General features: G+C 71.8%; 54 protein-coding genes and 1 riboswitch (1 of these 55 cut by a window edge). Of the genes, 23 read left to right on the top strand and 31 right to left on the bottom strand.

Annotation, left to right across the window (positions count from 1 at the left end):
* A protein-coding gene (locus tag ABZ078_RS25110) for a GntR family transcriptional regulator (protein ID WP_356578621.1) crosses the window boundary here: on the bottom strand, positions 1-208 show its 5' portion. The gene continues 485 nt to the left of window position 1, outside the view; 208 of the gene's 693 nt are visible here — the first part of the coding sequence; its start codon is at positions 206-208; its stop codon lies off the left edge, out of view.
* Positions 209-341: 133 nt separating this feature from the next.
* Between ABZ078_RS25110 and ABZ078_RS25105 the strand changes: the two genes are divergently transcribed.
* The 5 genes from ABZ078_RS25105 to ABZ078_RS25085 all read left to right on the top strand — a co-directional run bounded on the left by ABZ078_RS25105 (position 342) and on the right by ABZ078_RS25085 (position 4,810).
* Positions 342-1,643 carry an MFS transporter gene (locus ABZ078_RS25105; RefSeq protein WP_356578619.1) on the top strand — a complete coding sequence of 434 codons (1,302 nt, stop codon included), beginning with the start codon at positions 342-344 and terminating at the stop codon, positions 1,641-1,643.
* Positions 1,640-2,461: a putative hydro-lyase gene (locus ABZ078_RS25100; protein WP_356578618.1), complete on the top strand. Its 822-nt coding sequence runs from the start codon at positions 1,640-1,642 to the stop codon at positions 2,459-2,461. The genes ABZ078_RS25105 and ABZ078_RS25100 overlap by 4 nt, the downstream gene beginning before the upstream one ends.
* Positions 2,462-2,562: 101 nt before the next feature.
* A complete protein-coding gene (locus ABZ078_RS25095; protein ID WP_356578616.1) occupies positions 2,563-3,330 on the top strand; it encodes a 5-oxoprolinase subunit PxpA in 768 nt (255 codons plus the stop codon).
* Positions 3,327-3,944 (top strand): allophanate hydrolase subunit 1, encoded by a 618-nt coding sequence (locus tag ABZ078_RS25090; protein WP_356578614.1) that lies wholly within the window; start codon positions 3,327-3,329, stop codon positions 3,942-3,944. The genes ABZ078_RS25095 and ABZ078_RS25090 overlap by 4 nt, the downstream gene beginning before the upstream one ends.
* On the top strand, positions 3,941-4,810 hold the full coding sequence (locus ABZ078_RS25085) for a biotin-dependent carboxyltransferase family protein (RefSeq protein WP_356578612.1): 870 nt from the start codon (positions 3,941-3,943) through the stop codon (positions 4,808-4,810). Before ABZ078_RS25090 ends, ABZ078_RS25085 begins: the two co-directional genes overlap by 4 nt.
* A gap of 74 nt (positions 4,811-4,884) precedes the next feature.
* On the opposite strand, the gene ABZ078_RS25080 is transcribed toward ABZ078_RS25085, so the two are convergent.
* The 5 genes from ABZ078_RS25080 to ABZ078_RS25060 form a co-directional block, all read right to left on the bottom strand.
* Positions 4,885-5,742 carry an SGNH/GDSL hydrolase family protein gene (locus ABZ078_RS25080; RefSeq protein WP_356578611.1) on the bottom strand — a complete coding sequence of 286 codons (858 nt, stop codon included), beginning with the start codon at positions 5,740-5,742 and terminating at the stop codon, positions 4,885-4,887.
* Positions 5,739-6,902: a glycosyltransferase gene (locus ABZ078_RS25075; protein ID WP_356578609.1), complete on the bottom strand. Its 1,164-nt coding sequence runs from the start codon at positions 6,900-6,902 to the stop codon at positions 5,739-5,741. The genes ABZ078_RS25080 and ABZ078_RS25075 overlap by 4 nt, the downstream gene beginning before the upstream one ends.
* Positions 6,899-8,026, bottom strand: a complete 1,128-nt coding sequence (locus tag ABZ078_RS25070) for a glycosyltransferase family 1 protein (RefSeq protein WP_356578607.1) — start codon at positions 8,024-8,026, stop codon at positions 6,899-6,901. The genes ABZ078_RS25075 and ABZ078_RS25070 overlap by 4 nt, the downstream gene beginning before the upstream one ends.
* 241 nt (positions 8,027-8,267) lie before the next feature.
* Positions 8,268-9,686, bottom strand: a complete 1,419-nt coding sequence (locus ABZ078_RS25065) for a HEAT repeat domain-containing protein (RefSeq protein WP_356578605.1) — start codon at positions 9,684-9,686, stop codon at positions 8,268-8,270.
* Positions 9,687-9,988: 302 nt separating this feature from the next.
* Positions 9,989-10,381: an ankyrin repeat domain-containing protein gene (locus ABZ078_RS25060; protein WP_356578603.1), complete on the bottom strand. Its 393-nt coding sequence runs from the start codon at positions 10,379-10,381 to the stop codon at positions 9,989-9,991.
* 371 nt (positions 10,382-10,752) lie between these two features.
* Between ABZ078_RS25060 and ABZ078_RS25055 the strand changes: the two genes are divergently transcribed.
* Both ABZ078_RS25055 and ABZ078_RS25050 read left to right on the top strand, forming a co-directional pair.
* On the top strand, positions 10,753-10,947 hold the full coding sequence (locus ABZ078_RS25055; RefSeq protein ID WP_004002760.1) for a hypothetical protein: 195 nt from the start codon (positions 10,753-10,755) through the stop codon (positions 10,945-10,947).
* A 40-nt stretch (positions 10,948-10,987) separates the two neighbouring features.
* On the top strand, positions 10,988-12,628 hold the full coding sequence (locus tag ABZ078_RS25050) for an ABC transporter ATP-binding protein (RefSeq protein ID WP_356578601.1): 1,641 nt from the start codon (positions 10,988-10,990) through the stop codon (positions 12,626-12,628).
* Positions 12,629-12,665: 37 nt separating this feature from the next.
* On the opposite strand, the gene ABZ078_RS25045 is transcribed toward ABZ078_RS25050, so the two are convergent.
* Entirely contained in the window at positions 12,666-14,165 is a 1,500-nt protein-coding gene (locus ABZ078_RS25045) for a PLP-dependent aminotransferase family protein (RefSeq protein ID WP_356578599.1), read from the bottom strand.
* A gap of 64 nt (positions 14,166-14,229) precedes the next feature.
* Here ABZ078_RS25045 and ABZ078_RS25040 point away from each other — a divergent pair, with 64 nt between their 5' ends.
* The 4 genes from ABZ078_RS25040 to ABZ078_RS25025 all read left to right on the top strand — a co-directional run bounded on the left by ABZ078_RS25040 (position 14,230) and on the right by ABZ078_RS25025 (position 17,786).
* Positions 14,230-14,922, top strand: coding sequence for a hypothetical protein (locus tag ABZ078_RS25040; protein ID WP_356578597.1), 693 nt, complete (start codon positions 14,230-14,232; stop codon positions 14,920-14,922).
* On the top strand, positions 14,919-15,689 hold the full coding sequence (locus tag ABZ078_RS25035) for a glycerophosphodiester phosphodiesterase (protein WP_356578595.1): 771 nt from the start codon (positions 14,919-14,921) through the stop codon (positions 15,687-15,689). Before ABZ078_RS25040 ends, ABZ078_RS25035 begins: the two co-directional genes overlap by 4 nt.
* Before the next feature lie 58 nt (positions 15,690-15,747).
* On the top strand, positions 15,748-17,133 hold the full coding sequence (locus ABZ078_RS25030) for an MFS transporter (protein ID WP_356578593.1): 1,386 nt from the start codon (positions 15,748-15,750) through the stop codon (positions 17,131-17,133).
* A 278-nt stretch (positions 17,134-17,411) separates the two neighbouring features.
* On the top strand, positions 17,412-17,786 hold the full coding sequence (locus ABZ078_RS25025; protein ID WP_003977404.1) for an RNA polymerase-binding protein RbpA: 375 nt from the start codon (positions 17,412-17,414) through the stop codon (positions 17,784-17,786).
* A 116-nt stretch (positions 17,787-17,902) separates the two neighbouring features.
* Here ABZ078_RS25025 and fxsA read toward each other — a convergent pair whose 3' ends face one another.
* The 4 genes from fxsA to ABZ078_RS25005 all read right to left on the bottom strand — a co-directional run bounded on the left by fxsA (position 17,903) and on the right by ABZ078_RS25005 (position 22,077).
* The gene (fxsA, locus tag ABZ078_RS25020) at positions 17,903-18,457 is read right to left on the bottom strand and encodes an FxsA family membrane protein (protein ID WP_356578591.1); all 555 of its coding nucleotides are present in this window, start codon (positions 18,455-18,457) and stop codon (positions 17,903-17,905) included.
* Between the two features lie 123 nt (positions 18,458-18,580).
* Complete coding sequence (locus ABZ078_RS25015; protein WP_356578589.1) at positions 18,581-19,399, bottom strand: polyprenol monophosphomannose synthase; 819 nt, start codon at positions 19,397-19,399, stop codon at positions 18,581-18,583.
* 557 nt (positions 19,400-19,956) lie between these two features.
* Complete coding sequence (locus tag ABZ078_RS25010) at positions 19,957-21,561, bottom strand: amidohydrolase (protein WP_356578587.1); 1,605 nt, start codon at positions 21,559-21,561, stop codon at positions 19,957-19,959.
* A gap of 75 nt (positions 21,562-21,636) precedes the next feature.
* Complete coding sequence (locus ABZ078_RS25005) at positions 21,637-22,077, bottom strand: Lrp/AsnC family transcriptional regulator (RefSeq protein ID WP_004002750.1); 441 nt, start codon at positions 22,075-22,077, stop codon at positions 21,637-21,639.
* Positions 22,078-22,346: 269 nt separating this feature from the next.
* Here ABZ078_RS25005 and ABZ078_RS25000 point away from each other — a divergent pair, with 269 nt between their 5' ends.
* Positions 22,347-22,781 (top strand): hypothetical protein, encoded by a 435-nt coding sequence (locus ABZ078_RS25000; protein ID WP_356578585.1) that lies wholly within the window; start codon positions 22,347-22,349, stop codon positions 22,779-22,781.
* A 456-nt stretch (positions 22,782-23,237) separates the two neighbouring features.
* Here ABZ078_RS25000 and ABZ078_RS24995 read toward each other — a convergent pair whose 3' ends face one another.
* Complete coding sequence (locus ABZ078_RS24995) at positions 23,238-23,540, bottom strand: hypothetical protein (RefSeq protein ID WP_356578584.1); 303 nt, start codon at positions 23,538-23,540, stop codon at positions 23,238-23,240.
* A 140-nt stretch (positions 23,541-23,680) separates the two neighbouring features.
* Here ABZ078_RS24995 and ABZ078_RS24990 point away from each other — a divergent pair, with 140 nt between their 5' ends.
* Complete coding sequence (locus ABZ078_RS24990; protein WP_356578582.1) at positions 23,681-23,929, top strand: hypothetical protein; 249 nt, start codon at positions 23,681-23,683, stop codon at positions 23,927-23,929.
* Here the strand turns inward: ABZ078_RS24990 and ABZ078_RS24985 are convergent.
* Positions 23,892-25,064: an acyl-CoA dehydrogenase family protein gene (locus ABZ078_RS24985; RefSeq protein WP_356578581.1), complete on the bottom strand. Its 1,173-nt coding sequence runs from the start codon at positions 25,062-25,064 to the stop codon at positions 23,892-23,894. The genes ABZ078_RS24990 and ABZ078_RS24985 overlap by 38 nt on opposite strands.
* A 335-nt stretch (positions 25,065-25,399) precedes the next feature.
* Between ABZ078_RS24985 and ABZ078_RS24980 the strand changes: the two genes are divergently transcribed.
* A complete protein-coding gene (locus tag ABZ078_RS24980) occupies positions 25,400-26,638 on the top strand; it encodes a glycoside hydrolase family 18 protein (protein WP_356578579.1) in 1,239 nt (412 codons plus the stop codon).
* A gap of 66 nt (positions 26,639-26,704) precedes the next feature.
* Here ABZ078_RS24980 and ABZ078_RS24975 read toward each other — a convergent pair whose 3' ends face one another.
* The 5 genes from ABZ078_RS24975 to ABZ078_RS24955 all read right to left on the bottom strand — a co-directional run bounded on the left by ABZ078_RS24975 (position 26,705) and on the right by ABZ078_RS24955 (position 31,965).
* Complete coding sequence (locus tag ABZ078_RS24975; RefSeq protein WP_356578578.1) at positions 26,705-27,364, bottom strand: TetR/AcrR family transcriptional regulator; 660 nt, start codon at positions 27,362-27,364, stop codon at positions 26,705-26,707.
* 146 nt (positions 27,365-27,510) lie between these two features.
* Positions 27,511-27,651: an SCO1431 family membrane protein gene (locus ABZ078_RS24970; RefSeq protein ID WP_356578576.1), complete on the bottom strand. Its 141-nt coding sequence runs from the start codon at positions 27,649-27,651 to the stop codon at positions 27,511-27,513.
* A 102-nt stretch (positions 27,652-27,753) separates the two neighbouring features.
* Positions 27,754-29,115: a peptidase C39 family protein gene (locus tag ABZ078_RS24965; protein WP_356578574.1), complete on the bottom strand. Its 1,362-nt coding sequence runs from the start codon at positions 29,113-29,115 to the stop codon at positions 27,754-27,756.
* A 317-nt stretch (positions 29,116-29,432) separates the two neighbouring features.
* The gene (locus ABZ078_RS24960) at positions 29,433-30,974 is read right to left on the bottom strand and encodes an amino acid permease (protein ID WP_356578572.1); all 1,542 of its coding nucleotides are present in this window, start codon (positions 30,972-30,974) and stop codon (positions 29,433-29,435) included.
* Between the two features lie 37 nt (positions 30,975-31,011).
* The gene (locus ABZ078_RS24955; RefSeq protein ID WP_356578570.1) at positions 31,012-31,965 is read right to left on the bottom strand and encodes a hypothetical protein; all 954 of its coding nucleotides are present in this window, start codon (positions 31,963-31,965) and stop codon (positions 31,012-31,014) included.
* Between the two features lie 252 nt (positions 31,966-32,217).
* Here ABZ078_RS24955 and ABZ078_RS24950 point away from each other — a divergent pair, with 252 nt between their 5' ends.
* Positions 32,218-32,838, top strand: coding sequence for a hypothetical protein (locus tag ABZ078_RS24950; RefSeq protein WP_356578656.1), 621 nt, complete (start codon positions 32,218-32,220; stop codon positions 32,836-32,838).
* Positions 32,839-33,268: 430 nt separating this feature from the next.
* On the top strand, positions 33,269-35,134 hold the full coding sequence (locus ABZ078_RS24945; RefSeq protein ID WP_356578568.1) for an AAA family ATPase: 1,866 nt from the start codon (positions 33,269-33,271) through the stop codon (positions 35,132-35,134).
* A 25-nt stretch (positions 35,135-35,159) separates the two neighbouring features.
* On the opposite strand, the gene ABZ078_RS24940 is transcribed toward ABZ078_RS24945, so the two are convergent.
* The 9 genes from ABZ078_RS24940 to ABZ078_RS24900 all read right to left on the bottom strand — a co-directional run bounded on the left by ABZ078_RS24940 (position 35,160) and on the right by ABZ078_RS24900 (position 42,620).
* Positions 35,160-36,248, bottom strand: coding sequence for a hemolysin family protein (locus tag ABZ078_RS24940; RefSeq protein ID WP_356578566.1), 1,089 nt, complete (start codon positions 36,246-36,248; stop codon positions 35,160-35,162).
* The gene (locus ABZ078_RS24935; RefSeq protein WP_356578564.1) at positions 36,245-37,570 is read right to left on the bottom strand and encodes a hemolysin family protein; all 1,326 of its coding nucleotides are present in this window, start codon (positions 37,568-37,570) and stop codon (positions 36,245-36,247) included. Before ABZ078_RS24935 ends, ABZ078_RS24940 begins: the two co-directional genes overlap by 4 nt.
* Before the next feature lie 201 nt (positions 37,571-37,771).
* Positions 37,772-38,230: a PH domain-containing protein gene (locus ABZ078_RS24930; protein WP_356578562.1), complete on the bottom strand. Its 459-nt coding sequence runs from the start codon at positions 38,228-38,230 to the stop codon at positions 37,772-37,774.
* 22 nt (positions 38,231-38,252) lie between these two features.
* A complete protein-coding gene (gene hisG / locus ABZ078_RS24925) occupies positions 38,253-39,101 on the bottom strand; it encodes an ATP phosphoribosyltransferase (RefSeq protein WP_356578560.1) in 849 nt (282 codons plus the stop codon).
* A 54-nt stretch (positions 39,102-39,155) separates the two neighbouring features.
* Entirely contained in the window at positions 39,156-39,428 is a 273-nt protein-coding gene (locus ABZ078_RS24920) for a phosphoribosyl-ATP diphosphatase (RefSeq protein ID WP_031486114.1), read from the bottom strand.
* A 33-nt stretch (positions 39,429-39,461) separates the two neighbouring features.
* The gene (gene ribH, locus ABZ078_RS24915) at positions 39,462-39,947 is read right to left on the bottom strand and encodes a 6,7-dimethyl-8-ribityllumazine synthase (RefSeq protein WP_356578558.1); all 486 of its coding nucleotides are present in this window, start codon (positions 39,945-39,947) and stop codon (positions 39,462-39,464) included.
* 23 nt (positions 39,948-39,970) lie between these two features.
* Entirely contained in the window at positions 39,971-41,368 is a 1,398-nt protein-coding gene (gene ribA, locus ABZ078_RS24910) for a GTP cyclohydrolase II (protein WP_356578556.1), read from the bottom strand.
* On the bottom strand, positions 41,365-42,006 hold the full coding sequence (locus ABZ078_RS24905) for a nicotinamide mononucleotide transporter family protein (RefSeq protein ID WP_356578554.1): 642 nt from the start codon (positions 42,004-42,006) through the stop codon (positions 41,365-41,367). The genes ribA and ABZ078_RS24905 overlap by 4 nt, the downstream gene beginning before the upstream one ends.
* Positions 42,003-42,620 (bottom strand): riboflavin synthase, encoded by a 618-nt coding sequence (locus ABZ078_RS24900; RefSeq protein ID WP_356578552.1) that lies wholly within the window; start codon positions 42,618-42,620, stop codon positions 42,003-42,005. The genes ABZ078_RS24905 and ABZ078_RS24900 overlap by 4 nt, the downstream gene beginning before the upstream one ends.
* Before the next feature lie 147 nt (positions 42,621-42,767).
* Positions 42,768-42,898, bottom strand: a riboswitch (FMN riboswitch).
* A gap of 324 nt (positions 42,899-43,222) precedes the next feature.
* Between ABZ078_RS24900 and ABZ078_RS24895 the strand changes: the two genes are divergently transcribed.
* Both ABZ078_RS24895 and ABZ078_RS24890 read left to right on the top strand, forming a co-directional pair.
* Positions 43,223-44,110 (top strand): RNA polymerase sigma-70 factor, encoded by an 888-nt coding sequence (locus ABZ078_RS24895; protein WP_356578551.1) that lies wholly within the window; start codon positions 43,223-43,225, stop codon positions 44,108-44,110.
* 128 nt (positions 44,111-44,238) lie between these two features.
* Positions 44,239-45,000 carry an SDR family oxidoreductase gene (locus tag ABZ078_RS24890; protein ID WP_356578549.1) on the top strand — a complete coding sequence of 254 codons (762 nt, stop codon included), beginning with the start codon at positions 44,239-44,241 and terminating at the stop codon, positions 44,998-45,000.
* A 508-nt stretch (positions 45,001-45,508) separates the two neighbouring features.
* On the opposite strand, the gene ABZ078_RS24885 is transcribed toward ABZ078_RS24890, so the two are convergent.
* Positions 45,509-46,867 (bottom strand): ROK family transcriptional regulator, encoded by a 1,359-nt coding sequence (locus tag ABZ078_RS24885; RefSeq protein ID WP_356578547.1) that lies wholly within the window; start codon positions 46,865-46,867, stop codon positions 45,509-45,511.
* A gap of 153 nt (positions 46,868-47,020) precedes the next feature.
* Here ABZ078_RS24885 and ABZ078_RS24880 point away from each other — a divergent pair, with 153 nt between their 5' ends.
* Positions 47,021-48,232, top strand: coding sequence for an MFS transporter (locus ABZ078_RS24880; protein WP_356578545.1), 1,212 nt, complete (start codon positions 47,021-47,023; stop codon positions 48,230-48,232).
* Positions 48,233-48,423: 191 nt separating this feature from the next.
* Positions 48,424-49,833 carry a solute carrier family 23 protein gene (locus tag ABZ078_RS24875; protein ID WP_356578543.1) on the top strand — a complete coding sequence of 470 codons (1,410 nt, stop codon included), beginning with the start codon at positions 48,424-48,426 and terminating at the stop codon, positions 49,831-49,833.
* Here ABZ078_RS24875 and ABZ078_RS24870 read toward each other — a convergent pair.
* A complete protein-coding gene (locus tag ABZ078_RS24870) occupies positions 49,815-50,963 on the bottom strand; it encodes a glycoside hydrolase family 6 protein (protein ID WP_356578654.1) in 1,149 nt (382 codons plus the stop codon). The genes ABZ078_RS24875 and ABZ078_RS24870 overlap by 19 nt on opposite strands.
* A gap of 174 nt (positions 50,964-51,137) precedes the next feature.
* Between ABZ078_RS24870 and ABZ078_RS24865 the strand changes: the two genes are divergently transcribed.
* Positions 51,138-51,824 carry a DUF5995 family protein gene (locus ABZ078_RS24865; RefSeq protein ID WP_356578541.1) on the top strand — a complete coding sequence of 229 codons (687 nt, stop codon included), beginning with the start codon at positions 51,138-51,140 and terminating at the stop codon, positions 51,822-51,824.
* Positions 51,825-51,879: 55 nt separating this feature from the next.
* Positions 51,880-52,098: a hypothetical protein gene (locus tag ABZ078_RS24860; RefSeq protein WP_356578539.1), complete on the top strand. Its 219-nt coding sequence runs from the start codon at positions 51,880-51,882 to the stop codon at positions 52,096-52,098.
* Between the two features lie 13 nt (positions 52,099-52,111).
* On the opposite strand, the gene ABZ078_RS24855 is transcribed toward ABZ078_RS24860, so the two are convergent.
* Together ABZ078_RS24855 and ABZ078_RS24850 are read right to left on the bottom strand one after the other, a co-directional pair.
* Positions 52,112-53,812, bottom strand: a complete 1,701-nt coding sequence (locus ABZ078_RS24855; RefSeq protein WP_356578537.1) for an NAD(P)/FAD-dependent oxidoreductase — start codon at positions 53,810-53,812, stop codon at positions 52,112-52,114.
* A 64-nt stretch (positions 53,813-53,876) separates the two neighbouring features.
* The gene (locus ABZ078_RS24850) at positions 53,877-54,665 is read right to left on the bottom strand and encodes a carbon-nitrogen hydrolase family protein (RefSeq protein ID WP_356578535.1); all 789 of its coding nucleotides are present in this window, start codon (positions 54,663-54,665) and stop codon (positions 53,877-53,879) included.
* Between the two features lie 308 nt (positions 54,666-54,973).
* Between ABZ078_RS24850 and ABZ078_RS24845 the strand changes: the two genes are divergently transcribed.
* Positions 54,974-55,489, top strand: a 516-nt coding sequence (locus ABZ078_RS24845; RefSeq protein ID WP_356578533.1) for a Repetin, incomplete at its 3' end; no start/stop codon positions are given.

The raw sequence follows: 55,489 nt of genomic DNA, 5'->3' as shown, positions 1-55,489 counted from the left end.
GTTCATGGGTGAGCAGCCGGAACGCCTCGCGCAGCGTGTTGCGGGAGACGCCGAGCGCGCCGCCGATGCTGTCCTCCGCCAGCCGGGTGCCGGGTGGGAAGAACCCTTCGGCGATACGGCTCCTGAGGATGTCCGAGACCCGCTCCGCCGTGCTCGTGCGGCCCAGCAGGGCGCGGTCCTCGGACAGGGAGGTCAGCTGCTCGTCCATGCCGGAATTCAATCGCAGATCACAAGAACGAACCAACATGGGTATTGAGGGATCGTTGAACAATCCTCTACGGTGCTTCGAACCGGTACGGCTCACTCTCAAGCACCCTCCGTCCCCTCTCTGCGAGGTGCCCATGAGCACAACCCCTCCGCCGCAGGCCCCCAGCACCGACGAACGCCCCGTCACGACCGAACACACCGCCGACGACGGGGCGTTGGGCTGGCTGCGTGCCCTGGGTCCGCGCGGCCGCCGTGCCTTCGCGGGCGCTTTCGGCGGCTATGCCCTGGACTCGTACGACTACTTCACGCTGCCGCTGAGCATGGTCGCGCTGGCCGCGTACTTCGGCCTGGACAGCGGCCAGACCGGCCTGTTCACCACTGTCACGCTCGTGGTCTCCGCGGTCGGCGGCGCCCTCGCGGGAGTGCTGGCCGACCGGATCGGCCGGGTCAAGGCACTGATGATCACCGTGATCACCTACGCGGTGTTCACGGTCGCCTGCGGCTTCGCGCCCAACTACGAGACGCTGCTGGTCTTCCGCGCTCTCCAGGGCCTCGGTTTCGGCGGTGAGTGGGCGGTCGGCGCGATCCTCGTCGCCGAGTACGCGAGCGCCAGGCACCGGGGCCGCACCCTCGGCGCGATCCAGAGCTCGTGGGCCGTCGGCTGGGCCCTGGCCGCGATCATGTACACCCTGGTCTTCTCGCTCGTCGACGACGACCTCGCCTGGCGCGTGATGTTCTGGACCGGCGCGCTGCCCGCGCTGCTCGTCATCTGGATGCGGCGCCGGGTGCACGACGCCCCCGAGGCGGTGGCCGTGCGTGAACAGAGCCCGCAGAAAGGCTCGTTCGCGGCGATCTTCAAGCCCGGCCTGCTGCGTACGACGATCTTCGCGGGGCTGCTCTCCACCGGCGTCCAGGGCGGCTACTACACCCTCGCCACCTGGGTGCCGACCTACCTGAAGACCGAGCGCGAGCTGTCGGTCGTCGGCACCGGCGGCTACCTGACGTTCCTGATCTCCGGCGCCTTCATCGGCTATCTTACCGGCGGCTACCTGACCGACCGGCTGGGCCGCCGGCGCAACATCTGGCTGTTCGCCCTGCTGTCGGCGGTCTGCATCCTGGCGTACGCGAACATCCCGAGCGGCGCCAACACCCTGCTCCTGGTGCTCGGCTTCCCGCTCGGGTTCTGCATGTCGGCGATCTTCAGCGGCTTCGGCTCGTATCTGAGCGAGCTGTACCCGACGGCGGTGCGCGGCACGGGACAGGGCTTCACGTACAACACCGGCCGCGCGGTGGGCGCGGTCTTCCCCACCACGGTCGGCTTCCTGGCGGACAGCTGGGGTGTGGGCGGCGCGCTGGTCTTCGGCGCGATCGGCTACGGCATCGCGGCGCTGGCCCTGCTCGGGCTGCCGGAGACGCGCGGGAAGGAGCTGGTGTGAACCGTACGGAGGACCGCCCGCTCACCGTCGTCGACGAGCACGCGCACGCGTGGAGCCCGGAAACGGCCCGCGCCCGCTTCCGGGAGGGCCTCACGGGCCCCACGGCCGGGGTCGCGGCGGGGCACACCCAGGTCAACCTGATCTCGGTGCCCGCCGACTGGGCCTACGACATGCTGCTGTTCTGCCAGCGCAACCCCAAGCCCTGCCCGGTCCTCGACGTCACGGACGCCGGTTCCTGGACGACCGTCCTCGCCGAAGGCGCCGACCTGCGCACCGATCTGCCGCGCTACCGGGTGTGGCGGGACGGCGAGTTGGTGGACGAGCCGACGGACGTGCGCGCACACTGGCGGGACGACCTGGTGTCGTTCCTGATCGGCTGCAGCTTCACCTTCGAGTGGGCGTTGGCCGCGGCGGGCGTCCCGATCCGCCACGTCGAGCAGGGCCGCAACGTCCCGATGTACGTGACCAGCCGGCAGTGCCGTCCGGCGGGGCGGCTGCGCGGCCCGATGGTCGTGTCCATGCGCCCGGTGCCGCCGGAGCACCTGGCGGCGGCGCTGCGGGAGACCAGCCTGCTCCCGGCGGTGCACGGCAGCCCGGTGCACTGCGGCGATCCCTCGGCGCTGGGCATCGCCGACCTCGGCCGCCCCGACTTCGGCGATCCGGTGGACGTCGAGCCGGAGGACATCCCGGTCTTCTGGGCCTGCGGGGTGACCCCGCAGGCAGCCGTGATGGCGTCGCGCCCGCCGTTCGCCCTCACCCACGCGCCGGGCCAGATGTTCCTGACCGACGCCCGCGACGAGCAGTACCGCATCGCTTGAAGGTCGTCGATGACGATCCTCCGACGAGGGTCGCCTGATGACGATCGCCACGATGAAGACCGCCCTGATGAAGCTCGCCCGACAGGAGAGACCAAGGAACCATGACCTCGATCGATCTCAACGCCGACCTCGGCGAGGGCTTCGGCCGCTGGCGGCTCACGGACGACGAACGGCTGCTGTCCGTCGTCACGAGCGCCAACGTGGCCTGCGGCTTCCACGCCGGCGACGCGGCCACCATGCGGCGGGTGTGCGAGCAGGCGGCCGAGCGCGGGGTGCGGATCGGTGCCCAGGTCTCCTACCGGGACCTGGCGGGATTCGGGCGGCGCGCGATGGACGTGCCGCCCGCCGAGCTGACGGCCGAGGTGGCCTACCAGATCGGCGCCCTGGAGGTCTTCGCGCGGGCGGCGGGCACGCGCGTGTCGTACGTCAAGCCGCACGGCGCCCTCTACAACCGCGTCGTGCACGACGAGGAGCAGGCCGGCGCGGTCGTCGACGGCGTGCTCCTCGCGGCACGGGCGGACGCCACCCTGCCCGTGCTCGGCCTGCCCGGCTCGCGTCTGCTGGACCTGGCCGCCAAGGCCGGGCTGCCGGCCGTGACGGAGGCGTTCGCGGACCGCGCGTACACCGAGCAGGGCACGCTCGTGCCGCGCGGCCAGGACGGTGCCGTGGTCACCGACCCGGAGGCCGTCGTGCGACGGTCGGTCGGCCTGGCCCGCTCGGGCGTGGTCACCGCCCACTCCGGGGCGCAGGTCGAGGTACGCGCGCGTTCCCTGTGCCTGCACGGGGACACCCCCGGCGCCGTCGAGCTGGCCCGCCGGGTACGGGCACGGCTGGAGCAGTCGGGTGTCCGGGTGGAGGCCTTCGTATGAGGGCGCTGCCCGTCGGCGACGACGCCCTGCTCGTCGAGGTGTCCTCGGGCGAGGAGGCCCAGGCGCTGCACGCGGAGCTGCTGCGGCGCCGCGCGGAGGGCTCGCTGTCGGTCCGCGAGATCGTCCCCGCGGCCCGGACGGTCCTGCTCGACGGCCTCGCCGACCGGGCCCGCCTGGCCTCGGACCTGACCGCGTCCGAGGTGCCGTCCGCTCCCCCACGCGCGCGTGACGTCGTCGAACTCCCGGTGCGCTACGACGGCCCGGACCTGGCCGAGGTCGCCGGGCACTGGGGCGTCTCCCCCGACGAGGTGGCCCGGATCCACGCGGCCACCGAATTCACCGTCGCCTTCTGCGGTTTCGCCCCCGGATTCGGCTACCTCACCGGGCTGCCGCCCCACTACGACGTCCCGCGCCGGGCCACCCCGCGCACGGCCGTGCCGGCGGGAGCCGTCGCGCTGGCCGGGCCGTACACGGGCGTGTACCCGCGCTCGTCGCCAGGTGGCTGGCAGCTGATCGGCACCACGCACACCGTGCTGTGGGACCACACGCGCGTGCCGGCCGCGCTGCTGTCGCCGGGCACGCGCGTGCGCTTCGTTCCGGTGAGCAGCTCATGACCGACCGCGCGCTCGCCGTCGTACGCGCCGGGGCGCTCACCACCGTTCAGGACCTCGGCCGTCCCGGGCACGCCCACCTCGGCGTACCCCGTTCGGGTGCGCTGGACGGGCCGGCGGCGGCGCTGGTCAACCGTCTTGTCGGCAACGCCCCCGAGGCCGCCGTACTGGAGGCCACCCTCAACGGCTGCGCGGTGCGGCCTCGTTCGGCGGTCACCGTGGCCGTCGGCGGGGCGCCCTGCCGGGTCACGGTGGCCGGGCACCCGGTCGCCTGGGGCGCTCCGGTGCGGGTGCCCGCCGGTGCGCTCCTGGACGTCGGCCCTGCCGTCTGCGGCGTCCGCAGCTATGTGGCCGTCTCCGGCGGCATCGCCGTCGAGCCGGTCCTCGGCAGCCGCTCCACGGACCTGCTGTCCGGCCTCGGCCCACCGCCCCTCGCCGACGGCACGGTGCTCCCCCTGGGCCGGCCGACGCGGCTCCACGCGCGCGTGGACGTCGCCCCACAGCCGGCGCCTCCGGCCGAACTGGTCCTGCGCGTGACGCTGGGGCCGCGCGACGACTGGTTCACGCCGGAGGCCGTGGATGCCTTCACCTCACGCGCGTACAGCGTGTCCCCGGCGAGCAACCGCATCGGACTGCGCACCGAAGGCCCCGCCCTGGAACGGGCGCTCACCCATGAACTCCCCAGCGAGGGCATGGTCCTGGGCGCGGTCCAGGTCCCGCCCGACGGCCGCCCGGTCGTCTTCCTGGCCGACCACCCGACGACGGGTGGCTACCCGGTGATCGCGGTCGTCCGCGCAGCCGATCTCCCGGCCGCGGCCCAAGCGGTGCCGGGCACTCCGGTCCGCTTCCTCGCCATACGCCGGCGCTGACTCAGCTCCTTCCCCACCGGCGCTGACGCGCTCCTCGCCCACCGGCGCTGACCCGCTCCTTCCTCAGCGGAGCGTCACGCGGCATCCGGCCGCATCCGCTGCTCCGACACCGCCAGCCCCGCAAGCGCCGCCGACACCGCGTGCGCGGCCCTCAGGTCGAGCCGGGCGCTGGTGCCGCGCGCGCGGTGGCGCATCTCGTCGGCCGCGAGGCGCAGCAGTTGGGGCAACAGGTCGTTGCACCGCCGGATCACCCAGGCGGTGCCCGCGGTCGCCAGCCACCACAGGCCGGCCGACCTCGTGGGCGGCGGGAACTCGGGCTCGGGCGACGGCGGGGCTCCCGTCGCGAGGCCCGCCTGCGCCAGCAGTCCATGGAACCGCAGCGCCAACTGCCGATGCCCGCGCTCCCCGGGGTGCAACCGGTCCGCGCTCCACATCGCGCGATCGGTGAGCCATGCTCCCTCGGCCGCGTGCAGATGCACGGCCCCGTACCGCTCGGACAGCGCGTGGACGACCGTGTTGACCGCCCGCTGACGACGGGCCAGCGGGTGGGCCAAGGCGCCCGGAAGACCGAGCATCGAGCCGGGATCGGGCAGGCACGCCGTGAGCAGCACCGTGCCCTGCGCGCTGAACGCGGCGTACACCTTGTCGAGCCGCGCTGCGACCGCGTGGATGTCGAAGGTGCGGCGCAGCGTGTCGTTGACGCCGATGACGACGGACGCGATGTCGGGCCGCAGGTCCAGCCCGGCGGGCAGCTGCCGTTCCAGCACGTCGCGTGTCTGGGCGCCGCTCACCGCGAGGTTGGTGAAGTCCACGGCCCGCTCGCCGAGCGTGCCGGCGAGCAGGGCGGCCCAGCCGCGCCACCCGTTCCCAACGGGATCCCCCACCCCTTCGGTCAGCGAGTCGCCCAGGGCCACGAAGCGCACCGGTCTCATGCCACGCCCTCCGGCTGGAACGCACGGTCCCGGCCGGGAACCGTCGCGTCGTGCGCGGCGAGGAAGGCGTCCACCGCCGTGCTCCACCCGAAGCACTCCGCACGCGCGCGTGCCGCCTCGCGCCGCTCCGCCTCGGGGCGTTCGAGCAGCATGTCCACGGCGTCCGCGAAGGCCTCCCCGTTGTCCTGAGCGACCGCCCCGGCGGAGCCGATGACCTCCGGCAGCGCGGACGAGGTGCTCACCGCCACGGGCGTCCCGCACGCCATCGCCTCCAGGGCGGCCAGCCCGAAGGTCTCGGCGGGCCCCGGCGCCAGGCACACGTCGGCGGAGGCCTGGAGCGAGCCGAGCAGCTCCCGGTCGGCGACGTGCCCGAGGAAGGTCACCGGCAACGCCCGCTCACGCGCCCGCTGTTCGAGCCGGCCACGCAGCGGTCCGTCCCCGGCCACCACCAGCACCGCCTTCCGGCCGCGCCGCAGCAGCGCTTCCAGGGCGTCGAGCCCGGTGCCGGGCCGCTTCTCGACGGACAGCCGGGTGCACATCACGAGCAACCGCTCGTCCACGCGCGCGTACCGCTCGCGCAGCCCGGCGTCGCGCAGTTCGGGGCGCCGCTGCGCCAGATCGACGCCCAGCGGCGCCCGTACGACATTGCGCGCCCCGATGCGCACGAACTCCCGCTCGGCGAACTCGGTGGTGCACACCACGCGCGCGTACGTGTGCGCCGTACGGACGTTGAGCGCGTCGGCCGCCCGCCGCGCCGCCGCCTCGGGCAGACCCCAGGTGCGCAGCACACCGTCGGCCGTCTCGTGGGAGACCATCACGGCGGGGACCCGGGCGCGCCGCGCCCATTTGCCGGTCCACCTCAGGGTCGTACGGTCGGAGACCTCCAGGCGGTCGGGGGCCAGCTCCTCCAGGAGCCGGGCCACCCGCCGCTTGTCGGTGAGGACGCGGTACCCGCCCGTGCCGGGCAGCAGCGGGCCGGGCAGGGTGATCACGCGGCCCTGTTCGGTCTCCCGGTCGCTCGCGCGGTCGCCGGGCACGATGAGCACGGGCTCGTGTCCGGCCTCCTTGAAGCCCTTGCCGAGCTCGCGCAGCGCGGTGCGCAGGCCGCCGGAGGCGGGTGCGACGAAGTTCGCGAGCCGGACGATACGCAGGCCGGTCATGCCGCCACCACCGCCCGGCGCGCGGCGACCACGTCCTCGTAGTGCCCGATCAGCTGGTCCCCGATGGCCGCCCAGGTGCGGCCCTCGACCATCGCCCGTCCGGCGGCCCCGTACGCGGCCCGCAGCGCGGGGTCGGCGACCAGGGACCGCACGGCGTCCCGTACGGCGTCGGCGTCGCGCGGCGGCACCAGCAGACCCGTGCGGCCGTGGTCGACCAGGTCCAGCGGGCCGCCGGCGGCGGGCGCGACGACGGGCACGCCGCTGGCCATCGCCTCCTGCACGGTCTGGCAGAACGTCTCGAACGGGCCGGTGTGAGCGAAGACGTCGAGCGAGGCGAAGATCCGGGCGAGGTCGTCCCCGCCGCGACGGCCCAGGAAGACCGCGCCGGGCAGCGCCTCGACGAGACCGGGCTGACTCGGCCCGTCGCCGACGATCACGACCTTCACGCCCGGCATCGCGCACACGCCGGAGAGCAGCTCGATGTGCTTCTCCGGGGCGAGCCGCCCGACGTAGCCGACGATCACCTCGCCGTTCGGGGCGAGTTCCCGGCGCAGCGCCTCGTCGCGCAGCTCGGGCCGGAAGCGGGCGGTGTCGACACCGCGCCGCCACAGGTGCACCCGGGGCACTCCGTGGGTCTCCAGGTCGTGCTGGGAGGCGGTGGACGGGGCGAGCGTACGGTCGGCGGCGGAGTGCACGGAGCGTATGCGGCGCCAGGCCGCGGCCTCTCCGGCGCCCATGTAGGTGCGGGCGTATCCGGCCAGGTCGGTCTGGTAGACGGCCACGGCGGGGACGCCGAGCCGGGCGGCGGCGGCCATGCCGCGGACGCCGAGGACGAAGGGGCTGGCCAGGTGCACGATGTCGGCGCGGTGCTCGATGATCGCCGCGGCGAGGCGCCGGCTGGGGAGGGCGACGCGGACCTGGGGATAGCCCGGGAGCGGAAGGGAGGGGACATGGACGACAGGGCACGGCGCCAGCGCGCCGAGCTTGTGTCCGGGCGCGGGGGCGGGTGCGACGACGAGGGGAGCGTGACCGCGGTCGACGAGGTGTCGGGCGGTCTGGAGCGCGCAGTGGGCCACGCCGTTCACATCGGGGGGAAAGGATTCGGTCACGATGACGACACGCATACCGGTGTTGTCGCCGGGCCGGACGTGGCCGCGTCAACGGGGATCTTTCCGAACGAGGAACGTCCCATGAGCGTTGCGCTGCGCACCCGAGTGGGTCACAGCACGTCCATGCGCACCTGACCCGCAGGTCACTCGGCGTTCACCCGGCGGGCGGATCTCCCCGACGTTCACAACGCGGTCACATGTCCGCTCCGACAGCCGGTCGCCCCGCCTCGAACGGTCAGTCGCCCCGCCCTGATGGTCAGCCGGCCGTCGTGTCGGGCCCGATCCGGCTGCGTACGGCCGTCTGGACCTCGGCCTCCTCGGCCGGGTCGGCGGCGAGCCGGCGCAGCCGCTCCACGACACGGGTGTCGCCGGTCTCGGCGTGCCGGGCGGCGATCTCGCGGGTGGTCTCCTCGCAGTCCCAGAGGCACTCGACGGCGAACCCGGACGCGAAGGAGGGGTCGGTGGCGGCGAGGGCGCGGGCGGTGCGGCCCCGCAGATGGGAGGAGGCTGTCTCGCGGTAGATATGGCGCAGGACGGGGGCGGCGCAGACGATGCCGAGCCGTCCGGTGCCGTCGACGAGGGTCCACAGGGTCGGCGCGTCGGGGCCTTCGCCGCGTACGGCCTCCCGTAGGGCCGCGAGCACCAGGTCCTTGTCCTCGGCTCCGCCCCGGCAGGCGAGCACGCGTCCTGCGGCGGCGCCCAGCGCGTCGGGACGCCTGGCCCAGCCACGCGCGCGGTCGACGGCGGCGAGGCTGCGCATGCGCTCGAAGGCGTCGACGGCGGCCTCCACGACGGTCGGTGATCCGGTGACCACGGCCGCCTCGATCAGGTCGAGGGCGTCCGGATCGTTGCTGTCGGCGAGATAGCGCAGGGCGGTGCAGCGGGCTCCGTCGGTGCCGTCCTTGGCGGCGGCGACGATCTCGGGCCGGTCCTCGGGGCCCGCGACGGCCGTGAGGCACCGTGCGGCGGGCACATGGAGGGCGGCACCGCGCTCGATGCCCTGCTGGGCCCACTCGAAGACCGCCTGCACACTCCACCCCGGACGGGGCCCGGTGGGTCGCAGCTGCCGCTGCCAGCGGTCGAAACAGCCGGTCTCCTGAGCGGCACGCACGCGCGTGGCGATCGATTCGCGCGGATCCTCGGCCCACAGCCGCCACGGCCGTGGCTCGAAAGCGTCGCGTACGGCGGCGGCCAGCTCGGCCTCGCCCTCGGGATCGGCCGGGAAGCGCGCCAGGACGGGCGCGGCGAGGGCGCGCAGCCCCGCGTCGTCGTCCCTGAGCGCCAGTTCGTCCAGGGCCCAGGCCCAGTTGGAGCCCGAGGCGGCGTACCTGCGCAGCAGTTCGAGGGCGTCCCGTCGGCCGTAGGAGGCGAGGTGGCCCAGGACGGCGAGGGCCAGCCCGGTGCGTGATTCCTCGGTGTCGAAGACGTCCTCGACGTCGAAGAGGTGCGCCTCGATCTCATCCAGCTCGCCGTTCAGGTCGAGGTAGAGACGGGCGTAGTACAGAGAGCGGTTCTCCACCTGCCAGTCGTGGCGGGGATCCCGCAGCACGCAGTGGTTCAGGGCCGCGAGCGCCTCGGCGCGCGGGGCGGTGAGCGCGTGCAGTGTGCCGTCGCCGCGGCCCCGCTGGAGCAGGCCGAGCAGCGTGCCGCTGGGCGCTATGACCGGTTCGAACATGGGAAACAGCCTCACATCAAGCGTCGACGCAACCGGGATCTTGCTTTACCTGGCCGCGTGACAACACGTCGGGGCGCCCGCCGTTTCCTGCTTGCTGTAGACCATCTTCCTCTGCCTCTCGTAGGTGGCCCGTACGGACCGTGTCTCACGGTCCGCGCGGTGCGGCAACACCTGCCCAGCCATCGCGTCCGTGAATCACGACCTCATGATGACCCGGCACTTCAATCTGCCGCGACCGATATTTCGGCGGCCCTGTACCGCCTCCCCCGTTTTCCGTGTTCTCGCTGGTCAGATAGGTCGGGTCAGTGTGCGCCGAACAGTTCGAGCAGTTCCGTCCTGCCGAACATCCGGGCGGTGTCGACGGCCGACGGGGTGCCCGCGGCCGGGTCGGCACCGGCTTCCACAAGGGCCTTGATCACTTCCGTCTCACCCTTGAAGACGGCCCCTGCGAGTGGCGTCTGGCCACGGTCGTTGACGCGGTCGGCCTCGGCGCCCCGCTCGAGCAGGGCCCGCACCGCGTCGGCGTGACCGTGGTAGGCGGCGAGCATCACGAGCGAGTCGCCGCGGTCATTGGTGAGGTTGGCCGGAACGCCCGCGTCGACGTACGCCACGAGCGCCTCGGTCTGCCCCTGCCGGGCCAGATCGAAGATCTTGGTCGCCAGCTCCACGACCTCGGGGTCGGGGGCTTCGGTCATCGGCCGGACCGCCTCTCACTACGTACTCGGGACTGCGGGGGACTGCTGGAAACTGCTGGGAACTGCGCTGGTACTGCTTCGGGACTGCTCTGGGTCCGCGGGGAGCACGGGTACGGCCTGCGAGCGGTGCTCGACCGTACGAGTGATTCGCCAGGGTACTGGCTCGCGCCGCACATGACCCGATGCGTCCGAGGCAAAGATCATCGCAGACACGGTCGGACCCAAGACCCAAGCCCATCCGCCCCGGGACACTCCGCCACCCGGAGGAAATCCGCCGGATTTCACCCAGTTGCACCTTTTATCGTATGGATACATCCTGTGAGCCTGGAAGTACTCATGGTGACTGTCCCCACCCAACCAGGAGCACTCACATGATCCTCTCCATCTCAGGCGTCGTCCTGCTCGGCATCGTCGTCTTCATCTTCTTCCGCAAGGACGGACTGAAGGCGTCGCACGCCCTGATCTCGGCCCTGTTCGGCTTCTACCTGGCGAGCACGGCGATCGCCCCGAGCATCAAGGCCGGTGGCGAGAGCCTGGCGAGCCTCCTCGGCGGCATCCAGTTCTGACGCCGCCCCTCCCTCCCGTACCCACCCGTAGGAGACAGCAGTGGCCCGCCGCCCCCTCCCCCGCATCCTGAGTACAGGCACCGAGCAGTTCGCCCGGAGCCGGGAGCTGGCCCGGACGCAGTTCGCCCGGAGCCGGGAGCTGGCCCGGACGGCGACCGACAGTGCCTCTGACGTCCTCCACCCGCTGATCACGATCACCCGGGGCTTGCGCCGGCTGGCCTCGGCCGGGCGGCGCAAGTGGGCCGACACCCCGAAGGACCGGCGCGGGCCGCTGCTGTTCATGGTGGCCTCGGTGATCCTGGTCGTGGCGCTCGTGCCGTACGGCCCGCTGCTCGCCGTCATCACGCTGATGGCGGCGGCAGCCTGGCAGGGCCGGGAACGCAGGCCGACGGCTCCCGAGGGACCCGACGAGTCCCAGACGGAGCGGCTGAGATCCCTGTACGAGGCGCTCGTCCCGTACTTCTGCGCCGCCGACGACCCCGAACCGCTGTACACCCACGGCGGCGCGTGGGAGAAGGCCTTCCCGGAGTACGAGTTCGACGGCACGGGACGCGTGAGCGCTCTCGTGGTCCGCTACCCGGCCTACTTCACCGACGGCGAGGCCCAGGCGCGAGCGCGGATCGAGCATCTGCTGACCGCCAAGTCCGGCCGCGGTCGGGAGTACCACTTCGCCTGGGACGAGGAGGGCAACGAGCTCGCGGTCACCGCCCTGGCGCCGCTGCCCACCGACATCGCCGCCCAGCGCTTCGTCACGACCCCCGGCGAGACGGTCCTCGGCTTCACCGACCCCACCCAGGTCCAGCGCACGCTCCCCGTCACCCACGGCGAGGAGCAGCGCGACGTACCGCCGGTCGTCTGGCGCACCGGCATCCGCTCCACCGAGCCCCATCTGCTGGTCATGGGCCAGCCCGGCAGCGGCACCTCGACCCTGCTGCGCTCCATCGCCCTTCAGGGCCTTCAGTACGGTGACGTCGTCATCGTCGAGGGCGGCAGCACCGGCGAGTACGCCTGCCTGACCGGGCGCGACGGCGTCCTCGCGGTCGAGTGCGGGCTGGCCGGGGCGCTGGCCAGCCTGGAGTGGGCGGCGACGGAGACCGAGCGGCGTCTGATCGCCATCAACCGCGCCCGCCAGGCGGGCAATCCGCCGCCGGACGACACCAAGCGCCCGCTGTGGATCCTCCTGGACCGCCCGACCGCGTTCTCCCACCTCGCCGCGGCGGACGACCGCAAGGACCCCCAGTCGCTGCTCCAGGTTCCGCTCCGGCACGGCCGCGCGGCCGGCGTCACGGTCGTCGTGGCCGACCAGTGGGACGCCATGGACACGCTGAGTGACGCGGTGCGACAGCACACACGCGCGCGTGTCGTGCTCGGCCCCGCGACGAAGGAGCACCTGGAGGCGGTCCTGGGCGCTCCCCCGCACACCACCCCGGTCACCGACGTCCCACCCGGCCGCGGCTACGCCCGCCTGGGCACGGGGCCGGTCCATCGCCTCCAGGTACCGGCGACCCCGGACCCGTACGACGACGCGACCAGCGACGCGCACCGGCAGGCGGTCCTGGACCTGCTGCCGCCTCGGACGACGCCGATGGAGGCGGAGCCGCCGGCCAAGCCGGAACTGGAGAAGAGGGAACAGGTACCGGAGCCCGTGCCGGCGGAGGCAGTGGTGGCCGAGACGTCGTAGTCGCCGGCGCCGGGCGACTGCCGCAGGCCCGGCGCTGTCACGCCACGAACGGCCGCACCGCGTCGCTGCCCCCGCTGACCCCGCTCTCCACCAACCGCGCCGCCGCGGCCAACCTCACCGCGGCCTCCTCCGCCACCGCGCCCCCCACGGTGAACGGCAACCGCACGTACCCCTCGAAGGCGCCGTCCACCCCGAACCGAGGCCCGGACGGCACCCGGACCCCCACCCGCTCCCCCGCCTCCGCGAGCCGCGACCCCGACAGGCCGCCCGTCCGCACCCACAGCGTGAGCCCGCCCCGCGGCACCTCGAACTCCCACCCGGGCAGTTCCCGCCGCACCGCCGCGACGAGGGCGTCCCGGTTCTCCCGGGCCTGCCCACGCCGCACATCCACCGCCTGCTCCCAATTTCCCGTGCTGAACAGCCAGTTCACGGCCAACTGCTCCACCACAGGCGTCCCCAGATCGGCGTACGCGCGCGCGGCGACGAGGCTGCGGATCACATCGGGAGCCGCCCTGACCCACCCGATCCGCATCCCCGCCCAGAAGGCCTTGCTGGCCGAGCCGACGGTGATGACGGTCGCCCCCGCGGGGTCGAAGGCGCACACCTGCCGCGGCATCTCCACACCCGGGTCGAGCCACAGCTCGCTCATCGTCTCGTCGGCGACGAGCACGGTTCCCGCCGATCGCGCCGCGTCCACCAGTCGCCGCCGCTGGTCGTCGTCGGCCAGCGCACCGGTCGGGTTGTGGAAGTCGGCGACCACGTAGGCGATCCGGGGCGCGGAGTCCCGCAGCACCTGCCGCCACCGGTCCATGTCCCAGCCCGTCAGACCCTCCGCCATGGCGACGGGCACGAGCCGGGCGCCGGCCTCGCGCATCAGTTGAAGGATGTTGGCGTACGACGGCGACTCGACCGCGATCCGCTCACCGCGGCCCGCGAAGAGATGGCAGATGGCGTCGATCGCGCCCATCGCTCCGGTCGTCACCATGATCTGCTCGGGCATCGTCGGAATCCCGCGCGCCGTGTACCGCTCGGCGATCATCGAGCGCAGTGCCGGCAGTCCCGCCGGATAGTCGCCGTGCGTGTGGGCGTACGGCGGCAGCTCCTCCAGCGCGCCCTGGACGGCGCGGGTCAGCCACGGTTCGGGCGCGGGCAGCGCCGCGCAGCCCAGGTCGATCATCGAGCCGAGTGCCTCGGGCGGCAGGGGCTCCAGACCGCGCGCGGGCAGCGGGTTCCCGGCCGGTACGGCCGTCCAGCTCCCGGCCCCGCGCCGCGACTCCAGGAACCCCTCGGTGCGCAGCGCCTCGTACGCGGCGGCCACCGTGGTGCGGCTCACGGACAGCGCGAGGGCCAGCTCACGCTCGGCGGGCAGCCGCGCGGCGACCGGGACGCGGCCCTCCAGCACGAGCAGCCGGATGCCGTCGGCCAGGGCCCGGTAGGCGGGTGGGCGCTTGCTCCCGGGGCCTGCGGGGCGGTCCTGCTGGGAGGTGAGGAGCCGGGCGAGCTGCGCGGCACCCACCGCGGAAGTCCACTGCGCCATGTTTTCCAGTCCACCTTCCGCGAATTGGCCATGGAGGACGCTCCCTCCCAAGCCACAGGGTGTCATGCGTCAGGCCACTACCACCACAGGGGGGCACGTCTTGTCGTCCACGCAGGGGCATCTCATACGGCGGCTGTCACAGCTCTACGTCGGGCTCGCGCTGTACGGCGCGAGCTCGGCGCTGCTCGTGGAGGCGGGCCTGGGCCTGGAACCCTGGGGAGTGCTGCACCAAGGTCTCGCCGCACGCACCGGACTGACGATCGGCGTCGTGTCGATCGTCGTCGGCGCGGCCGTGCTGCTCCTGTGGATCCCGCTGCGCCAGCGCCCGGGCCTCGGCACGGTCTCCAACGTCTTCGTGGTCGGCATCGCCATGGACGGCACGCTCGCCCTGGTTCCCGAGGCCCACACCCTGGCCGTGCGGATCCCCCTCCTCCTGGCCGGCATCGTGCTCAACGGCGTGGCCACCGGCCTCTACATCGCCGCCCGCTTCGGACCCGGCCCCCGGGACGGCCTGATGACCGGCCTGCACCGGCGCACCGGCCGCTCGATCCGCCTGATGCGCACGGCCGTCGAGATCGCGGTCGTCGTGACCGGCTTCGCCCTGGGCGGCACCGTCGGCGCCGGCACCGTCCTCTACGCGCTGTCCATCGGCCCGCTCGCCCAGTTCTTCCTGCGCGTGTTCGCCCTCCCCTCGGCATCCGACGGCAGCACGGTCGTTGCCACCGGGCAACCCCGGCGGGCGATACTGCGTCCGTGAGCACCACGCGGATACGCCACCCCTACCTCGACCACCCCGGCCCGATCCCCTTCGCCCACCGGGGTGGGGCCGCGGACGGCCTGGAGAACACCGTGCTGCAGTTCCGACGCGCGGCGGAACTGGGCTACCGGTACATCGAGACCGACGTCCACACCACGCGCGACGGCAAGCTCGTCGCCTTCCACGACGCGACGCTGGACCGGATGACGGACGGGGCGGGCCGGATCGCGGACCTGCCCTGGGGCGATGTACGGCACGCGCGCGTGGCGGGCAAGGAGCCGGTGCCCCTCTTCGAGGAGCTCCTGGAGACCTTTCCCGAGGTGCGCTGGAACGTCGACCTCAAGGCGGAGCCGGCGCTCCACCCCTTCCTGGAGCTGATCGAGCGCACGGGCGCCTGGGACCGCGTCTGCGTCGGCTCCTTCTCCGAGGCACGTGTCGTGCGCGCCCAGCGCCTGGCCGGTCCGCGCCTGGCGACGTCGTACGGCACCCGGGGCGTGCTCAATCTGCGGCTGCGCTCCTGGGGAGTGCCCGCCGCGCTGCGCCGCTCGGCGGTCGCCGCCCAGGTTCCCGAGGCGCAGTCCGGGATCCAGGTGGTGGACCACCGCTTCGTACGGGCCGCCCACGCGCGCGGCCTCCAGGTGCACGTGTGGACGATCAATGATCCCGAGTCGATGCACCGGCTCCTGGACCTGGGAGTCGATGGCATCATGACCGATCACATCGACACACTGCGCAAGGTCATGGAGGACCGGGGCGTCTGGGCCTGACCCGTCGCGGTCCTCCGTGACCTCGCGCGGGATCTTCACGGGGAAGTGAGGGCACGGGGTGGGCACCGATACCGTGCGGACGGACGCGGACGACGAGGCCGCCGGGCGGCGGCGCGAGCAGCGCGGCTGGTACTTCTACGACTGGGCGTGCTCCGTCTACTCGACGAGCGTGCTGACGGTGTTCCTCGGTCCCTATCTGACGTCGGTCGCCGAGGAGGCGGCGGACGCCGAGGGGTTCGTCCACCCCCTGGGCATTCCGGTGCGCGCGGGGTCCTTCTTCCCGTACTCGGTGTCCCTGTCGGTCATCGTGGCCGTGCTGGTGATGCCCCTGGTCGGCGCGGCCGCCGACCGCACCGGCCGCAAGAAGCCCCTGCTCGCGACAGCCGCCTACGTGGGGGCCACGGCGACCACGGCCATGTTCTTCCTGGGCGGCGACCGCTATCTGCTCGGCGGTGTCCTGCTGGTGGTCGCGAACGCGGCGCAGTCGGTCGCGATGATGCTCTACAACTCCTACCTCCCGCAGATCGCCCCGCCCGAGGAGCGTGACGCGGTCTCCTCCCGGGGCTGGGCCTTCGGTTACGCGTCGGGCTCCCTGATGCTGATCGTGAACCTGGTCCTGTACCTGGCGCACGACTCCTTCTCAGTCTCGGAGAGCACGGCCGTCCGCATCTGTCTGGCATCGGCCGGGGTGTGGTGGGGCGCCTTCGCCCTCATCCCGCTGCGCCGGCTGCGCGACCGCCGGCCCGCGAAAACCTCCACCGAGGCAGGCGGCACGGGCGGCGAGGCGACCGGGAACCCGATCGCTCCCGGTTTCCGGCAGCTCGCGGCGACGATCCGTGACATGCGCCGCCACCCGCTGACCCTCGCCTTCCTCCTCGCCTACCTCGTCTACAACGACGGCATCCAGACCGTGATCTCCCAGGCGTCGATCTACGGATCGAAGGAACTGGGCCTCGGGCAGTCCACGCTCATCGTGGCCGTGCTGCTGGTCCAGGTGCTGGCGGTGGCGGGGGCCCTCACGATGGGGCGGCTGGCCAGGACCTACGGCGCGAAGCGGACGATCCTCGGCTCACTGGTCGCCTGGACGCTGACGCTGGCCGCCGGGTACTTCCTCCCGGCCGGGGCGCCGGTGTGGTTCTTCGTCCTGGCGGCCGGCATCGGGCTGGTCCTCGGCGGCAGCCAGGCCCTGTCCCGGTCCCTGTTCTCCCATCTCGTCCCGCCCGGGAAGGAGGCCGAATACTTCTCGGCGTACGAGATGAGCGACCGGGGCATGAGCTGGCTCGGGCCGCTGCTGTTCGGGCTCACCTACCAGCTGACCGGAAGTTATCGAGACGCGATCATCTCCCTCGTGGCCTTCTTCGTCATCGGATTCGCCCTGCTCGCGAGGGTTCCGGTGCGGCGGGCGATCAGCGACGCGGGCAATCCGGTCCCGACAAGGATTTAGCGTTCGGAGTGAAAGGGCGGTAGTGTACGCGTTTGGCCTGCCAGGCGTACCGTTACTGCGCGTCAAAGATGCCGAAACGCTGGGTCACATCTGCTAGCAGATGTGACAAACCGGGCGCCGGTGGGTACGACATTGGTCAGCAAGGCTGCGGCTACGACGGCGACGCACGACCCGGAACGTGACTCGGAACGGGAATCTTTACCGCCGACCGGACGTTGACCGGATGACGACGACAGCGACACCTGTCCTGTGGGCGACAAGCCCGGGAGGCACGATTCATGAGTGAGCGAGCTCTTCGCGGCACGCGCCTCGTGGTGACCAGCTACGAGACGGACCGCGGCATCGACCTGGCCCCGCGCCAGGCCGTGGAGTACGCATGCGAGAAGGGGCACCGATTCGAGATGCCCTTCTCGGTCGAGGCGGAGATCCCGCCGGAGTGGGAGTGCAAGGTCTGCGGGGCCCAGGCACTCCTCGTGGATGGCGACGGCCCTGAGGAGAAGAAGGCCAAGCCCGCGCGTACGCATTGGGACATGCTGATGGAGCGGCGTACCCGTGAGGAACTCGAAGAGGTCCTCGAAGAGCGCCTTGCCGTTCTTCGGTCCGGGGCGATGAACATCGCGGTTCATCCCCGGGACAGCCGCAAGTCCGCATAGCGGGCAGCCGGGAACAAATGCACGCCAGATACCGCAGGTGCTGTACGTCACACTGACGTACAGCACCTGCGGTTTCGTGCGTTGCCGACCGGACCGGCGAGGCCGGCCGGGAGGGATCAGCTGCTGAGCGGGGGCCTCGGCTCCCGCGGGGCATCCCCCGGCTCGTCCTTGATGACCTCGCCCTGGACGACCTTGCCGTCGGGGCGGTGAATGCGGACCTGCTGGAAGGCGTCGCCGAGCGAACCCGGGGTCGCCGCGCGCAGCTTCCGCTCGAACGTGCGCTCCGCATGACGGCTCACGGCCTTCTGGACCGGTGGGATCAGCAGGAGCAGACCCACCGCGTCCGAGATCAGCCCCGGCAGCATCAGGAGCAGGCCGCCGAGCATCATCAGGCCGTTGCCCCCGCCGCTCGTCGGGGTACCGCCGCGTTGCAGCGCCTCGTTCAGGGCCTCGAACGCGCGCCGGCCGGCCCGCTTGATCACCACCGAGCCGAACACGAGGCCGCCGACCAGCAGCAGGAACACGGCGAGCCCGCCCGCCACGTCCGCGACCACGGTCAGCAGCCAGATCTCCAGCACCAGCCACGCGGCGATGCCCAGCGGCAGGAAGGTACGCAGCCGGGAGCGCCGGGGCCGGGCGGGGTAGAGGGGGGTCGGTGCGCCAGTCGTCATGCGTCCAGTGTGCCTGGGCCCGGCTCAGAGCGGGATAAGGGGACGACCGACGCGGCCCGCGGGGTCGTACTCCCACGCCGTTGACGGCCGCAGGCGGCCGACGGCTGAGGCGGCCGGCCGTGCCTACGGCTGTGCCGGCCTGGACGGCGACGACGGCTTGGGGTGGCTCAGCAGCTTGCCCACCCGCTCCCGCGCGCCCCACGACGTGACCCGCCACAGCGCCTCGACCAGGATGTCGCGGCTCATCTTCGAGTCGCCGAGCTCCCGCTCGACGAAGGTGATCGGCACCTCGACCACATGGAAGCCGGCCTTGACCGCGCGGCGGGCGAGGTCGACCTGGAAGCAGTAGCCCTGGGAGGCGACGTCGTCGAGGCCGAGGCCCTCGAGCGTCTCGCGGCGGAAGGCGCGGTAGCCGCCGGTGATGTCGCGCAGGGGCAGGTCGAGGGCGAGACGGGAGTAGAGGCTGCCGCCGCGGGAGATGAACTCGCGTGACTTGGGCCAGTTCACGACCCGGCCGCCGGGGACCCAGCGGGAGCCGAGGACCAGGTCGGCGCCCTTGAGGGCGGTCAGCAGGCGCGGCAGTTCCTCGGGCTGGTGGGAGCCGTCGGCGTCCATCTCGATCAGGACGCCGTAGCCCTTCTCGATGCCCCAGCGGAAGCCCGCGAGATAGGCGGCGCCGAGGCCCTCCTTGCCCTTGCGGTGCAGAACCTGGACGTGGTCGTCCTCGGCGGCGAGTTCGTCGGCGAGCTTGCCGGTGCCGTCGGGGCTGTTGTCGTCGGCCACGAGCACGTGCGCCTCGGGGACCGCCTTGCGGACCCGGCCGACGATGCTCTTGATGTTCTCCGCCTCGTTGTAGGTCGGGATGATCACCAAAGCCGTGCCGAGCGGCCCGAACTGTCTCCCCCGGTCCTGTGCCGCGAGGGCCCCGTCGCCGTCGTTCACTGCTGCCCCTTCATGTCCGTACGCAGATGTCCACCATAGTGGGCGCGGCCTGCGCTGACGCGACTGCACGTTCGTATGGTGGTGTCGATTCCACAAGAGCGGGGTAAGGGGCGGTCCGCCGGGCCGGTGCGCCGGTTTCGCGCCTGCGGCGGATGGGGGCCCGGCGCCCTTCGGGCCGACCTGGGACCCGCTGGCTGCGGGTCGACCTGAAGCCGTTGTCTACTGAGCGCCCGGGCCCCACCCGGGTCACACCTCCCCGACCGGCCGGAACGTTCCGTCGTCGCCGCGCGAGCGCTGAGCCTGGCTCCCAGTGGCGGTGCCCCGGTGCGGCACACCGTCCCTGACCCAGCGGCGTTGCGACGGGTTCCCGGAAGTTCCGCAGGTGCCCGGTCGGGCGTCCGGTGGTGGACTCGGCCGAACCTACCGGCCCCGGACCTCCGCCTGTCAACAGCCGCCTGACCTGCTGGTTTTCCTTCAATTCCCTGGTCAGCGCAGAGGATGCGCAGGTCGCGCGACAGGGCGGCGCGAAGGGATCGGGTTCACGCCACCCCGGGAGATCACTCGCCCGGCCGTACGAAGACCGTTCGTCCGCCCACCACCGTGCGCAGGCAGACCGGGAGTTCGCGGCCCGGGGTCAGATCGGGCAGGCCGGGGGTGCCGGAGCGGGGGTCGGTGGACCAGCGCGCGACCCGGTCGTCTGGGGCCTGGACCACCAGTTCGTCGGTGCGCCACACCGCGTAGTCGGCGGGCGCGCCCGGCACCAGGACGCCCGCGTCGTCGCGCCCGATCGCCCGCCAGCCGCCCCGCGTGTGCGCCGTGAACGCGGCGCGCGCGGAGACGCGGTGCTCCGGCGTGTGGTGGAAGGCCGCCGCGCGGACCGTGCCCCAGGGGTCGAGCGGCGTGACCGGGCTGTCGGACCCGAAGGCGAGCGGGACGCCGGCCCGCAGCAGGGCCGCGAAGGGGTTCAGGGTGCGGGCGCGTTCCGCGCCCAGGCGCTGGGCGTACATGCCGTCCTCGCCGCCCCACAGCGCGTCGAAGGCGGGCTGCACCGAGGCGGTCAGGCCCAGTTCGGCGAGGGCCTCGATGGTGTCGGGCGTGAGCATCTCGGCGTGCTCGACTCGGTGGCGGGCGGCGCGGACGCGGGCGAGGCCGAGCTTCTCGGCGGCGGCGCGTACGCCGTCCACGACGGAGGTCACCGCGGCGTCGCCGATCGCGTGGAAGCCGGCCTGGACACCGGCCTCGGTGCAGGCGATCACGTGCGCTGCCACGGCGGCCGTGTCCAGGTAGGCGGTACCGGTGTGCCCGGCGTCGGCGTACGGCTGGTGCAGGCAGGCGGTGTGCGAGCCGAGGGCGCCGTCGACGAACAGATCGCCGGCCGCGCCGATCGCGCCCAGCTCACGCGCCTTGCGCACGTCCTGCTCGGCCCAGTAGCCGACGACCCGCGGGCCGGGTTCCTCCGCGGCCAGCCGCAGCAGGCCGGTGAAGTCGTCCTCGGAGGAGATGTCCGGCCCGGCACACTCGTGGACGGTGCCGATGCCGCGGGAGGCGGCGTGGGCGAGGGCGGCGCGCTGGGCCTCGCCGCGCTGGGCAGGGGTGATCGCGGCCAACGCGGTGGCACGTACGGCGTGATGGGCGTCGGCGACGAGCGGGGCGTCGGTCGCGCCGAGGTCGCCGGGCGTCAGGTCCAGCAGGGCCGTGGTGACGACCGCCGAGTGGACGTCGATGCGGGAGAGGTAGAGCGGACGGCCGCCGGCCGCCTCGTCGAGTTCGACGCGCGTCGGGGGGCGCCCGCCGGGCCAGCGGGAGGCGTCCCAGCCGTGGCCGAGCAGGACGCGGTCGTGCGGGCGGGCGGCGGCGAAGTCCCGTACGAGCGCGAGGGCCGACTCCAGGGAGGACACGCCGGACAGGTCGAGGCCGGTCAGGGCGAGGCCGGTGGCGGTGGTGTGCACATGCGCGTCGGTGAACGCCGGGGTGACGAGGGCGCCGTCCAGGTCGACCACCTCGTCCACCCCGTCCGCGAAGGCGTCCGCGGCCCCTTCCGACCCGACCCAGGCGACCTGGCCCCGCTCCACGACCATCGCGGTGGCGAAGGGGTCGGCGGGGCTGTGGACCTCTCCTCGGCGGAGCAGGACGGTCTTGGCCGGGGCGGTGCGTTCATTCATGACCGACAGTTTCGCGCGCCGCACTCCTGGGGTCGCACCTGGGGCGGGTCGAAGACGTACCCGGCGCCGTCGGCCTCAGATGCGCGGCGGCCGGGCCTCGTACGGCGTCGACAACACCACCGTCGTCCGCGTGGACACCCCCGCCAGCGACCGAAGCCGAGCCAGCAGTTCCTCCAGCTCGTGCGGTGTGGCCACTCGTACCTTGAGGATGTAGTTCTCGTCGCCCGCGACGCTGTGGCAGGCCTCGATCTCGGGCACACCGGCAAGCCGGTCCGCGATGTCGTCGGGGGCGCTGGGGTCGAACGGTTTCACCGAGATGAACGCGGTCATCGGCAGCCCCACGGCCTCGGGGTCCACGACCGCGGCGTAGCCCCGGATGACGCCACGCTGCTCCAGTCGGCGCACCCGCTGGTGTACGGCCGACGTGGACAGGCCCGTGGCCTTGCCCAGGTCGGTGTAGCTCATCCGCCCGTCCTTGACGAGCAGCTGCACGATCTGTCGATCCAGCTCCTCCATGGCGCAAGAACCTACAGTGCCGCTGATCTCCAGGGATACCTGAGCAGCCCAGGTCATGGCCGGTTTGTGATGTGGCCGGCCGATGGCTGTGAGCCCGCTGAGGGACAAACCGGCCCCCTTGGGCACCTGCGGGCGGCATGTGACGAACGCCACAGGCTTCGAACAGGCTCCGTGATGTTCTCGTGATTACCCCAGAGAGCGGACGGGAAGTGCTTGCTGTGGTCGAGGCCGCAGTGCCTTCACGGCCCAGCCCGAGGGGGAGAAAACCAATGCAGAGTCTTAAGCGCCCTGGTCGTACCGCACCCAAGCGCCTCCAGGCGGTCGCCGAGCCCGAGCCGGAGGGCGTCGAACCCGACGCCTACGACGACGAGCTCGACGCCTATGACACCTTCGAGATGTACCGGGTGATCTGCCCGGACTGCGCGCAGCCGATCGCCCTGCTGGCGGACGAGGAGGTCCTGCCGGAGCACGCGCTGTGCGCTTCGCCGTGGAACCCGTTCGGCCTCACGGTCTGCGCCGGTACGGGCCGCCGGGCCTCCGAGGCCCGCTCCGCGGACGAGTCCCCGGAGCCCCAGGAGCAGGACACCGCCCTCCTGTTGACGCTCCCTCAGGGGCTCGACTGGCGGACCCAGCCCTTCTCGCACGTCGGCGGCCCGGGCTCGCGCCCCATCAGGGTCCCGGTCATGCGACGCCACGCCGCCTGAGCGCACGCCGCCCCGTTCGCGCGTCGCTCAATCCCGGTAACTGCCCTGCACCATGGCTCGCAGGTTGCCGTGGTGCAGGATCAGTGCGTCCGGGTCAGCAGACAGACGGTCCGGCCGAACTCGACCTCGCGCGGGGTCGAGTTCGCCGGGCGGCCGACACGCGTCCTCGATGAGCGGTGAGCGGGCGAGCCCGTCAACCACCCGTTCGTAGTACGCCCGTTGGGCCGCGACATACGCTCGCAGAGCGTCCCTCTCACCGGGAGGGGTGAGGAACGAGACCTCCTGCGACGGGAGTCGGTCGTGCAGTCGGGCGCCTCGCGGGTGTACGGCATGACGCCCGCTGGCACGCGCCCTTCGACGCGCTCCATGACGGAGGGCGCCGCGGGGTCCGCCGCAAGCTGCAAAGCGCGGGCGCGCACCGGCTGTTCGGGGTGCTCGATGGCGAACAGCAGCGTCTCAACGCACATTCCGTTCGTCTCGGGAACCGTGACACCGACCGGCCTGGCGCCGGGCAGCCGGGTGTTGCCGAGCCGGGCGGTGAGGCGGCGGTCGGTTGATCCCCTCCGGGTCGCGGCTGCTGGCGCTGATGCTGATGCGCGGCTCGCCGCCCGCGCGCCACGCGGCGGTCCAGGTGATGTCGTACGACAACTCCTCGTGGCCGTAGGTCAGGCGCAGCCGGTCCACCGGGGCCGACGTCGAGCAGGGCACGTCCCGCACCGGGTACTCGTCGAGCGGTACGGGGCGGTCGTCGGCGGCCACGGCAAACCGCCCTGGGGGCAATCACGTTGACGGAACGTCAGAGTCCGCCGCGGGACCAGAGACGGAGCCGCGCTTTCCGCGAACTCACGCCCGATTCCGACTGACGGTGACTTGTCCCCCCACCTCCGCGTTGCCCTGGTATGCCCCCCACCTTCTCAGCGACCGGACCTCAGCGCCGCATCTTCGTTCCCCGGCCCGCGGGATCGCTTCCGCCTGCGTCTCCCCAGCAGTCGGATCCCCCCATCTACCGTGAGCTGATGCGCACCTGGGCCGACCGCGGCCGCACCCTGCCCGGGCGCCACGACCCGGAGTGGATCCGGCTCGCGGCGCCGCAGGTCAAGCGGGGTGAGTTCAGCGTCCCTCGGGACCTGCTAGGTGACGGGCGATGACCATCCGCTGAATCTGGTTCGTGCCCTCGACGATCTGCAGCACCTTGGCCTCGCGCATGTACCGCTCGACCGGGAAGTCCGCGGTGTAGCCGTACCCGCCGAGGACCTGCACGGCGTCGGTGGTGACCCTCATCGCGGTGTCGGTGCAGTGCAGCTTGGCCATGGCCGCCTGCTTGGCGAACGGCCGCCCCGCGTCGCGCAGCCGCGCCGCCGCCAGGTACAGCGCCCGGCCCGCCTCGATCTGGGTCGCCATGTCGGCGAGCATGAAGCGCAGGCCCTGGAAGTCGGCGATCGGCTTGCCGAACTGCCGCCGCTCGGTCGCGTACGCCACCGCCTCGTCCAGCGCCGCCTGCGCCACGCCGATCGCGCAGGCCGCGATGCCGAGCCGCCCCGAGTCGAGCGCGGACAGGGCGATCGCGAAGCCCTGGCCCTCCTCGCCGATGCGCCGCTCGTCGGAGACCCGGACGCCGTCGAAGTGGACCTGGGCCGTGGGCGAGCCCTTCATCCCCATCTTCTTCTCCGGCGCCGCCGCGCTCAGCCTCGCCGCGTCACCGGGCACCAGGAACGCGGTGATCCCCCGTGGCCCTTCCTCGCCGGTGCGCGCCATGACCGTGTAGAAGTCGGCGATGCCGCCGTGCGTGATCCAGGCTTTGGTGCCGGTGATCACCCAGCCGTCGCCGTCGCGCACCGCCTTGGTCCGCAGGGAGGCCGCGTCGGACCCGGACGACGGCTCGGAGAGGCAGTACGCGCCGAGCAGCCCGCCGCCGAGCATCGCGGGCAGGTACTCGACCTGCTGTTTCTTGGCGCCGTAGGAGGCGAGGGCATAGGAGGCCAGGGTGTGCACGCTGACGCCGAGGCCGACGGTGAGGCGGACCGCGGCGAGCTCCTCGAGGACCTGGAGGTAGACCTCGTACGGCTGGTCACCGCCGCCGTACTCGGAGTCGTACGGCAGGCCGAGCAGCCCTGAGTCGGAGAGCAGGGTGAAGACCTCGCGGGGGAAGCGCCCGGCGTCCTCCTCCTCGGCCGCCTTCGGGGCGATCTCGCGCTGCGCGATGTCGCGGACGAGCGAGATCAGATCCCGGGCCTCGTCCGTGGGCAGTTGACGATCCACCGGCTGCGGGGCGCGGTCGGGCATGGCGACGGTCCTCCCTGTCGGGCACGTCGGCGGTCTGCCGCCTTGGGTGGGGCGGCTCCGCCGGGTCTCACTGGTGCCGGGCCGATGCTCGCGTTCCCGGGTCTCGGAAGCTGCTGACCAGCGGCTGCGCTGTGAGTATGCCCGATCGGAGGCACCCAGTCACCAGTTAACGACCGCTTACTTCAAGAAGTATCGAGCGACACACGCGGCGATCAAAATTGGTCCGAACCATTGACCTACTGGTCTAGTCCTCCTACCTTGACGGTGCGATTCACATCATCGCGTCCATGCCAAATCGGCGTACGTTCCCCTCTCCCCCACGGAGGAGACCCCCGATGCATCTTTCGCACCGCCCTCGCACCAGGTTCCGGGCGCTCATGTCCGCCGTCTGCGCCGCCGTCCTCGGCGCCGGACTGCTCGCCGGCGCGGGCGCCGCCACCGCCGAACCCGCCACCTCGCCCGAGCTCGCCGCCGGCTCCAAGGTCGTCGGCTACTTCACCGAATGGGGCACCTACGACCGCAAGTACTACGTCAAGAACATCGAGACGTCGGGCTCGGCCGCGAAGCTCACCCACATCAACTACGCCTTCGGCAACGTCACCGGCGGCAAGTGCGCGATGGGCGACTCCTACGCGGCGACCGAGCGGACCTACACCGCGGCCGAGTCCGTGGACGGCGTCGCCGACACCTGGGACCAGCCGTTGCGCGGCACCTTCAACCAGCTGCGGGAGCTGAAGAAGAAGCACCCGGGCCTGAAGGTGCTGTGGTCCTTCGGCGGCTGGACCTGGTCGAGCGGCTTCGGCGAGGCCGCGCGGAACCCGGCGGCCTTCGCCCAGTCCTGCTACGACCTGGTCGAGAACTCCAAGTGGGCCGACGTCTTCGACGGCATCGACATCGACTGGGAGTACCCGAACGCCTGCGGCGCCACCTGTGACACCAGCGGCCGGGAGGCATTCAAGAACCTGATGGCGGCGGTGCGCGCCAAGTTCGGCTCCGGCAACCTGGTCACCGCGGCGATCACGGCCGACGCGACGAGCGGCGGCAAGATCGACGCGGCGAACTACGCGGGCGCGGCCCAGTACGTCGACTGGTACAACCCGATGACGTACGACTTCTTCGGCGCCTGGGACGCGACCGGCCCGACGGCCCCGCACTCGGCGCTGAACTCCTACTCCGGCATCCCGAAGGCGGGCTTCCACACCTCGGCGACCATCGCCAAGCTCAGGGGCCTCGGCATCCCGTCCGCCAAGCTGCTGCTCGGCATCGGCTTCTACGGCCGCGGCTGGACCGGCGTCACCCAGTCGGCACCCGGCGGCACGGCGACCGGGGCGGCCAAGGGGACCTGGGAGAACGGCATCGAGGACTACAAGGTCCTCAAGAGCCGGTGCCCGGCGACCGGCACGGTGGGGGGCACCGCGTATGCCAAGTGCGGCGGCGAATGGTGGAGCTACGACACCCCCGCGACCATCGCGACGAAGATGACGTACAAGAACCAGCAGGGGCTGGGCGGGACCTTCTTCTGGGAGCTGAGCGGGGACACGGCGGGCGGTGAGCTGATCAAGGCGATCAAGTAGCCGGACCGACGGGGGACTTGGGGCGGAGGACCACGAGACCTCCGCCCCTGGTGCGGACCGGACGGGTCAGCCGCCCCGCCGGGCGGGCTCGGGCGCCTTGTAGGAGGGGTCGAGCTCCTCGATGGCCCGCATGGCGCCGCCCAGCGTCCTCACCAGCAGCTCCCGCATGGTGTCCCGGGGCAGTTCCGGGCGGTCGATCCAGTCGAGGGTGGCACCCTCGACGCTGCACACCCAGGCCAGCAGGCCCATCCGGGCGAGCGGGGCGATGTCCGTGCGGCCGTACGTCCCCTCGGCGATGGTCGCCACGATCGCCTCGCGCACGCCGTCCCGGATGGCGTGCACCTCGGTGTCGAAGCCGACGCCGCCGCTGACGATGGTGCGGTAGGCGGCCTGGTTGTGCTCGGCGTAACGCAGGTAGCTGTCGATGGTGCGGTGGACGCGGTCCACCGGCTGCAGTTCGAGGCCGCTCGCCGCATAGGTGACCAGGTCGGCGACGGAGTCCTGGATGATCGCCAGGTAGTAGCCGCGCTTGGACTGGAAGTAGTAGTAGATGAGCCCCTTGGCCACATGCGCCTGGCGGGCGATGTCGTCCATGGAGAGCGCGTCGTACGACGTGTCGGCGAACAGCTTCCGCCCGATGGTGATGAGTTCGGCACGGCGCGCCACCGACCGCTCGGTGCCGCGGGCCCGGGGCCGGGCCGCGTCACTCTGTTGACTAATATTCAATTTCGACCCTGGATCTCATCGGGCGGCGGGACATCGGCAGTATGGCAGACCTGCACCATCTGCTCGTTCGAGTCTGATCGACTTTGATGAAAGCACCCCGACCGGGGTCGGTATATGTCCGGCCATGAGGGCCTGTGTGTGTCAGGTCACAGGAGGCCGAGCTGGGTGACGAGCATCGCGACGACCACGACGAGGGTCCAGCCCATGACGTGCTCAACGATCCCGGAGCCGTCTTCCTCGGGGCCACCGGTGCGGATGCGGGCTGCTGTGGCGGAGTGTGCGGTCATGTGCCCCACCTTGCCACCGAGGGCGGCCTTTGCGGCAGAGATGTTGCTCACAGCACAAAGGCCCCGGTTTCCCGGGACCTTCCGTGCGTTCGGGCCGACGGCTCAGCGCACGCCCACCTCGGCGAGCGCCCGGCGCTGGCGGGGCGTCGGACACGCCGGGAAGTAGAGGTAACAGACGCCGCCGGTGCCGGAGACGACCTTGCCACTGGCGTTGTACCGCTTGGTCCTGAGCCAGATGTTCTCCCACTCGCGCCGCTTGTAGACGCGCCGCACCGCCTCGTTGCTCGGCGAGTTCGGGTCGTTGGCGATCACGTCGCCGTCGGCGGTGAAGCCGATGACGGTCATCAGATGCCCGGCGGTGCCGTACCCCGCCCCGGTCAGCTCCTCCTTGAGGAAGGACTGGGACGTTATGGCCGGGATGCCGGCCGCGATCAGCCTCTCCAGGTCGGTGAGCGAACCGAGCCGGGTGACCACACCCCGGAGATCCTCGAAGGTGGCCGCGTAGGCGGCGTTGAACGGCCAGTTGCCGCAGCCCTCGTACTGGTAGTCGTAGGTGAACCGGGCCGCGTGACAGACCTGCGGGTCGGCGTACGCCGGGTCGACCCAGGCGAGCTGCTGCGGGGTGAGCCGGCCGCCCCAGTACTCGATGACCATCTGCGAGGAGGTGGGGCTGCACCACGCCTCACCGCCGTTGTCGTACTCCGGGTACTGGCCGATGTGGATCTCCTGCGAGTAGCGCGGGACGACCAACTCGTGGGCGAGGCCGGGGGCGGAGGCGGGGACGGTGAAGCGGTCGGGGACGTCGGAGCCCATGACGCCGGCCCGCCAGACCTTGGGGGTGAGCCGGGTGCCGGGCTTGCGGTAGAGGGTGAGCCGCAGTCGGTAGGAGGTGAGGCGCAGGCCGGTGGCCGGGTCGTCGATGGCGAAGGTGTCCGTCCAGATGCTGCTCTTGCCGTCGCTCTGGTCGTCGACCGAGGTACGCCTGATGTCCTGGTCGCCGGCGGCCCAGCGGCCCATCACGTACCAGGGGCTGCTGGTCCCGTCGGAGTACGTGCCCGTCAGCTCGATCTGGAGCCAGGTGCCGTCGGGGGTGTGCGCGTTCCAGGAGGCGATCGCCTCGGTCGCGGGGACGCGGAGCCGGTGGACGGGGGACGTCCAGGTCGCGTACTCCCAGCGTGCGGTCCGGCCGGTGTGCGGGTCCGTGTAGTCGGTGGTGCCGGCGGGCGAGGCGATCACAAGACCGGGGCGGGCGCCCGGGACGGCCCGCGTGCCGTCGGTGGTGCCCCAGCGCCAGTCGGTGTACGTGGTCCAGGCGCGGTTGTCGACGGTGTGGTCCGGGGCCTGGGCGGGGTCCACGGCCTCGGCGCCGGTGTCGGCGGCGGCCGGGCCCGCGCCGCCGGCGACAGCGGCGGCGACCGCGGCCGCCAGGACGGTTCTGCGGGACGGCTGTTCGGCTCTGCTCATGGGCGGAAGACCCCCAGGTGTCCGAGTCGGGCGGGTCCAGTGCACGGCTGTCCGCCAACTATGGCCGCAGGCGGCACCGTCTGCCAGCACTTCGACCCCGGGCGCGCCCACGAATATTGGTATCGACCACTGGCATCCGACGTGGCATGACCCGGGCAGCCGCCGCGCTGTCCCAAGCGCCGTTCGAGCGGGGTGAGAGGAGCGAGCGGGGTCTCGGCGTACGGCACCGCGAGGGCGGACGGCGCCATGAAGCCGTAGGGCGCCACGAAGCCGTACGGCACCTCGCGACGACGTACGCCGAGACCGGTGACAGGTCGTCAGACGACGTCCATGGCCGCGACCTCGTCGGGCCGGCCGTAGCTGACCGGGCCCTGGAAGCGGCGGCGGGCGGTGGCGAACCACCACGCCGTGGCCACGGCCAGGACGACGGCCAGCGCGATCGGCGCGTAGTTGAAGGAGTCGGCGGTGATCGGTGCGGCATGCGGCAGCATGAACAGGACGCTGCTGAGCAGGATCCACGTCACCGCGACGACCCCGACGGGCCGGCCCCAGCGGCCCAGGTGCCAGGGCCCTGGCTGGAACTCGTCACCCAGGCGCAGCCGGAGCAGGATCGGGACGGCGTAGGCGAGGAAGAGTCCGACGACGTTGACGCTGACGATGGCCGTGAACGCCGTGTGCGACCACCATCCGGGCAGCACGAGCGCGAGCGAGCAGGCGACCGCCAGCCACACCGCCTTGACGGGCGTGCGCGTGCGCGGCGAGACCGAGTGCCACCAGCGGGAGCCGGGCATCGCGCCGTCCCGGGAGAAGGCGAAGATCTGCCGGGTGTTGCTGGTGAGATTGGCGAGGCCGCAGAAGATCATGGCGCCGATCACGATCAGCAGCAGCGCCTTCGCGGTGCCGAGTCCCAGCCCGTCGATCAGGATCTGCACGGGTGGTGCGTCGGCGCTCGCCACTCGGTCGTAGTCACGAATGCTGTAGACCAGTGCGAGCATCAGGACCAGCCCCGCGATCGCCGACCAACCGATCGCGCGTGTGATCCCTCTCGGCGCGTTGACCGTCGCCCGAACCGTTTCCTCGGACATGTGGAAGCTGCCGTCGAAGCCGGTGAAGGTCCAGCTCGTGACCAGCAGGCCGAGCATCCCGCCGTAAAGGCCGCTCGTGAAACCGGTGTTGTTCACGAAATGCGTGACAAAGGAAGCCGACTGATGGTGATCGGGCACGACGATCAGGGTGCTCACGATGATCACGAGGCCGATCAGCAGCCACCACACGGAGATCCTGTTGAGTATCGCGACCAGGTGCACGGTGTAGGTGTTGGCGAGCCCCTGGAGGACGATGATCAGGGCCGTGAGCAGCACGGTCCGGTGGGGGCTCGGCTCGTACGAGGGCCACTGCAGCGCCATGAACGCCTGGAGGAAGGTGGCGGCGGCGTACCCGGTGGCGGCCGTACCGCCGACCTGTCCCACGAAGTTCAGCCAGCCCGTGTACCAGGACCAGGCGCCCTTGTGCCGTTTGGCGAGCTTTCCGGCGGAGAAATACAGCGCGCCGCTCGTCGGATAGGCCGAGGCGACTTCCGCCATCGCTGCTCCCACGAAGAGCACCATGACGGAGACGCCGATCCAGCCGAACACGAGAATGCTCGGGCCGCCCGCGTTCAGACCGAACCCGAAGCCCGAGAAGATTCCCGAGATGATGTTGATGATGGTGAATGAGATGGCGAAATTGTCGAACGCCTGAAAGCGCCGAGTGAGTTTTCTCGGATAACCCATGGCGTGCAGGGTCGCGTCGTCGTCGAGCACGATCGGAACCGCTTCCCCGCGCGGTCCGGCACGCGGGGCCGATATCCGTTCTGACACGGTCGGACCTTTCTCTCGGTGGGGGGTTCGGGGTGCGTCAGACGGTCGGCACGGGCAGGCCGCAGGCGCGGCGCGCCCGGGACAGTTGTTCGGCCGGGTCGCCGAAGACGCACCAGGGCATGCGGGAGGCGTACGGCCCCATCGCCGCGAAGGCGGCGCATGCCTCCTCCTCGCGCCGGGCCATGACCAGGGCGTGTGCCAGATAGGCCAGGTCGAGAACCGGCGTGAAGCGGTATTCGGCCACCGTGGGCAGCCAGTTCCGGTGGATCGCCAGGGCGGTCGAGGTCCACTGCGGCTGTTCCCAGACACGGTCGGCGAGCAGTTGGGTCGGGTCGTAGCACTCCACCAGGGCGACCAGGGGCAGCAGGCGCAGCGGCGAGTCGGCGGGCGCGCGCTGACCGAGGAAGGCGGCGACGTCCCAGGCGGCGGTCACGGAACCGCCGTGCCGGGGGAAGAAGCAGGCCAGGAAGCGGTGGTGGGCCTCGCGGTGCCAGGGGTCGAGGGAGAGGACGTGCGCGAACAGACGCCAGGGTCCGGACGGTGCCGTGAGCAGTCCGCGCGGTGCCTGGTCGCGCAGCCGGTGCAGCCGGGCCATCGCCAGCTTGGCCACCCAGGGCGTCGGATCGGCGGGGTCCGCCGTGGCGGCCCGCTCGCAGGCGGCCAGCGCTATCCGCTCCAGCGCCTCGGTCCGCGGGTCACGCGCGTCGGCCGCGCGTAGCGCCCGCAGCACGGCCACCCGCGCCCACAGCAGCGCCGCCTCGGGTCCGGGCTCCTCGGCCAGCCAGCGCTCGACGAGGTCGGAGTCGGCGGCCTCCGAGGCGAGTACCAGGGAGCGGTGGGCGCGCAGACCGTGGTCGCCGCGCGTTTCGGCCAGGGCGTCCCGGGCGCTCAGAAAACGGCCGGCCCGCACATCGACACATACGCTCGCGAGCACACGGTCGTCGGCCGCCGGATGCCACACATACTGCCCTTCGAATAACCCCGCGGCCATCTACCCCAGTCCATCCCCCGTACGGCACCTCACAGTTGCGCACCAGGCACCTTACTCAGCGCGGGCCTCAACCGGAACGTAGATTTCACCGTGGCGGCCGGAGTTTTTCGGCGGCATTGCGGACGTCCACCGGCTAGTTCAAAGCGGCACCTTTTCCCTCCCCGCCCCCGACCCATCCCGTCACCCGCTTTCACCCGCTACTAGAATGTTCCAACGAAATATGCCGACCTCCACTTCACTCCGGGAAAAACGATTCACGACCTCGCCACCCGGCTCCGCCGTCTCCCCCCGTCCTGCGGCCCGGTCCGCCTGATCGGCGTCGACGGGCACGCCGGCTCCGGAAAGTCCACGTTCGCCGGGCAGTTGGCCCGGGCGCTGGGCGACGCGCCGGTGCTGCACCTCGACGACATCGCCAGCCATGACGAGCTGTTCGAGTGGACCGGCCGCCTGCTGGCCGAGGTGATCGGACCGCTCGCGCGGGGCGAGACCGCCCACTACGCCCCTTACGACTGGCGGACCCGCCGATTCGGACCGCCCGTCGCCGTGCCGCCCGCCCCGGCGGTCGTCGTGGAGGGGGTCGGCGCCGGCCGCCGCGCGCTGCGGCCGCATCTCGCTCGACTGCTGTGGATGGACCTGCCGCACGAGGAGTCCTGGTCCCGGGGTCGCGCACGGGACGGGGAGGAGCAGCGGGAGTTCTGGGCGGGGTGGGTCAGGGCGGAGCGCGAGCACTTCGCCGCCGATCCTTCCCGGCCGTTCGCCGATCTTCTGATTCGACAGAGCGGCAAGGGGTATGAGGTGCTCACCGGGCCTGCCGGGACGGTTGGACCGGACCAGCCCCTCACGCAGGGTGACGACCCATCGGCAATGTGCTGAACTTGTGAAGGGCCTTGCGGAACAAGTTCCCGGAGTGCTTCAACTCGGCTTGACCCAAGGGCCGTACAGGACTTACGTTCTCAATGTGCGGCCAATCGAGGTCGCTCCAAGACGCGAAGCCCCCGGTTGTTCCCCCGTGATCGGGGGCTTCGTTCTGCCCTCATCCGGTTTCACCGGGCGCCGACAGGCGCGATTCGCTCACCCTCGGTCACCGAGCGCGATGGGCCCGATCTGCTCCCACCTCGTCAAACGGCCCGTGCGGCACCCTGGGGCGGGCCATGCCCTCGCGGGTACGATGCCCTCGGTGCGACCTACGGACGGCTGCTCTGCGCACCGTTGCAACTCCGGTCCGCGGTACGGCGGTTCGAACAAGGCGGTCGGCACACGAGCGGTCGGCCAAGCGACGGGGGCACGGTTTGTGGGGGACGTGATGGACTTCGGCACGCAGGGCCCCGAGGCCCCGGCCGACCTCGCCTGGCTGCGAGGTGTGGATGCCTACACGATGGGGGCCTATCCGCAGGCGGAGGAGGAGTTCCGCACCGCGGTGCGGATCGATCCCGGGATGGCCGACGGGTGGCTCGGCCTGCACGCGCTGCGCGTCGACACCACGACCGCGCTGCTGCGGATGTTCCGGCACCGGGAGCGCTTCGGGGAACAGCGCGCCCGGCACCGGCGGACGCTCAACTCCTGGTACTGGCTGGGCTGGTGGGTGCAGCCGGTCCTGGAGACCCCCCGGGATCTGCTGCTGGCCCACGCCTCGCACTGGCTGGACGGACGGCACGTCCCGGAGCTGGACCGCGCGCTGGCCGGGCTCCCGCCCGTGGACACCGACCACCAGGTCCGCTTCCTGCACGCCTGCCGGGCCTATCTGGTCAAGGACTGGGACCAACTCGTACGCCACACCGACCCGCTGCTCGACGACCCGATGCTCGGTATCGAGGCGGGCCTGTTCGGCGGCATGGCACGGGTACGGCTGGAGATGTACGGGCAGGCCGAGCCGCTGCTGTCGGCCGCGCTGATGCGCTGTCGCAGCGAGCAGCCGCAGCGCAAGGAGCTGCGGTACTGGCTGGCCCGGGCGCACGAGGGGACGGGCCGGTCCGCGGCCGCCTTACCGCTCTACCGTGCCGTCCACCGCGTCGACCCCGCCTTCATGGACACCTCGGCCCGGCTCGCGGCGATCGCCGAGGGCGACGGGTACGACGACACCGCCGACCTCGCGGCGATCACGCTGACCGGAGTCGGGCAGGACACGGCGGACGGCCCCGACGGGCTCGATCCGATCTTCGGCACCGAGGGACGGGACCTGAGGCTCTCCGACACCGACCTGCCGCCGGCCGGTCCGCTCCCGTCGGTGACCGATCCGGCGGTGCGCGAGAAGACGGCCGTACCCTCGCAGCCACTGCCCGCCGGGCCCACCGACCCCGCGTTGTTGGAGGAGGCGCTCTCGGAGCTGGAGCGCATGGTGGGGCTGGAGCCCGTCAAGCGCCAGGTCAAGGCGCTGTCCGCCCAGTTGAACATGGCCCGTCTGCGCACCGGGCAGGGCCTGCCGGTGCAGCCGCCCAAGCGGCACTTCGTCTTCTCCGGTCCCTCGGGCACCGGCAAGACCACGGTGGCGCGCATCCTGGGCCGCGTGTTCTACGCCCTGGGGCTCCTCGGCGGCGACCATCTCGTGGAGGCCCAGCGGGCCGACCTGGTCGGCGAGTATCTGGGCCAGACGGCCGTGAAGGCCAACGAACTCATCGACTCCGCGCTCGGCGGCGTCCTGTTCGTGGACGAGGCGTACTCGCTCTCCAACACCGGCTACGGCAAGGGCGACGCGTACGGCGACGAGGCCCTCCAGGTGCTGCTGAAGCGGGCGGAGGACAACCGGGACCACCTGGTGGTGATCCTCGCGGGATATCCGGAGGGCATGGACCGCCTGCTGGCCGCGAACCCCGGCCTGTCCTCGCGCTTCACGACTCGTGTCGACTTCCCCTCGTACCGTCCCCTCGAACTGACCTCGATCGGCGAGGTGCTCGCCGCGGAGAACGGCGACGTGTGGGACGAGGAGGCGTTGGACGAGCTGCGCTCGATCGCCGGGCATGTGGTCGATCAGGGGTGGATCGACGAGTTGGGCAACGGGCGGTTCCTGCGGACCCTGTACGAAAAGAGCTGCGCGTACCGGGATCTGCGACTGTCGACCTACCCGGGAGCCTTGACGAGGGACGACTTGTCGACACTTCGGCTGCCGGATCTGATGCAGGCGTACGGGGAGGTCCTGTCCGGGAGGGGCCCGCAGGATCCGTCGGCGATGTGACGGACCCCGCGGCTCGGCGCCGGTGTCAGCCGGCCAGCGCCTCCTCCGGTTCCCCGCTGCCCATCCGCGGGCCCGTGACCCGCACCTCCGGCAGTTCCCGGTGCGCCGGGTCGCGCACCTCGCCGACCAGGAGTTCCAGTACGTCCTCCAGGGCGACGAGGCCGAGGACCCTGCCGGACGCGTCGGCCACCTGCGCGAGGTGGGTCGCGGCGCGGCGCATCACGGTCAGGGCGTCGTCGAGCGGGAGTTCGGAGCGCAGCGTCGTCATCGGGTGCCACACCTGCTGCGGCACCGCCCGTTCCGACTCCTCCAGGTCCAGTACGTCCTTCACATGCAGGTAGCCCATGAAGGCGCCGTTCTCCGTCGCCACCGGGAAGCGGGAGTACCCGGTGCGGGCGGTGAGCTCGACGATCTGGCCGGGGGTGACCGACGGGCTGACCGTGACCAGGGACTCGCGCTTCAGGAGCACGTCCGTCACCGGGCGGGAGCCCAGTTCGAGGGCGTCCTCGAGGCGTTCCTGCTCCTCGGGGTCGAGCAGGCCCGCCTGGCGGGAGTCCTCGACGAGCCGGTTGAGCTGTTCGCTGGTGAACACCGCCTCGATCTCGTCCTTCGGCTCGACGCGGAAGAGGCGCAGGATGGCCTGGGCGACCGCGCCGAGGGCCACGGTGATCGGCCGGCAGAAGCGGGCGAACCAGACCAGGCCGGGGCTGAGCCACAGCGCGACCTTCTCCGGCGCCGCCATCGCCAGGTTCTTCGGCACCATCTCGCCGATGACCAGGTGGAAGAAGACCACCGCGGCGAGGGCGATGACGTAGGTGAGCGGGTGGATCACGCCGTGCGGCAGATGGATCCACTCGAACACCGGCTCCAGCAGATGTGCCACCGTCGGCTCGGCGACCGCTCCGAGCGTCAGCGAGCAGACGGTGATGCCGAACTGGGCCGCCGCCATCATCTGCGGCAGCCGTTCCAGGCCGTACAGCACCTGACGGGCGCGTGCCGTGCCCAGCGGTTCGATCTGGCTGCGGCGGACCGAGACGAGGGCGAACTCGGCGCCGACGAAGAAGCCGTTGGCCAGCACGAGCAGCGCGGCGAAGAGGAGTTGGAGCACGCTCATCGGGCGACCTCCACCACGGCCCCGGTCCTGACCAGCCGGACCCGTTCGGCGCGGTAGTGGCCGACCCGGCGCACCGACAGCCGCCAGCCCGGCAGTTCCGCCTTGTCTCCGACGGCCGGAATCCGGCCGAGCAGGTCGGCGACCAGTCCGGCGACGGTCTCGTACGGGCCTTCAGGCACGTCGAGCCCTATGCGCTGGAGGATGTCGACACGGCAGCTGCCGTCGGCGTCCCAGGCGGGCCGGCCGTCCTCCGGCGGGGCGGCGGCGAGTTCGGGCAGGTCCTGACCGTCGTGTTCGTCGCGGACCTCGCCGACGATCTCCTCGACGATGTCCTCCAGTGTGACCACGCCGGCGGTGCCGCCGTACTCGTCGACGACGACCGCGATGGGCTGCTCGCTGCGCAGCTGGGCGAGCAGCGGCTGGACCGGCAGGGTCTCGGGGACGAGCAGCGCCGGGCGGGCGATGCGGCCGACCGGGGCACGCAGCCGGTCACGGGAACGGATCGCCAGCGCGTCCTTGAGATGGACCATGCCGGCGATCTCGTCGATCTTGTCCCGGTAGACCGGGAAGCGGGACAGACCGGTGGCGCGCGTCAGGTTCACCACGTCCTCGGCGGTCGCCGACGACTGCAGCGCGCTCACCTTCACCCGCGGCGTCATCACGTGCTGCGCGGTCAGCTCGCCGAGCGACAGGGTCCGTACGAAGAGGTCCGCGGTGTCCTGTTCCAGGGCGCCCGCCTGGGCGGAGTGCCGGGCCAGGGAGACGAGTTCGTCGGGGGTGCGGGCGGAGGCCAGTTCCTCGGCGGGCTCGATGCCCATGGCCCGTACGAGGCGGTTGGCGACCGAGTTCAGCCCGGCGATCACCGGGCGGAACAGCCGCGCGAAGGCATGCTGCGGGCCGGCGACGAAGCGCGCGACCTGCATCGGCCGGGACACCGCCCAGTTCTTGGGCACCAGCTCGCCGATCACCATCTGCACGGCCGAGGCCAGCAGCATGCCGACGCCCACGGCCACACCGGGCACGGCGCCCTCGGGGACGCCGATCGCGGCGAAGGGGCCGCCCAGCAGCTCGGCGAGCGCCGGTTCGGCGAGCATGCCGACGACGAGGGAGGTGATGGTGATGCCGAGCTGGGTGCCGGAGAGCTGGAAGGACAGCTCCTTGAGCGACTCGACGACACGGTGGGCCCGTCGGTCGCCTTCCGCGGCGGCCTTCTCGGCGTCCGTCGTCTCGACCGTGACCAGGCCGAACTCGGCGGCCACGAAGAAACCGTTGGCGAGGATCAGGACGAACGCGGCCGCCAGAAGCAGCACGGGGGTGCTCATGATGCCGCCGCCCCGGTATGTCGGGAGGGGGCGGCGCAGGTACTACAGGACGATCCGTCCATCGCTGGAGGGAATCACTCCTCGGGTAGCAGGGGACCTCTGAAGTCCACTCGGAACATCAGAGGCGGAGGCGCACAGAAACGCCTCCGCCAACAGATTAATCAAGACACGGGGATTTACGTCAGGGTGAACGTCACCGAGTCAGCCCTGCCGCTCCCCGGGCTCCTTGACGGACCGTGCCTCGGCAAGGGCCCGCAGGGCACGCGCGTCCGCGATGGCACGCTGCTTGGCGATGCCCGGCTGGATGCCGAGCGCGGGCAGGCTGGTGCCGTCGCTGAGGTTGAGGAACACCCAGGGATCACCCGGGCGGAGGTTCACCTGGACGATCTCGGCCCATTCGAGCCGACGCCTGGTGGCGATGTTGACCACCGTCACGCCGGTCTCGTCGGCGACGACCTTCACCCGGGCGAGCATGGCCAGCACGCCGAACATCAGCGCCGCGGTGAACACGAAGCTGAGGCGCTCACCCGGGCTGAGCCGCTCCAGCAGCAGCGCGACCGTGGTGATCACCACGAAGATCGCGGCACCGGCGGTGAGCAGGACGGCCCGGGTGCGGCCCGGCCGGAACGTGACGGGCAGGGTGGGCGGTTCGGAGGACATGGGTGGTGTACGGCCCCTCGGCTCAGAGGCGGCAGGCGTGGATGGCGGTGGTCAGGATGGCCCGGGCGCCGATGTCGTACAGGTCGTCCATGATCCGCTGGGCTTCCTTGGCCGGGACCATCGCCCGGACGGCGACCCAGCCCTCGTTGTGCAGCGGCGAGACGGTCGGTGACTCCAGGCCCGGAGTGAGGGCGACGGCCTTCTCCAGCTGCTCGACACGGCAGTCGTAGTCCATCATCACGTACGTCCGCGCGACCAGGACGCCCTGGAGACGGCGCAGGAACTGCTGCACCTTGGGCTCCTCGCCGTCCGCGCCGGTACGGCGGATGACGACGGCCTCGGACTTCATGATCGGCTCGCTGACGACCTCCAGGCCGGCGTTGCGCAGTGAGGTGCCCGTCTCGACGACGTCCGCGATGACCTGGGCGACGCCGAGCTGGATGGCGGTCTCGACGGCGCCGTCGAGGTGGACGACGGAGGCGTCGATGCCGTTGTCGGCGAGGTGCTTGGCCACGATGCCCTCGTACGAGGTGGCGACCGTCTTGCCCTTCAGGTCCGCCAGGTCGCCGATGGTGCCCGGCTTGGCGGCGTAGCGGAAGGTCGAGCGGGCGAAGCCCAGCGGCAGGATCTCCTCGGCGTCGGCGCCGGAGTCGATCAGCAGGTCACGGCCGGTGAGGCCGATGTCGAGCTGCCCGGAGGCGACGTAGATGGCGATGTCGCGCGGCCGGAGGTAGAAGAACTCGACGTCGTTCTCCGGGTCGACGATCCGCAGTTCCTTGGACTCGCGGCGCTGCTGGTAGCCGGCCTCATGCAGCATCTCCGCCGCAGGGCCGGAGAGTGAACCCTTGTTGGGGACGGCGATGCGCAGCATGAGGTCGGCTTCCTTCGTTCGCTCTTACGGGGAGGTGTGCGGAGTTGACGGTGCTCAGAGGTGGGCGTAGACGTCGTCCAGCGAGATACCGCGGGCGACCATCATCACCTGGACGTGGTACAGCAGCTGCGAGATCTCCTCGGCGGCCGCTTCCTTGCCCTCGTACTCGGCGGCCATCCAGACCTCGGCGGCCTCCTCGACGACCTTCTTGCCGATGGCATGGACGCCCTTGCCGACCAGCTCAGCGGTGCGGGAAGTGGCGGGATCGCCGTTTGCGGCCTTGTGCTGGAGCTCGGTGAAGAGCTCCTCGAACGTCTTCTTGGACATGGTGGCGACCACTTTACGCGTGTACCGGACGACCTAACGCCAGGGTTCAGATACTGAGCGGAGCGTGGCCGCGGTCGCCACCGCCGCCGTCACCGCCTCGTGCCCCTTGTCCTCGTTGGAGCCCTCCAGACCCGCCCGGTCCAGGGCCTGTTCCTCGGTGTCGCAGGTCAGCACGCCGAAGCCGACCGGGACGCCGGTGTCCACGGAGACCTGGGTGAGGCCCTGGGTGACGCCCTGGCAGACGTACTCGAAGTGGGGGGTGCCGCCGCGGATGACGACGCCGAGGGCGACGATCGCGTCGTAGCCACGGCCCGCGAGGACCTTGGCGACCACCGGGAGTTCCCAGCTGCCGGGGACCCTGAGGAGGGTCGGCTCGTCGATCCCCAGGTCGTGCAGGGCGCGCAGGGCGCCGTCCACCAGACCGTCCATCACCTTCTCGTGCCACTGCGCCGCGACGACGGCGACCCGCAGGTCACCCACATTGCGTACGGACAGCTCCGGTGCGCCCTTGCCGCTCACGTTCTCAGGTCTCCTCGGTGTGCTTACTGGTTGGTGCAGGTGGCCAGGGAGGCCGCGGGGGCCGGGTCCTCCAGCCAGGGCAGGTCGTGTCCCATCCGGTCGCGCTTGGTGCGCAGGTACCGGAGGTTGTGCTCGCCCGCCTGTACGGGCATCGGCTCGCGGTCGGTGACCTTGATGCCGTGGCTGACGAGCGCGTCGGTCTTGTCGGGGTTGTTGGTCAGCAGGCGGACGCTTCTCACGCCCAGGTCGGCGAGTATCTGCGCGCCGGCGCCGTAGTCGCGGGCGTCGGCGGGCAGGCCCAGTTCGAGGTTGGCGTCGAGGGTGTCGCGGCCGCGCTCCTGGAGTTCGTAGGCGCGCAGCTTGGACATCAGGCCGATGCCCCGTCCCTCGTGGCCGCGCAGATAGACCACCACTCCCCTGCCCTCGTCCTGGATGCGTTCCAGGGACGCCTCCAGCTGGGGGCCGCAGTCGCAGCGCTGGGAGTGGAAGACGTCTCCGGTGAGGCACTCGGAGTGGACGCGCACGACGACGTCCTCGCCGTCGCCGATCTCGCCGTGCACGAGGGCGACGTGCTCGACGCCGTCGACGGCGGAGCGGTAGCCGTACGCCGTGAAGGTGCCGTGGGCGGTGGGGAGATGGACCTCGGCCTCGCGGTGGACGACGGGCTCGGACGGCCGGCGCTGCTCGGAGAGGGTGGGCCGCTGGTCGGAGAGAGGGGCCTGCTCGGCCGGGGCCGGCTCCTGCTCGACCGGGGCCGGAAGCTCGACGCGACGGCGGTGGGCGATCAGGTCCTCGATGGAGATGATCGTCAGGCCGTGCTTGCGGGCGAACGGGATCAGCTCGGGCAGCCGCAGCATCTCGCCGTCCTCGCCGGCGATCTCGACGATGGCGCCGGCCGGACGCAGCCCCGCGAGCCGGGCGAGGTCGACGGCGGCCTCGGTGTGGCCGTCGCGGACGAGGACGCCGCCGGGCCGGGCGCGCAGCGGGAAGATGTGGCCGGGGCGGACGAGGTCCGACGGCTCGGCGGTACCGCTCGCGAGGAGCTGGAGCGTCGTCGCGCGGTCGGAGGCCGAGATGCCGGTGGTCACGCCGTGGGCGGCGGAGGCGTCCACGGACACGGTGAACGCGGTCTTCATCGACTCGGTGTTGTCGTCGACCATCTGCGGCAGGCCCAGCCGGTCCAACTCGTCGCCCTCCATGGGCGCGCAGATCAGGCCACGGCACTCGCTCATCATGAAGGCGACGATCTCGGGGGTCACCTTCTCGGCGGCGATGACGAGGTCGCCCTCGTTCTCGCGGTCCTCGTCGTCGACGACCACGATGGGGCGGCCGGCCGCGATGTCGGCGATGGCCTGCTCGATCGGGTCCAGCGTGAGGTCCTCGACGCCGTCGGTGCTGTACAGAATCGGTGCCGTCGTCATGCCGGCGCTCCTTCCAGGACGGGCCGCGCGTTCTTGCGGGAGCGCAGCCACCAGTCGCGCATGCCCCACAGGACGAGTGCGCCGTAGATGACGTAGACGAAGCCGGAGAAGGCGTAGCCGTTGGCGAAGTTGAGGGGCACGCCGACGAGGTCGACGAGCAGCCAGGCGAACCAGAACTCGACCATGCCGCGTGCCTGGGCGTACATGGCGACGATGGTGCCGACGAAGATGTAGGCGTCGGGCCAGGGGTCCCAGGACAGGGTCGGGTACGCCTTGAAGATCAGTGCCACGGCGACGGTGCCGGCGGCGGCCGCCGCGGCCATCGCCGCGCGCTCGCGCCAGGTGGCGAACCGTACGGCGATGTGGCCGTCGGCCGCCTGTCCCTTGCCGCGCTGCCACTGCCACCAGCCGTACAGAGCGACGAGCATGACGACCGCCTGCTTGCCCGCGCTGCCGGTGAGGTGGCCGAAGAAGGCACCGAAGAGGATCAGGCCGGCCAGGAACTGCACGGGCCAGGTCCATATGGAGCGCCGCCAGCCGAGGGCGAGGGCGGCGAGGCCGAAGAGGTTGCCGACCATGTCCGACCAGAGGATGTGCTGGCCGAGGAGGACGAACGCCTCGGAGTTCAGCGAGTTCACTTGGCCGCCGCCCCTTCGGAGGAGGCCCGGTCGCCCAGCATCCGCTCGACGTACTTGGCGATGACGTCGACCTCGAGGTTGACCGGGTCGCCGGGCTGCTTGAGGCCGAGCGTGGTCAGGGCGAGGGTGGTGGGGATGAGGCTGACGGTGAAGTGGTCAGGGCCGGCGTCGACGACGGTGAGGCTGATGCCGTCGACGGTGATGGAGCCCTTCTCGACGACGTAGCGGGAGAGGCCCGCGGGGAGGGAGATCTTCACGATCTCCCAGTTGTCGGAGGGCGTGCGCTCCAGCACCTGGCCGGTGCCGTCGACGTGGCCCTGCACGATGTGTCCGCCGAGGCGGGCGCCGACGGCGGTGGGTCGCTCGAGGTTGACGCGGGAGCCGACGGTGAGGACGCCCAGGCTGGAGCGGTTCAGGGTCTCGGCCATGACGTCGGCGGTGAACTCGTCGCCGTCGTGGTCGACGACCGTGAGGCAGACACCGTTGACGGCGATGGAGTCGCCGTGCTTCGCGCCTTCGGTGACGACGGGACCGCGCAGTCGGAAGCGACAGGCGTCGTCGAGGGTCTCGACAGCGGTGATCTCGCCCAGCTCTTCGACGATTCCGGTGAACACTTCCCGGGTCCTCCTGCCACATCGGGGCACGGACTCCGGGGCCTGTCGATGACGACAGAATGTACGAGCGGGGACACCGGGGGCGACGCCGGACGGGTCTCGCCGCTTGGACGAACCGGTACGGCGGCGCGCACGAATGCCCGCCCGCCGCGCACTGCCTCCCATCCGGACTTTAACCGTCGGTCCAGGAATTTCACCTGGTCAACCGGCCGCTGGAGGCGACCGGGTCGCGGACTGTAACCGCCGGTTCGGACTTTCACCGACCCCGGAGTGCGCTGCTTCTGGTACAGGGCCAGTTTGCCACGCCCGGTCGGCGTCCATGCGGGCGATTACTGTGGGGTGCCTCACAGGCCGCGTGGCTGGTTTCCTTCGCTCAGGGGCCGCCACCTCTCGACAATGCCACGGATTGGTCCATACCTATTGACTTACTGGTCTAGTCCTCCTAGGGTCGGCGCGACGTCGGTGGACCGGCCGGTGACCGGGTACGGCAGAACCCCACGGCCTGCCAAGCCCGCGCAGACGGCCCGGTGGCGGTGACGACGGCCCTTGCCCGCCGCCGGGCCTCCCACGCCTGTCTGCCGCGGCTCTGGCAGGGTGACGGGATGACGACCGCGACCGCCGACGAGTTCGAGACGCACCGCCCCCGGCTGTTCGGGCTGGCCTATCGGATGCTCGGCTCCGCCGACGAGGCCGAGGACACCGTCCAGGACCCGTATCTGCGCTTCAGCGGCGCCGACCGCGGTGGCATCGAGCACCCGGCGGCCTGGCTCGCCAAGGTCGTCACCAACCTCTGTCTGACCCGGCTGACCTCGGCCAGGGCCCGGCGCGAGCAGTACGTCGGACCCTGGCTGCCGGAGCCCGTCGTCACCTCGGACGGCGCCCTCGGGCCCCTGGAATCCGCCGAGCAGCGGGACGCCGTGTCCATGGCGATGCTGGTGCTGCTGGAGCGGCTCACCCCGACCGAGCGGGCCGTGTACGTGTTGCGGGAGGCGTTCGCGTACGGCCACCGGGAGATCGCCGAGGTGCTGGATCTGACCGAGGCCAACTGCCGGCAGCTGTACCGGCGGGCGGTCCGGCGGGTGGGTGAGCCGCGCTCGCGGTTCGAGTCGACTCCCGAGCGGCGGGAGGAACTCGTCGAGTTGTTCGTCGCGGCGGCCCGGGACGGTGATCTGGCCCGGCTGGAGAAGCTGCTGGCGGCGGACGTGACCTGGTCGAGCGACGGGGGTGGCAAGGTCACGGCGGCCAGGCGGCCGATCGAGGGGCGCGAGAAGGTGTCGCGGTTCCTGGCGGGTGCGACGCGGACGTTCCTCGCCGGCGTGGACTTCACGGAGGTCGAGATCAACGGCGCGAGCGCGCTGGCCGTGTGGACGGGCGACACACTGCTGTCGGTGCTGGCGTTCGAGCTGCGGGACGGTGTGATCGCACAGGCGTGGGCCGTGGTGAACCCGGACAAGCTGGAGTTCGTACGGCGTCAGCTGGCTCGGGCGTAGCGGGGCCGGGCGGGAGGTCCCTGGGCCGCCCGGCTCCCGGGCTGTCACATTTCGCAGGGGGCCATCCGTCTCAACTGACGAAGGGCGCTCCGTCCGGGAGCGCCCGGCGTCCGAAGGGGCTGAACAGCATGACCACGATCCTGGTGACCGGCGGCACCGGAACGCTCGGCCGGCTCGTCACCGAGCGGCTGCTCGCGGACGGGCACGAGGTGCGGGTGCTCAGCCGGCACGCCCAGCCGTACGCCGTTGATCTGCGCAAGGGCGGGCCCGGGCTGGACGTGGCGGTGGCGGGCGTGGACACGATCGTGCACTGCGCGTCCTCGCCGGGCGGCGGTGACGAGGACGCCGCCGCGCGTCTGATCGCGGCGGCGCGCAGGGCCGGTGTCCGGCACCTGGTGTACATCTCGATCGTCGGTATCGACCGGGTGCCGTTCGGCTACTACAAGAGCAAGCTCGCCGTGGAGCGGCTGATCGAGGAGTCGGGGCTCGGCTGGACCGTGCTGCGTGCGACGCAGTTCCATGACCTGCTCGCGCGGTTGTTCGGGATCCTGTCCAAGCCGCCGGTCATGCTGCTGCCGGCCGGTGTGCGTGACCAGCCCGTCGAGGTGGCGGAGGTCGCGGACCGCCTCGCCGAACTGGCCCTGGCCGCCCCGCCGGGACGGGTCGAGGACATGGGCGGCCCCGAGGTACGCACCTTGGACTCGCTGGCCCACGCGTATCTCGAGGCGACGGGCCGCAGGCGGCGCGTGGTGAGCGTGCCGCTGTGGGGGAAGGCGTACCGGGGCTTCCGCTCGGGCGGCCATCTGACACCGCGGCTTGCGGTGGGCAAGGGGACGTTCGAGGCATACCTGGGGCGGCGGTTCGGGGATGGGCGGGGCGCGGACGCCTGACGACGGCGTTCCGCGGGGAGTGGGGCCGCTGGGAGGCGGGGCGCCGATGGCCGATGCGGTGCCGACGGACGGCCGCGTGACACTGACCGCCGACGTGGTGCTGACGGACGGCGTGAGGCTACGGCCGACGTGGTGCTGACGGCCGACCCGGACCGTCCTGGTGGGGCGGCTCCGGATGCCCGGGTGGGCCGACCACGGTGAAGCCGGGCTGCTCCCGGCGGCAATCCGGGGAGGAAAGGGAGGGGCGGCGGGGTGCCCGACGCCCGGATCCGGGGGCGGACGGAGGCGCCGGCCGACGCCGGACGCCCTGGAGGCCGACCGGGAAGGACGCACCCCGATCCGGACGGCGATTCGCAAGCGGACGAGGCGTCTGACAACCGCCTCCCGAAGCCGACAGAACCGCCGGCCGGCGCGGCACCGTCGGCCGCCCAGGGCCGCCTTGCCCGGTCGGCCCCGGATGTCCCGGCGGGCCGACCCCGAACGACCCGGCCCGCTCCGGGCACCGACCTCAGCGGTCCGGCGGTGCGAACAGGGCGTCCTGGGCGGTGTCCCGTGCGGTGAGCAGCGCTCCGCGCAGCACGGCGCCGCCGCCGAGGCTGCTGGGCCGCACCACGGTGACCAGCGGCGACATCCGCCGCATCCGCTCCTCCACCCGTCCGGCGAGCGTGTCACCGCCCGCCTGCCCGACCTCCCCGCCGAGCACCACGCAGCCGGGGTCGAGGATCGCGACGACGGAGGCGACGCCGATGGCGAGACGGTCGGCGAGGGCGTCGAGGAAGCGGTCGGCCGATGCGGCGTCGGCGGAGGATTTCGGGGACGTCGTGGCGCCGGCCGCTTGCGCCGGGTCGGTGGACGCCTCACACGATCCCCCGGCGGGCGCCGCGCCAGATGCGGAGGTCCCTGCGGGCGACTCTCCCGGCCCCGCCTCCCGGTCCCCGTCCCCGTCCCCGCCCTCGCTCCCCGTCACCGACGCCACAGCTCCCCTCACCACCCCGGCCGCCGTCGGCTCGTGCGCGGCGGTGCTCTCGACGGTCACCCCGTACGCCTCCGCCAGTTCCACGATCGCCGCCGAGCCCGCCAGCGAGTGGAAGCCCCCCTCGCAGTCCACCGCCGACGGCAGCCCCTGTGTCCCTGGCACCGGCAGGAACCCGATCTCGCCGGTGCCGCCGGACGCGCCGCGGCGCAGGGCGCCGTCGAGGACCACGGCCGCGCCCGTGCCGTGGCCCAGCCAGAGCAGGACGAAGGTGTCCCGGTCGCGGGCCGCTCCGTCGCGCTGTTCCGCCAGGGCGGCGAGGTTGGTCTCGTTCTCGACGCTGACGCGGGCCTCGGGAAAGCGGTCCTGGAGGGCTGCCACCAGGCGGCGGTGCCATTCGGGCAGGCCCGTTGAGTCGCGCAGTTCGCCGGTCGCGGGGTCGATCAGGCCCGGCGCGCCGATCCCCACCGTATGGAGCCGGTCCGCCCCCGCCTCCTTCACGACCCGTTCCACGAGCGCCACGGCCCGCTCGACTGCCGGCCCCGTCCCGGTGTCGCCGCCGATCGGTGCCGACGCCTCGGCGAGCACGTCCCCGACCAGGTCGGACACCACCACCGAGACGCCCTCGGTGCGGACGTCCAGCGCCGCCAGTTGCGCGCGGTCGGCGACGATGCCGTACAGCTTGGCGTTCGGTCCGCGCCGCTGCTCCCCGGCCTCGCCGACCACCGCGATGAGACCGGCCGCGGTGAGGCGTTCGACGAGGTCGGCCACGGTCGGCCGGGACAGGCCGGTCGACTGCTTCAGCTGACCGGCCGTCAACGGACCCTCCTGCTGGAGCAGGCGCAGGGCGAGCCGGTCGTTGATGGCCCGGGCGGTGCTCGGGGATGCGGGCATGCCGGGATCCTTCCAGATCAGCGGCGCCGTGCGGCGGCGGCCGGTAAATCCCCTATCTATCAGGCAGGGTTCCTGATAGTTTACGCCGCGGCGTTCGCAGGGATCCGCCCACGGACCCGCACGCCACCACCGGTCACCAGGAAGGGCCGCACGATGAGTGAAGTGGTCTACGACCTTCGCGAGGTGAAGCGCGCCCGGTACGCCGTGGCCGCCGTCTTCGCCGTGCACGGTGCCGTCACCGGCTCCTTCGCGACGCGGGTGCCATGGATCCAGGACCATGCCGGGGTCAGCGCGGGGCAGTTGGGACTCGCCCTCGCCTTCCCCGCGCTCGGCGCCTCCGTGGCGATGCCCGTCGCGGGCAGCATCACCCACCGCTTCGGCGCCCGGAACGCGCTGCGCGGACTGATCGCCCTGTGGACGCTCGCCCTCGCCCTGCCGGCCCTCGCCCCCAACCTCCTGACGCTCTGCCTGGCCCTGTTCACCTTCGGCGCCACGGCGGGCATGGCGGACGTGGCGATGAACGCCCTGGGCGTCGAGGTCGAGAACCGCCTCGACCGGTCGATCATGTCCGGCCTGCACGGCATGTGGAGCGCGGGCGCCCTGATCGGCTCGGCGGCCGGCACGCTCGCGGCCCACCTGGGCACCGACGCCCGGCTGCACCACGCCCTCGCCGCGGCGGCCCTCACCTTCCTCGGCGTCCTGGCCTGCCAGTGGGTGCTCGACCTTCAGCCCGCCGAGGACGAGGAGCCGCCGCCCCGGTTCGCGCTGCCGCCCCGCTCGGCGCTGCTCATCGGTGCGGTCGGCTTCTGCGCGGTCTTCGCGGAGGGCGCGAGCCTCGACTGGTCGGCGGTCTACCTCCAGGACCAGCTCGACACCTCGGCCGGTCTCGCGGCGGCCTGCACGACCGGCTTCACGCTCACCATGGCGCTCGCCCGGATCGCCGGCGACAAGGTGGTGGACCGCTACGGCGCCGTGCGCACCGTCCGGTTCGGCGGCGTCCTCGCCACCCTCGGTGGCCTGCTCATCGTCACGTCGGGCCATCCGGCCGTGGCGATGACCGGGTTCGCCCTGCTGGGTCTGGGCATCGCGGTGGTCGTGCCGCTGTGCTTCGCCGCGGCCGGCCGCAGCGGCCCGAATCCCTCTCAGGCCATCGCCGGCGTCGCGACGATCACGTACACCTCGGGTCTTGTCGCCCCGAGCGCCATCGGCGGGATCGCCCAGGCCACCAGCCTGATGGTGTCCTTCTGCCTGGTCACCGCGCTGTCCTTCGGCCTCGTCGTGTTCGCGAGCGTGCTGCGCGCCGGCGACCGCGACCGCCCGAAGGTCAGCCGGCCGGACGCAGCGGTTCCCGACCCGCGGCCCTGAAGGCGCGCTGATCGGTTCCTGATCGATTCTTGATTGATTCCTGATCAGTTCCTTTATCGCCCCTGGTCAGCTCATGGTCAGCTCACAGTCAGCTCCGGATCACCTCATGACCTACCCCGGTCGGCAGCGCCCGAGGCGTCCCGGACAATGGGTCCGGACACCCGCCCGCACGACGAAAGCGAAACCGCACCATGGATCTCGGCGTCCGCTGGAAACCGCACGGCGACGGACGCACCCCGGCGCCCGGAGCGGTGGTCCGGCCCGACGAACGGCTCTCCTGGCCCCGTACGGTCGGACTCGGCGCCCAGCACGTGGTCGCGATGTTCGGCGCGTCGTTCGTGGCGCCGGTCCTGATGGGTCTGGACCCCAACCTGGCGATCATGATGTCGGGCGTCGCGACGGTCGTCTTCCTGCTCGCCACCCGCGGCCGGGTGCCCAGCTACCTGGGCTGCTCCCTCTCCTTCGTCGGCGTCGCCGCGGTCATCCGGGCCGACGGCGGTTCGAGCGCGACCGTCACCGGAGCGGTCTTCGTCGTCGGCGTCGCGCTGTTCCTGATCGGTCTCGCCGTGCGCCGCTTCGGGGCACGGATCATCCACGCCGCGATGCCCCCGATCGTCACCGGCGCGGTGGTGATGCTCATCGGCTTCAACCTCGCCTCGGTGACCGCCTCGACGTACTGGCCGCAGGACCAGTGGACGGCGCTGCTGGTGATGCTGTTCACCGGCCTGGCGGTGGTCTGTCTGCGTGGCTTCTGGTCCCGGATCGCGATCTTCCTGGGCCTGGTCTTCGGGTACGGCGTCTCCTGGGTCTTCGACCGGATCTTCGGCAGGATCCACTCGGTCGACGCGAGCGGCAAGCTCACCGACCACTGGCGGCTCGACCTCTCCGGTGTCGCCAAGGCCGACTGGATCGGTCTGCCGGATCTGCACGGCCCGTCGTTCCAGTGGTCGGCGATCCTCGTCGCCCTCCCCGTCGTCATCGCCCTGGTCGCCGAGAACGCAGGGCACGTCAAGGCGGTCGGCGAGATGACCGGCGACGACCTGGACGGCAAGCTCGGCACCGCGATCTCCGCGGACGGCGCCGCCTCGATGCTGTCCACGGCGGTGGGCGGCCCGCCCAACACGACGTACTCCGAGAACATCGGCGTGATGGCCGCGACCCGCGTCTACTCGACCGCCGCCTACTGGGCCGCCGCCGGCTTCGCGGTGCTGTTCGGCGTCTGCCCCAAGTTCGGCGCGGTCGTGGCCGCGATCCCCGGCGGTGTCCTCGGCGGCATCACCGTCATCCTGTACGGCATGATCGGCCTGCTCGGCGCGCAGATCTGGATCAACGCCAAGGTGGACCTGCGCAATCCGCTGAACCTGGTGCCGGCCGCGGCGGGCATCATCATCGGCGTCGGCAACGTCACCCTGGAGTTCACCGACACCTTCGAACTGAGCGGCATCGCGCTGGGCACGCTGGTCGTCATCACCGGCTACCACGCGCTGCGGGCCTTCGCCCCGGCCCACCTCAAGACGCAAGCGCCGCTCCTCGACGAGGGCACGTCCTCCTACGACGCGGACAGCGACGCCGGTGACGAGGCTCAGCGCGCCAGGTCATAGGCGTACGACGCCGTGAAGGTCCCGGGCTTCCCCTTGCAGCCGTCCGACTCCCCCGGCAGTTTCACCCACAGATAGGCGTCGATGCGCGCCTCCCCTGTGCTGAGCGTCGGCGCCCGGCCCAGCTTGCGTCCGGCCGGGTCGCACCACTCGCCGTCGGCCGGGGCCCCGGCGCCGTTGCGGCTGGTGTCGATGACGGCGCCCAGGCTCGCGGGGCCGTCGAGGGCGTCCAGGACCTGTCGGTCGTAGGCGATCTCGTCGGTCGTGGCGTGGAAGTTGGAGACGTTGCTGAAGATGCCGTCGGAGGACGCGGCCGATGCGGCACCGGCCTGCTTCAGCCACGCCGCCTGCCGCCCGGGCGCGTTCCAGCCGGAGTGCCCGGCGTCGTAGTAGACGCGGGCCTTGGGGTTGGCGGCCTTGAAGGCGCGGCCGGCGCGGGCCAACGAGGCGAAGCGGGCGGCGCGTTCGGCGGCGGAGAGGCACTCGGCCTGGGCTATGGAGTCGGGCTCCAGGATCACGATGACGTCGCCGGAGCCCAGTCCGGCGGCGAACCTGTCGATCCAGGCGTCGTAGGCGTCGAGGTCGGGTGCCCCGCCCTGGGAGTGCCCGCCGCAGTCACGGTTCGGGACGGCGTACGGCACGACGACGGGCACCCGGCTCAGCGCCGATCCGCCCGAAGTGACCGCGCGGACCCGGGCGGTGATGGTGTCCGGCGTGAAGTCGGCGAACCAGACGGCGGCCGGCTGGGCGGCGATCCGGGACTCGATGACGGCGTGGCGCGGGTCGCCGAGGTGGTCGCGGACCCACTTGAGCACCTGGGACTCGGGGTGGCGGTAGAGGCGGGCGGACACGACGGCCCTGCGCTGTTCCCGCTCCGTCCTGGTCGGCGACGGCGTGGGAGTGGCCTTTCTGCTCGGCGCCGCCTTCGGCTTCGGCTTCGGTGAAGCCGGCGTGGGCGAAGGGGACTTCGTGGCCGACGGGGACGGCGAGGGCGGGAGGGGCCGGGGCTCCAGGCTCGGCGTACGCGTCACCGCGGGCGGCCCGGCCTCGTCCGAGCGCCCTCTGCCGTCGAGCGCGGACATCATGCCGGTGGCGGTGCCGACGGCGACCACGACCGAGGCCGCCACGACCATGGCGTTGCGCCGTGCCGCCCTTCTGCGCTCGGACCTGCGTGCGGCCAGTCGCTGGGCACGTAAGCCTGCCACAGTCCTGCTCCCCCTCCCCCGACAGCGAGCGCGTTCCCCCGTTCTGGGGAAGCGCCGGGCCCGCCGACACTCCCGCCAGCCTAAAGCTGGGACTCTGCCCCCATGGCGCAATGCGAACAATTCACCACACCCGTGGACGCGATCATCTCCCGTATGCGCGCCCTCGACGCGACCCTGCCCGCACGGGACGGAGTCGCGGTCTTCAACCGCGTCTACCTCACCGTCACAGAGGCCGTCGACCGGCACATCGACCGCGGCCGCTTCACGGACGCGCGGGCCGCGATCACGCTGGACGTGCGGTTCGCGCAGCGGTATCTGGCGGCGGTGGAGCGGGCCGAGGAGGAGCGGCGTCCGCCCGCCTGCTGGCGGCCCCTGTTCCAGATGCGCCGCCATCCCGGCGTACGTCCGCTGCAGTTCGCGCTCGCGGGCATCAATGCGCACATCGGGCACGATCTGGCGCTCGCCGTGGTGGACGCCTGTCGTAGCCTCGGCTGCGAACCCGCCGACCTGGAGGACGAGTTCGATCGGGTGGGTGACCTCCTCGTCTCGCTGGAGGAGCGCATCCGCGAAGATCTGATGCCGGGTCCCGACCTGCTCCAGATCGCCGATCCGCTCACCCATCTGCTCGGCTCCTGGAGCCTGGAGCGGGCCCGGGACGCCACCTGGTCGGCGGCCCGTGCCCTGTGGGCGCTGCGCCGACTGCCGGACGTCGCCGGGGAGTTCACCGAGCGACTGGACGCGGCGGTGGGGTTCGCGGGACGCATGCTGCTCACGCCACTGCCGGGCTGATCTCGGCCACGCCGCCGTCATCCCGCAAGCACGGCGGTACGACATCGGGCGCGACGTGCCGGACGTGGCGCGCACCGCCGAGGAGATCGGCTACGAGAGCCTGTGGGTCCACGAGCGGGCCTGTTCCCGGAACCCGCGACCCAGGGCGGCCAGATCGTCGAGGACCTCGCGGCCCACGCCGAGCCCGGCGTCGAGGAGCACCACACGGGACGGCCAGGAGCTGAAGGACGTCGCCGCCGAGGTGTACGAGGCGGTGCGGACCGCCGGGAACTGAGCCCTGGCCGGGCTCAGTCCTCCGGCAGCTCGACCGGCGCGATCTCGTCGTAGACGTCACCCGGACCCGGGTTGGTCGGGTCGGTCGCGCCGCCGAAGTGGTGCATGACGCCCCAGACCGCGTTCAGCGCGGTCTGGACGGCGCCCTCGGCCCAGCCGGCCGTCCAGGAGATGTCGTCGCCGGCGAGGAAGATGCCCCGCTTGTCCTCGGGCAGCCGGTCCTGCATGAAGTGCGTGAACAGGCGCCGCTGGTAGCGGTAGTGACCGGGCAGGTTGGCCTTGAACGCGCCCATGAAGTAGGGCTCGTTCTCCCAGGAGACGGTCACCGGGTTGCCGATGATGTGCTTGCGGATGTCGACCTTCGGGTAGATCTCGCCGAGCGACTTCAGCATGACCTCCATCCGCTCGTTCGCGGACAGCGGCAGCCACTTCAGGCTGTCGTCGCACCAGGTGTACGACAGGCAGATGACGGCGGGCTTGTCCGGGCCGTCGTCGAGCAGGTAGGTGCCGCGGGTCATGCGGTCGGTGAGGGTCATCGACATGACGTCGCGACCCGTCTCCTCGTCCTTGTCCAGCCAGAACGGCCGGTCGACGGGCACGAACAGCTTGCTGGACTCCATGTAGTGGGTGCGCTCGATGGCCGTCCAGTGGTCGATCGGGAAGAGCGTGTCGTCGCAGGCGATCTTCGACAGCAGCATCCAGGACTGGGCGGTGAAGACGGCCGCCTGGTAGGTGCGGATGTCGCCGTTCGCGTCCGTCACCGTGATCTGGTTGCCGGCCGTGCGGTGCAGGCGGGTCACCGCCGGGCGGGGCTCGCCGTTCTCGTGCAGCTTCGCGAGCGAGGTGCCGTGGGCCCAGTGGACGATCTTCTCCGGCTCCCGCTCCCACAGGCGCAGCGGCAGTTGCTGGGAGCCGCCGACGATGCCGCGGTGGTGGTCGTCGGCCTCGGTGTAGACGACCCGCAGGATCTCCAGGATGGAGTTGGGGAAGTCGGTGTCCCAGCCGCCCGTGCCGAAGCCGACCTGGCCGAAGATCTCGCGGTGCCGGAAGGACTTGAACGCCTGCGAGTCGCAGAGGAAGCCGTAGAAGGTCTGGTTGTCGAGCTTCTCGACGAGCTTCGCCCAGATCTCGCGGATGCGCGGCACGTCCCGCTCGCGCATGGCCCGGTTCATGTCCGAGAAGTCGGCGCCCTCTTCGAGGCACTTGTTCCAGGCGTCGGCGACGTCCCGGTAGACCTGCGGGAGGTCGTCGATCGTCTCGGCGTAGTGCGACTCGCCCTTGAGGTCGACGACCGTCGAAGGGGTCGCCTCGGCAAGCGGGTTGGGGAACGGGCGGGTCTCCAGACCCACCAGGTCGATGTAGTGCTGGAGGGCCGTGGAGGACGGCGGGAAGCGCATCGCGCCCATCTCGGCGGTCAGCCCCTCGGTGTTCGGGCCGTCGAAGCCCACCGTCCGCAGCCGCCCACCGATCTGGTCGGCCTCGTACACGACCGGCTTCAGCCCCATCTTCATCAGCTCGTACGCGGCGACGATGCCGGAGAGTCCGCCGCCGATGACCGCGACCTCGGTGCCGTGCTCGGTCGCGGGTATCTGGCCGAGCCCCGCCGGGTGGGCGAGGAAGTCGTCGTACGCGTACGGGAAGTCCGGACCGAACATGGTGATCGGCGGCTGCTGCTCGTCGGCGTGCTGGACGGCGTTGGGCACCGTGGACGTCATGGGGTACGGACTCCTTGCGACTGCGACTGCGACAGGGAAAGCGGGGGGGGAGGTTCAGGCGGGTTCAGACCAGGGACCCGTAGAGACCGGGGCGGCGGTCCTTCAGGTACGGGTTCGCCTCGCGGGCGGCGGCGAGGAAGGCGGGGTCGACGTCGGCGAGGACGATTTCCTCACCGCGTCCGGCGCGGGTGCGCGCGACCCCGTCGGGGCCGGCCAGCGTGGAGAGGCCGACGAACTCGAACTCCCCTTCCTGGCCGACCCGGTTGACGTACGCGACGTACATCTGGTTCTCGAAGGCACGCACCGGGATCACCGACTCGGCGACGAACTGGAACGGGTGCATCTGCGCGGTCGGCACGACCAGCAGGTCGGTGCCGGCGAGGGCGTGGGCGCGGACGTTCTCCGGGAACTCGACGTCGTAGCAGATCAGGATCCCGACGCGCAGGCCGTCGAGCTCGGCCTGGACGACCTGCTGGTCCCCCGGCGTGAAGTGGTCCCGCTCGAAGCAGCCGAAGAGGTGGGTCTTGCGGTAGTTGGCGAGACGGGTGCCGTCGGCGGAGATCAGCTGGGCGGAGTTGAAGACGGTGTCGTCGACCCGCTCCGGGTAGCCGTAGGCGATCGCCAGACCGTGCCGGGTCGCCGTCTCGGCGATCGCGTCCGCGCAGTCGCCGTCCGCGGGCTCGGCGAGGCGGGCGATCTCGTCGCCGATGGCGTACCCGGTCAGGAACATCTCCGGCGCGACCAGCAGCCCGGCGCCCGCGGCGGCGGCGCGGCCCGCGGCCTCGTCGAGGACCTTGAGGTTCTCGACGGTGGAGCCGGGGCGGCCGGAGCTCTGGAGCAGGGCGGTGCGCATGCGTGTTCCTCACCGGATGGAAGGGGGGTCGGGGGGCCACGTGGGGCCATGTAGACGGTACGGGCGGCTGACCAGGGCGGACAAGAAGGAGCCGTTGCGCGCCGATGAGCGGTTCGTTGCGTGCGGCAGGGGGTGGGCGGCGATTCGTTGCGCGACCGCGGTCGTAGTTCCGGTCCTCCTCGGAGCGCAGGCCCCGGCGGGCTCCCCCGCCGGACGGCGGAGGCGGGGTCCCGTCCTCGGCGCGATGTGATGCGGGCGCCGGGCCGGGAGAGTGGTGACCGTCCAGTTGACCAGCGGAAAGGTCCACAATGAACCGCCGTACCAAGATCGTCCTGCTCGGCTCCGCACTGCTGCTCACCGCCGGAGCGGCCTCGGTCGCGACCGCGTCGGACGAACCGCGGCAGCGCGAGGCCGCCGCACCGCAGCGGGAAGCCGCCGCGCTCACCGGCACGGCCAAGCTGTACCGCTCGGCCGGCGACGACATCACGTTCACCTTCGACGCGCATCTGGCGGCGAAGGACACCGCCGATCCGACGAAGGCCACGGGTTCCTTCGAGTTCAGCCACTACCTCGACGGCAAGGGCGCGCGGGCGAAGGCGAAGGTCGACTGCCTGCTCACCGGGGGCAAGGTGGCCGTCGTCTCCGGCGTCATCACCGACTCCGACCTGCCGGGCGCCAAGGGCAAGCGGGTCGGCGTCACCGTCCACGACCTCGGCCGAGGCGACCGGCTCGGCTACAGCTGGGCGGCCCCGCTGCCCACCCGCAGCCGCTCGGCCAGCCGCAGCGCACCCCAGAAGGCCACCGACACGATCAGCGACAGCCAC

The organism is Streptomyces sp. NPDC006385 (genome assembly GCF_040612485.1).
GTDB lineage: Bacteria > Actinomycetota > Actinomycetes > Streptomycetales > Streptomycetaceae > Streptomyces.
Note: the sequence above shows the minus strand (reverse complement) of the source record. Positions and strands in the feature narration are given on the sequence as shown.

Bases quoted from the DNA above. Each gene is read 5' to 3' on its own strand.
- ABZ078_RS25105 (WP_356578619.1), top strand. From the start codon at position 342: ATGAGCACAACCCCTCCGCCGCAGGCCCCCAGCACCGACGAACGCCCC.
- ABZ078_RS25095 (WP_356578616.1), top strand. From the start codon at position 2,563: ATGACCTCGATCGATCTCAACGCCGACCTCGGCGAGGGCTTCGGCCGC.
- ABZ078_RS25090 (WP_356578614.1), top strand. From the start codon at position 3,327: ATGAGGGCGCTGCCCGTCGGCGACGACGCCCTGCTCGTCGAGGTGTCC.
- ABZ078_RS25085 (WP_356578612.1), top strand. From the start codon at position 3,941: ATGACCGACCGCGCGCTCGCCGTCGTACGCGCCGGGGCGCTCACCACC.
- ABZ078_RS25080 (WP_356578611.1), bottom strand. From the start codon at position 5,742: ATGAGACCGGTGCGCTTCGTGGCCCTGGGCGACTCGCTGACCGAAGGG.
- ABZ078_RS25075 (WP_356578609.1), bottom strand. From the start codon at position 6,902: ATGACCGGCCTGCGTATCGTCCGGCTCGCGAACTTCGTCGCACCCGCC.
- ABZ078_RS25070 (WP_356578607.1), bottom strand. From the start codon at position 8,026: ATGCGTGTCGTCATCGTGACCGAATCCTTTCCCCCCGATGTGAACGGC.
- ABZ078_RS25065 (WP_356578605.1), bottom strand. From the start codon at position 9,686: ATGTTCGAACCGGTCATAGCGCCCAGCGGCACGCTGCTCGGCCTGCTC.
- ABZ078_RS25060 (WP_356578603.1), bottom strand. From the start codon at position 10,381: ATGACCGAAGCCCCCGACCCCGAGGTCGTGGAGCTGGCGACCAAGATC.
- ABZ078_RS25055 (WP_004002760.1), top strand. From the start codon at position 10,753: ATGATCCTCTCCATCTCAGGCGTCGTCCTGCTCGGCATCGTCGTCTTC.
- ABZ078_RS25045 (WP_356578599.1), bottom strand. From the start codon at position 14,165: ATGGCGCAGTGGACTTCCGCGGTGGGTGCCGCGCAGCTCGCCCGGCTC.
- ABZ078_RS25040 (WP_356578597.1), top strand. From the start codon at position 14,230: ATGCGTCAGGCCACTACCACCACAGGGGGGCACGTCTTGTCGTCCACG.
- ABZ078_RS25025 (WP_003977404.1), top strand. From the start codon at position 17,412: ATGAGTGAGCGAGCTCTTCGCGGCACGCGCCTCGTGGTGACCAGCTAC.
- fxsA (WP_356578591.1), bottom strand. From the start codon at position 18,457: ATGACGACTGGCGCACCGACCCCCCTCTACCCCGCCCGGCCCCGGCGC.
- ABZ078_RS25010 (WP_356578587.1), bottom strand. From the start codon at position 21,561: ATGAATGAACGCACCGCCCCGGCCAAGACCGTCCTGCTCCGCCGAGGA.
- ABZ078_RS25005 (WP_004002750.1), bottom strand. From the start codon at position 22,077: ATGGAGGAGCTGGATCGACAGATCGTGCAGCTGCTCGTCAAGGACGGG.
- ABZ078_RS25000 (WP_356578585.1), top strand. From the start codon at position 22,347: ATGCAGAGTCTTAAGCGCCCTGGTCGTACCGCACCCAAGCGCCTCCAG.
- ABZ078_RS24990 (WP_356578582.1), top strand. From the start codon at position 23,681: ATGCCCCCCACCTTCTCAGCGACCGGACCTCAGCGCCGCATCTTCGTT.
- ABZ078_RS24985 (WP_356578581.1), bottom strand. From the start codon at position 25,064: ATGCCCGACCGCGCCCCGCAGCCGGTGGATCGTCAACTGCCCACGGAC.
- ABZ078_RS24980 (WP_356578579.1), top strand. From the start codon at position 25,400: ATGCATCTTTCGCACCGCCCTCGCACCAGGTTCCGGGCGCTCATGTCC.
- ABZ078_RS24970 (WP_356578576.1), bottom strand. From the start codon at position 27,651: ATGACCGCACACTCCGCCACAGCAGCCCGCATCCGCACCGGTGGCCCC.
- ABZ078_RS24965 (WP_356578574.1), bottom strand. From the start codon at position 29,115: ATGAGCAGAGCCGAACAGCCGTCCCGCAGAACCGTCCTGGCGGCCGCG.
- ABZ078_RS24955 (WP_356578570.1), bottom strand. From the start codon at position 31,965: ATGGCCGCGGGGTTATTCGAAGGGCAGTATGTGTGGCATCCGGCGGCC.
- ABZ078_RS24945 (WP_356578568.1), top strand. From the start codon at position 33,269: ATGGACTTCGGCACGCAGGGCCCCGAGGCCCCGGCCGACCTCGCCTGG.
- ABZ078_RS24940 (WP_356578566.1), bottom strand. From the start codon at position 36,248: ATGAGCGTGCTCCAACTCCTCTTCGCCGCGCTGCTCGTGCTGGCCAAC.
- ABZ078_RS24935 (WP_356578564.1), bottom strand. From the start codon at position 37,570: ATGAGCACCCCCGTGCTGCTTCTGGCGGCCGCGTTCGTCCTGATCCTC.
- ABZ078_RS24930 (WP_356578562.1), bottom strand. From the start codon at position 38,230: ATGTCCTCCGAACCGCCCACCCTGCCCGTCACGTTCCGGCCGGGCCGC.
- hisG (WP_356578560.1), bottom strand. From the start codon at position 39,101: ATGCTGCGCATCGCCGTCCCCAACAAGGGTTCACTCTCCGGCCCTGCG.
- ABZ078_RS24920 (WP_031486114.1), bottom strand. From the start codon at position 39,428: ATGTCCAAGAAGACGTTCGAGGAGCTCTTCACCGAGCTCCAGCACAAG.
- ribA (WP_356578556.1), bottom strand. From the start codon at position 41,368: ATGACGACGGCACCGATTCTGTACAGCACCGACGGCGTCGAGGACCTC.
- ABZ078_RS24895 (WP_356578551.1), top strand. From the start codon at position 43,223: ATGACGACCGCGACCGCCGACGAGTTCGAGACGCACCGCCCCCGGCTG.
- ABZ078_RS24890 (WP_356578549.1), top strand. From the start codon at position 44,239: ATGACCACGATCCTGGTGACCGGCGGCACCGGAACGCTCGGCCGGCTC.
- ABZ078_RS24885 (WP_356578547.1), bottom strand. From the start codon at position 46,867: ATGCCCGCATCCCCGAGCACCGCCCGGGCCATCAACGACCGGCTCGCC.
- ABZ078_RS24880 (WP_356578545.1), top strand. From the start codon at position 47,021: ATGAGTGAAGTGGTCTACGACCTTCGCGAGGTGAAGCGCGCCCGGTAC.
- ABZ078_RS24875 (WP_356578543.1), top strand. From the start codon at position 48,424: ATGGATCTCGGCGTCCGCTGGAAACCGCACGGCGACGGACGCACCCCG.
- ABZ078_RS24870 (WP_356578654.1), bottom strand. From the start codon at position 50,963: ATGGTCGTGGCGGCCTCGGTCGTGGTCGCCGTCGGCACCGCCACCGGC.
- ABZ078_RS24865 (WP_356578541.1), top strand. From the start codon at position 51,138: ATGGCGCAATGCGAACAATTCACCACACCCGTGGACGCGATCATCTCC.
- ABZ078_RS24855 (WP_356578537.1), bottom strand. From the start codon at position 53,812: ATGACGTCCACGGTGCCCAACGCCGTCCAGCACGCCGACGAGCAGCAG.
- ABZ078_RS24850 (WP_356578535.1), bottom strand. From the start codon at position 54,665: ATGCGCACCGCCCTGCTCCAGAGCTCCGGCCGCCCCGGCTCCACCGTC.